This window comes from Rhodococcus sp. NyZ502, from assembly GCF_041464245.1.
Classification (GTDB): domain Bacteria; phylum Actinomycetota; class Actinomycetes; order Mycobacteriales; family Mycobacteriaceae; genus Rhodococcus_F; species Rhodococcus_F qingshengii.
In genome coordinates, this window is the sequence record NZ_CP167155.1 from 597,501 (window position 1) to 655,171 (window position 57,671).

General features: G+C 61.8%; 49 protein-coding genes, 2 rRNA genes and 1 riboswitch (2 of these 52 cut by a window edge). Of the genes, 31 read left to right on the forward strand and 20 right to left on the reverse strand.

The annotated features are described in order from the left end of the window. Both ACBG85_RS02830 and rrf read left to right on the forward strand, forming a co-directional pair. Positions 1-1,490: ribosomal RNA gene (locus ACBG85_RS02830) — 23S ribosomal RNA — on the forward strand; it begins 1,645 nt to the left of the window's first position. Between the two features lie 153 nt (positions 1,491-1,643). Continuing rightward, positions 1,644-1,760 (forward strand): 5S ribosomal RNA (gene rrf / locus ACBG85_RS02835). 311 nt (positions 1,761-2,071) lie between these two features. Here rrf and ACBG85_RS02840 read toward each other — a convergent pair. Then, on the reverse strand, positions 2,072-3,466 hold the full coding sequence (locus tag ACBG85_RS02840) for a PLP-dependent aminotransferase family protein (RefSeq protein WP_372026120.1): 1,395 nt from the start codon (positions 3,464-3,466) through the stop codon (positions 2,072-2,074). A gap of 47 nt (positions 3,467-3,513) precedes the next feature. Here ACBG85_RS02840 and ACBG85_RS02845 point away from each other — a divergent pair, with 47 nt between their 5' ends. The 4 genes from ACBG85_RS02845 (at position 3,514) to ACBG85_RS02860 (ending at position 7,740) form a co-directional block, all read left to right on the forward strand. Then, positions 3,514-3,972, forward strand: coding sequence for a carboxymuconolactone decarboxylase family protein (locus ACBG85_RS02845; RefSeq protein ID WP_007727180.1), 459 nt, complete (start codon positions 3,514-3,516; stop codon positions 3,970-3,972). 619 nt (positions 3,973-4,591) lie between these two features. Continuing rightward, the gene (locus ACBG85_RS02850; protein WP_372026124.1) at positions 4,592-6,037 is read left to right on the forward strand and encodes a hypothetical protein; all 1,446 of its coding nucleotides are present in this window, start codon (positions 4,592-4,594) and stop codon (positions 6,035-6,037) included. 129 nt (positions 6,038-6,166) lie between these two features. Continuing rightward, positions 6,167-6,865 (forward strand): class F sortase, encoded by a 699-nt coding sequence (locus ACBG85_RS02855; RefSeq protein ID WP_372026126.1) that lies wholly within the window; start codon positions 6,167-6,169, stop codon positions 6,863-6,865. Positions 6,866-6,942: 77 nt separating this feature from the next. After that, positions 6,943-7,740, forward strand: coding sequence for an SDR family NAD(P)-dependent oxidoreductase (locus ACBG85_RS02860; protein WP_372026129.1), 798 nt, complete (start codon positions 6,943-6,945; stop codon positions 7,738-7,740). Positions 7,741-7,754: 14 nt separating this feature from the next. On the opposite strand, the gene ACBG85_RS02865 is transcribed toward ACBG85_RS02860, so the two are convergent. Further along, positions 7,755-8,876 carry a GGDEF domain-containing protein gene (locus ACBG85_RS02865; protein ID WP_007727167.1) on the reverse strand — a complete coding sequence of 374 codons (1,122 nt, stop codon included), beginning with the start codon at positions 8,874-8,876 and terminating at the stop codon, positions 7,755-7,757. Between the two features lie 175 nt (positions 8,877-9,051). Between ACBG85_RS02865 and ACBG85_RS02870 the strand changes: the two genes are divergently transcribed. Then, the gene (locus ACBG85_RS02870; protein WP_054782145.1) at positions 9,052-9,696 is read left to right on the forward strand and encodes a GntR family transcriptional regulator; all 645 of its coding nucleotides are present in this window, start codon (positions 9,052-9,054) and stop codon (positions 9,694-9,696) included. Further along, positions 9,696-10,970 carry an MFS transporter gene (locus tag ACBG85_RS02875; protein WP_372026132.1) on the forward strand — a complete coding sequence of 425 codons (1,275 nt, stop codon included), beginning with the start codon at positions 9,696-9,698 and terminating at the stop codon, positions 10,968-10,970. Before ACBG85_RS02870 ends, ACBG85_RS02875 begins: the two co-directional genes overlap by 1 nt. Before the next feature lie 45 nt (positions 10,971-11,015). Here ACBG85_RS02875 and ACBG85_RS02880 read toward each other — a convergent pair whose 3' ends face one another. The 6 genes from ACBG85_RS02880 to ACBG85_RS02905 form a co-directional block, all read right to left on the reverse strand. After that, positions 11,016-12,587 carry a flotillin family protein gene (locus ACBG85_RS02880; RefSeq protein ID WP_050655914.1) on the reverse strand — a complete coding sequence of 524 codons (1,572 nt, stop codon included), beginning with the start codon at positions 12,585-12,587 and terminating at the stop codon, positions 11,016-11,018. An 11-nt stretch (positions 12,588-12,598) separates the two neighbouring features. Then, the gene (locus ACBG85_RS02885; protein ID WP_372026135.1) at positions 12,599-13,114 is read right to left on the reverse strand and encodes a hypothetical protein; all 516 of its coding nucleotides are present in this window, start codon (positions 13,112-13,114) and stop codon (positions 12,599-12,601) included. Between the two features lie 148 nt (positions 13,115-13,262). Next, entirely contained in the window at positions 13,263-14,564 is a 1,302-nt protein-coding gene (locus ACBG85_RS02890; RefSeq protein ID WP_050655931.1) for a M1 family metallopeptidase, read from the reverse strand. An 11-nt stretch (positions 14,565-14,575) separates the two neighbouring features. Continuing rightward, the gene (locus ACBG85_RS02895) at positions 14,576-18,469 is read right to left on the reverse strand and encodes a Pls/PosA family non-ribosomal peptide synthetase (RefSeq protein WP_218695590.1); all 3,894 of its coding nucleotides are present in this window, start codon (positions 18,467-18,469) and stop codon (positions 14,576-14,578) included. Between the two features lie 122 nt (positions 18,470-18,591). Then, positions 18,592-20,445 carry a BCCT family transporter gene (locus ACBG85_RS02900; protein WP_209448302.1) on the reverse strand — a complete coding sequence of 618 codons (1,854 nt, stop codon included), beginning with the start codon at positions 20,443-20,445 and terminating at the stop codon, positions 18,592-18,594. Positions 20,446-20,873: 428 nt separating this feature from the next. Next, positions 20,874-21,176 carry a ribosomal protein L7/L12 gene (locus ACBG85_RS02905; protein WP_232329970.1) on the reverse strand — a complete coding sequence of 101 codons (303 nt, stop codon included), beginning with the start codon at positions 21,174-21,176 and terminating at the stop codon, positions 20,874-20,876. A 3-nt stretch (positions 21,177-21,179) separates the two neighbouring features. On the opposite strand from ACBG85_RS02905, the gene ACBG85_RS02910 reads away from it, so the two are divergent. Then, entirely contained in the window at positions 21,180-21,644 is a 465-nt protein-coding gene (locus ACBG85_RS02910) for a hypothetical protein (RefSeq protein WP_371714019.1), read from the forward strand. On the opposite strand, the gene ACBG85_RS02915 is transcribed toward ACBG85_RS02910, so the two are convergent. Then, positions 21,632-21,772 (reverse strand): hypothetical protein, encoded by a 141-nt coding sequence (locus ACBG85_RS02915; protein ID WP_003941170.1) that lies wholly within the window; start codon positions 21,770-21,772, stop codon positions 21,632-21,634. The two genes, ACBG85_RS02910 and ACBG85_RS02915, sit on opposite strands and share 13 nt — an antisense overlap. Positions 21,773-22,016: 244 nt before the next feature. Between ACBG85_RS02915 and ACBG85_RS02920 the strand changes: the two genes are divergently transcribed. From ACBG85_RS02920 to ACBG85_RS02955, 8 genes are all read left to right on the forward strand, one after another. Continuing rightward, positions 22,017-22,748 (forward strand): SDR family oxidoreductase, encoded by a 732-nt coding sequence (locus ACBG85_RS02920; RefSeq protein ID WP_054828021.1) that lies wholly within the window; start codon positions 22,017-22,019, stop codon positions 22,746-22,748. Between the two features lie 151 nt (positions 22,749-22,899). Next, positions 22,900-24,267: a cytosine permease gene (locus ACBG85_RS02925; protein ID WP_372026139.1), complete on the forward strand. Its 1,368-nt coding sequence runs from the start codon at positions 22,900-22,902 to the stop codon at positions 24,265-24,267. Positions 24,268-24,297: 30 nt separating this feature from the next. Continuing rightward, the gene (locus ACBG85_RS02930; RefSeq protein ID WP_058039288.1) at positions 24,298-25,878 is read left to right on the forward strand and encodes a hydantoinase/oxoprolinase N-terminal domain-containing protein; all 1,581 of its coding nucleotides are present in this window, start codon (positions 24,298-24,300) and stop codon (positions 25,876-25,878) included. Then, positions 25,875-26,984 (forward strand): DUF917 domain-containing protein, encoded by a 1,110-nt coding sequence (locus ACBG85_RS02935; RefSeq protein WP_058039287.1) that lies wholly within the window; start codon positions 25,875-25,877, stop codon positions 26,982-26,984. Before ACBG85_RS02930 ends, ACBG85_RS02935 begins: the two co-directional genes overlap by 4 nt. Before the next feature lie 6 nt (positions 26,985-26,990). Further along, positions 26,991-28,049, forward strand: coding sequence for a DUF917 domain-containing protein (locus ACBG85_RS02940; protein ID WP_372026143.1), 1,059 nt, complete (start codon positions 26,991-26,993; stop codon positions 28,047-28,049). Beyond that, entirely contained in the window at positions 28,046-29,581 is a 1,536-nt protein-coding gene (locus ACBG85_RS02945; RefSeq protein WP_081557286.1) for a CdaR family transcriptional regulator, read from the forward strand. Before ACBG85_RS02940 ends, ACBG85_RS02945 begins: the two co-directional genes overlap by 4 nt. A 60-nt stretch (positions 29,582-29,641) precedes the next feature. Further along, positions 29,642-29,756, forward strand: a riboswitch (SAM riboswitch). 53 nt (positions 29,757-29,809) lie between these two features. Beyond that, the gene (locus tag ACBG85_RS02950) at positions 29,810-31,135 is read left to right on the forward strand and encodes an aminotransferase class V-fold PLP-dependent enzyme (RefSeq protein WP_003941108.1); all 1,326 of its coding nucleotides are present in this window, start codon (positions 29,810-29,812) and stop codon (positions 31,133-31,135) included. A gap of 210 nt (positions 31,136-31,345) precedes the next feature. Beyond that, entirely contained in the window at positions 31,346-31,960 is a 615-nt protein-coding gene (locus ACBG85_RS02955) for a hypothetical protein (protein ID WP_050655923.1), read from the forward strand. On the opposite strand, the gene ACBG85_RS02960 is transcribed toward ACBG85_RS02955, so the two are convergent. Beyond that, the gene (locus ACBG85_RS02960; protein WP_050655932.1) at positions 31,939-32,817 is read right to left on the reverse strand and encodes a phage repressor protein; all 879 of its coding nucleotides are present in this window, start codon (positions 32,815-32,817) and stop codon (positions 31,939-31,941) included. The two genes, ACBG85_RS02955 and ACBG85_RS02960, sit on opposite strands and share 22 nt — an antisense overlap. 143 nt (positions 32,818-32,960) lie before the next feature. On the opposite strand from ACBG85_RS02960, the gene ACBG85_RS02965 reads away from it, so the two are divergent. Next, positions 32,961-33,959, forward strand: a complete 999-nt coding sequence (locus tag ACBG85_RS02965; protein WP_042450570.1) for a S9 family peptidase — start codon at positions 32,961-32,963, stop codon at positions 33,957-33,959. Beyond that, a complete protein-coding gene (locus ACBG85_RS02970; protein WP_081557288.1) occupies positions 33,952-35,163 on the forward strand; it encodes a saccharopine dehydrogenase family protein in 1,212 nt (403 codons plus the stop codon). The genes ACBG85_RS02965 and ACBG85_RS02970 overlap by 8 nt, the downstream gene beginning before the upstream one ends. On the opposite strand, the gene ACBG85_RS02975 is transcribed toward ACBG85_RS02970, so the two are convergent. Continuing rightward, entirely contained in the window at positions 35,164-35,508 is a 345-nt protein-coding gene (locus ACBG85_RS02975; protein ID WP_042922749.1) for a hypothetical protein, read from the reverse strand. Between the two features lie 93 nt (positions 35,509-35,601). Then, on the reverse strand, positions 35,602-35,979 hold the full coding sequence (locus ACBG85_RS02980) for a hypothetical protein (protein ID WP_042922747.1): 378 nt from the start codon (positions 35,977-35,979) through the stop codon (positions 35,602-35,604). 63 nt (positions 35,980-36,042) lie between these two features. Here ACBG85_RS02980 and ACBG85_RS02985 point away from each other — a divergent pair, with 63 nt between their 5' ends. Both ACBG85_RS02985 and ACBG85_RS02990 read left to right on the forward strand, forming a co-directional pair. After that, positions 36,043-36,621 carry a CGNR zinc finger domain-containing protein gene (locus ACBG85_RS02985; RefSeq protein WP_042450527.1) on the forward strand — a complete coding sequence of 193 codons (579 nt, stop codon included), beginning with the start codon at positions 36,043-36,045 and terminating at the stop codon, positions 36,619-36,621. A gap of 134 nt (positions 36,622-36,755) precedes the next feature. Beyond that, positions 36,756-38,363, forward strand: coding sequence for an ABC transporter substrate-binding protein (locus ACBG85_RS02990; RefSeq protein WP_081557289.1), 1,608 nt, complete (start codon positions 36,756-36,758; stop codon positions 38,361-38,363). A gap of 354 nt (positions 38,364-38,717) precedes the next feature. Here the strand turns inward: ACBG85_RS02990 and ACBG85_RS02995 are convergent, their stop codons facing one another. After that, positions 38,718-40,220: an MFS transporter gene (locus tag ACBG85_RS02995; protein WP_372026149.1), complete on the reverse strand. Its 1,503-nt coding sequence runs from the start codon at positions 40,218-40,220 to the stop codon at positions 38,718-38,720. A 158-nt stretch (positions 40,221-40,378) separates the two neighbouring features. On the opposite strand from ACBG85_RS02995, the gene ACBG85_RS03000 reads away from it, so the two are divergent. Beyond that, the gene (locus tag ACBG85_RS03000; protein ID WP_047269737.1) at positions 40,379-41,053 is read left to right on the forward strand and encodes a TetR/AcrR family transcriptional regulator; all 675 of its coding nucleotides are present in this window, start codon (positions 40,379-40,381) and stop codon (positions 41,051-41,053) included. Here ACBG85_RS03000 and ACBG85_RS03005 read toward each other — a convergent pair. Next, positions 41,043-42,002: a DMT family transporter gene (locus tag ACBG85_RS03005; RefSeq protein ID WP_372026152.1), complete on the reverse strand. Its 960-nt coding sequence runs from the start codon at positions 42,000-42,002 to the stop codon at positions 41,043-41,045. The two genes, ACBG85_RS03000 and ACBG85_RS03005, sit on opposite strands and share 11 nt — an antisense overlap. Positions 42,003-42,274: 272 nt before the next feature. On the opposite strand from ACBG85_RS03005, the gene ACBG85_RS03010 reads away from it, so the two are divergent. Then, positions 42,275-42,553: a hypothetical protein gene (locus tag ACBG85_RS03010; protein ID WP_234551023.1), complete on the forward strand. Its 279-nt coding sequence runs from the start codon at positions 42,275-42,277 to the stop codon at positions 42,551-42,553. Positions 42,554-42,632: 79 nt separating this feature from the next. Here ACBG85_RS03010 and ACBG85_RS03015 read toward each other — a convergent pair whose 3' ends face one another. The 3 genes from ACBG85_RS03015 to ACBG85_RS03025 form a co-directional block, all read right to left on the reverse strand. After that, positions 42,633-43,955: an MFS transporter gene (locus ACBG85_RS03015; RefSeq protein WP_372026154.1), complete on the reverse strand. Its 1,323-nt coding sequence runs from the start codon at positions 43,953-43,955 to the stop codon at positions 42,633-42,635. After that, positions 43,939-44,466, reverse strand: coding sequence for a carboxymuconolactone decarboxylase family protein (locus tag ACBG85_RS03020; RefSeq protein WP_215515625.1), 528 nt, complete (start codon positions 44,464-44,466; stop codon positions 43,939-43,941). The genes ACBG85_RS03015 and ACBG85_RS03020 overlap by 17 nt, the downstream gene beginning before the upstream one ends. A 73-nt stretch (positions 44,467-44,539) precedes the next feature. After that, the gene (locus tag ACBG85_RS03025; RefSeq protein ID WP_372026157.1) at positions 44,540-45,970 is read right to left on the reverse strand and encodes an MFS transporter; all 1,431 of its coding nucleotides are present in this window, start codon (positions 45,968-45,970) and stop codon (positions 44,540-44,542) included. A gap of 250 nt (positions 45,971-46,220) precedes the next feature. Between ACBG85_RS03025 and ACBG85_RS03030 the strand changes: the two genes are divergently transcribed. The 3 genes from ACBG85_RS03030 to ACBG85_RS03040 all read left to right on the forward strand — a co-directional run bounded on the left by ACBG85_RS03030 (position 46,221) and on the right by ACBG85_RS03040 (position 48,015). Continuing rightward, on the forward strand, positions 46,221-47,027 hold the full coding sequence (locus ACBG85_RS03030; RefSeq protein ID WP_333829427.1) for a hypothetical protein: 807 nt from the start codon (positions 46,221-46,223) through the stop codon (positions 47,025-47,027). Positions 47,028-47,225: 198 nt separating this feature from the next. Further along, complete coding sequence (locus tag ACBG85_RS03035) at positions 47,226-47,603, forward strand: metal-sensitive transcriptional regulator (protein ID WP_029537469.1); 378 nt, start codon at positions 47,226-47,228, stop codon at positions 47,601-47,603. Positions 47,604-47,610: 7 nt separating this feature from the next. Then, positions 47,611-48,015, forward strand: a complete 405-nt coding sequence (locus ACBG85_RS03040; RefSeq protein WP_041814610.1) for a 6-carboxytetrahydropterin synthase — start codon at positions 47,611-47,613, stop codon at positions 48,013-48,015. A gap of 41 nt (positions 48,016-48,056) precedes the next feature. On the opposite strand, the gene ACBG85_RS03045 is transcribed toward ACBG85_RS03040, so the two are convergent. Together ACBG85_RS03045 and ACBG85_RS03050 are read right to left on the reverse strand one after the other, a co-directional pair. Further along, positions 48,057-49,658 (reverse strand): ABC transporter substrate-binding protein, encoded by a 1,602-nt coding sequence (locus tag ACBG85_RS03045; RefSeq protein ID WP_341514000.1) that lies wholly within the window; start codon positions 49,656-49,658, stop codon positions 48,057-48,059. Between the two features lie 163 nt (positions 49,659-49,821). Beyond that, a complete protein-coding gene (locus ACBG85_RS03050; protein ID WP_372026162.1) occupies positions 49,822-50,277 on the reverse strand; it encodes a hypothetical protein in 456 nt (151 codons plus the stop codon). Between the two features lie 91 nt (positions 50,278-50,368). Here ACBG85_RS03050 and ACBG85_RS03055 point away from each other — a divergent pair, with 91 nt between their 5' ends. Then, on the forward strand, positions 50,369-51,043 hold the full coding sequence (locus ACBG85_RS03055; protein ID WP_007727092.1) for a bifunctional 2-polyprenyl-6-hydroxyphenol methylase/3-demethylubiquinol 3-O-methyltransferase UbiG: 675 nt from the start codon (positions 50,369-50,371) through the stop codon (positions 51,041-51,043). On the opposite strand, the gene speB is transcribed toward ACBG85_RS03055, so the two are convergent. Then, positions 51,007-51,963 carry an agmatinase gene (gene speB / locus ACBG85_RS03060; RefSeq protein WP_003941134.1) on the reverse strand — a complete coding sequence of 319 codons (957 nt, stop codon included), beginning with the start codon at positions 51,961-51,963 and terminating at the stop codon, positions 51,007-51,009. The genes ACBG85_RS03055 and speB overlap by 37 nt on opposite strands. A 146-nt stretch (positions 51,964-52,109) precedes the next feature. Between speB and ACBG85_RS03065 the strand changes: the two genes are divergently transcribed. The 4 genes from ACBG85_RS03065 to ACBG85_RS03080 form a co-directional block, all read left to right on the forward strand. Then, on the forward strand, positions 52,110-52,745 hold the full coding sequence (locus ACBG85_RS03065; RefSeq protein WP_003941130.1) for a helix-turn-helix domain-containing protein: 636 nt from the start codon (positions 52,110-52,112) through the stop codon (positions 52,743-52,745). A 133-nt stretch (positions 52,746-52,878) separates the two neighbouring features. After that, a complete protein-coding gene (locus ACBG85_RS03070) occupies positions 52,879-53,724 on the forward strand; it encodes a carbon-nitrogen hydrolase family protein (protein ID WP_007727087.1) in 846 nt (281 codons plus the stop codon). Beyond that, on the forward strand, positions 53,721-55,409 hold the full coding sequence (locus ACBG85_RS03075) for an NAD(P)/FAD-dependent oxidoreductase (protein ID WP_007727084.1): 1,689 nt from the start codon (positions 53,721-53,723) through the stop codon (positions 55,407-55,409). Before ACBG85_RS03070 ends, ACBG85_RS03075 begins: the two co-directional genes overlap by 4 nt. Positions 55,410-55,536: 127 nt before the next feature. Beyond that, positions 55,537-57,671, forward strand: the 5' portion of a protein-coding gene (locus ACBG85_RS03080; protein ID WP_083055931.1) for an NAD-glutamate dehydrogenase domain-containing protein. The gene runs 1,072 nt beyond the window's last position; only the first 2,135 of its 3,207 coding nucleotides appear in the window; it begins with the start codon at positions 55,537-55,539; its stop codon lies off the right edge, out of view.

Here is a 57,671-nt window from a genome sequence, read left to right on the forward strand (position 1 = left end):
GCCAAGCGATGGGGTGACGCAGGAAGGTAGCTGAGCCAGTCAGTGGTAATACTGGTGTAAGCGTGTAGGGCGTGACCTAGGCAAATCCGGGTCGCACATAGCCTGAGACGTGATGCGTAGCCGATTGAGGCGAATTCAGTGATCCTATGCTGCCGAGAAAAGCCTCTAGCGAGCTTTCACACGGCCCGTACCCCAAACCGACACAGGTGGTCAGGTAGAGAATACTAAGGCGATCGAGATAACTATGGTTAAGGAACTCGGCAAAATGCCCCCGTAACTTCGGGAGAAGGGGGGCCCTGTCTGGTGACGACATTTACTGTCTGAGCTGGGTGGGGCCGCAGAGACCAGTGAGAAGCGACTGTTTACTAAAAACACAGGTCCGTGCGAAGTCGTAAGACGATGTATACGGACTGACGCCTGCCCGGTGCTGGAAGGTTAAGAGGACCGGTTAGTTCCTTCGGGAGCGAAGCTGAGAATTTAAGCCCCAGTAAACGGCGGTGGTAACTATAACCATCCTAAGGTAGCGAAATTCCTTGTCGGGTAAGTTCCGACCTGCACGAATGGCGTAACGACTTCTCAGCTGTCTCAACCGTAGACTCGGCGAAATTGCATTACGAGTAAAGATGCTCGTTACGCGCGGCAGGACGAAAAGACCCCGGGACCTTCACTACAGCTTGGTATTGGTGTTCGGTTCGGTTTGTGTAGGATAGGTGGGAGACTGTGAAACGGTGACGCCAGTTATCGTGGAGTCGTTGTTGAAATACCACTCTGATCGAATTGGACCTCTAACCTCGGACCATGATCTGGTTCAGGGACAGTGCCTGGTGGGTAGTTTAACTGGGGCGGTTGCCTCCCAAAATGTAACGGAGGCGCCCAAAGGTTCCCTCAGCCTGGTTGGCAATCAGGTGTCGAGTGCAAGTGCACAAGGGAGCTTGACTGTGAGACTGACAGGTCGAGCAGGGACGAAAGTCGGGACTAGTGATCCGGCACCGGCAAGTGGAAGCGGTGTCGCTCAACGGATAAAAGGTACCCCGGGGATAACAGGCTGATCTTCCCCAAGAGTCCATATCGACGGGATGGTTTGGCACCTCGATGTCGGCTCGTCGCATCCTGGGGCTGGAGTAGGTCCCAAGGGTTGGGCTGTTCGCCCATTAAAGCGGCACGCGAGCTGGGTTTAGAACGTCGTGAGACAGTTCGGTCTCTATCCGCCGCGCGCGTTAGAAACTTGAGGAAGGCTGTCCCTAGTACGAGAGGACCGGGACGGACGAACCTCTGGTGTGCCAGTTGTTCCGCCAGGAGCACCGCTGGTTAGCTACGTTCGGAAGGGATAACCGCTGAAAGCATCTAAGCGGGAAGCCTGTTCCAAGATGAGGTTTCTCACCCCCTCGAGGGGGTAAGGCCCCCGGCAGACCACCGGGTTGATAGGCCAGAACTGGAAGTGCAGTAATGCATGCAGGTGACTGGTACTAATAGGCCGAGGACTTACCACAAAGAAGCTACGCGTCCACTGTGCGGTATCTGAAACAACACACAGATACTGATGAGAAACCCTGTTTTCTCCATCCCCCAACACCAGAAACTGGTGTTGACGGGTGGTGAAACCAGGTGATCAGAAGAAGGTTACTGTGACAGTTTCATAGAGTTACGGCGGTCATAGCGAAGGGGAAACGCCCGGTCCCATTCCGAACCCGGAAGCTAAGCCCTTCAGCGCCGATGGTACTGCACTCGACAGGGTGTGGGAGAGTAGGACACCGCCGAACACACATTAGAGAAGCCCCCCAACCAGTACTGGTTGGGGGGCTTTCTCGTACCCAAAACACCCCCCGAAACATCCCGTCGCCGGCACCCTCTGATCGAGTGAACGGTACGTTCGTCGCCTCAGATCGACCCAACGCACCGTTCACACCATCAGGGGCGCGAGCACAGCGGGCTCACCACCCCGTCCGGGAGCGAGCGAACGACACGCTCACCCTCTTAGGCGAGGGGAACGGTACGCTCACACCATCAGGGCAGGGCAGGGCAGGGCAGGGCAGGGCAGGGCAGGTGAGCGGATGGGCAGATCCGACAGGCGTTATCGCAGAGCTGCCTGTAGCACCTCGCAGAGCACGTCCAGCGTCCTCGAATACTGCGACTGCGTCGGCGTGCTGTAGCCGACGACGATGCCGTCACCGCCGACTGACGACACGTCGGGATGTCGGAAGACCGACAGCCCTTCGAGCCCGAGATCGCGCGCCCGGGCCGCTGCAAGAACAGATTGTTCGGTGCCGGAGGGCAGACGGATCACAGCGTGAAGTCCCGCGGAGATCCCCTCGACCCTGACCTGGGGTACTTGCTGCGCAAGTGTCGCGACCAGTTGATCGCGTCGTCGTCGGTACGAGGTGCGCATATTTCGAATATGGCTGTCGAATCTTCCGGATTCGATGAAGTCCGCCAAGGTCAATTGATCCGTTGAACTTACCCAGCGTTCGTAGGGTCCCTTTGTTGCGAGGACAGGTTCGATCAGCCTGTCCGGCAACACCATCCATCCGATGCGAATTGCCGGCGACAGTGTCTTGCTGACAGTGCCCAGGTACGCAACGTGCTGCGGTGCGATTCCTTGGAGTGCACCGACAGGTTTTCTGTCGTAACGGAATTCGCCGTCGTAATCGTCCTCGATGATGACGCCACCCGTAGTCGTGGCCCATTCGAGAGCGGTCGCGCGCCTCGCCGGTGTGAGGGGACCGCCGAGAGGGAACTGATGGGTCGGCGTCAGCAGAACACTCTCAGCAGATGTAGACGCCAATTCGTCTGTGCAAGTGCCTGATTGGTCAACCGATATGGGAACTGTCAGCAGCCCTTCGTCGGCGAGCAACTGCCGGTGCAGGTGAAGGCAGAAAGCGTCGACCGCAATCGTTCCTCCGAGTGCGCGGGCAAGGAGGGAGATCCCGTGACCCGAGCTGGCACTGATCACAATGCAGTTCGGATCGACGCGAACGCCTCTGGTGCGGCTCAGGTATGTGGTGAGGGCGTTTCGGAGTTCGGCTCGGCCTCTGGGATCAGTAGTCGCGAACGCGTCGGTCGGCGCGGTGGTCAAAGCACGTCTGGCGGACGAAATCCATGCAGCGCGGGGAAACGCCGACGCGTCGGGCGATCCAGGGAGAAGGCTGTAAGTCCAGCGTCGTCGAGTCGGTGATGGCTCGACCTCGCGGGTGTGTGTGCTGGCGAGCGTGGCGACCAGGGTCCCGGAACCAGGCCGTGTGACAAGCCACCCAGCTGCGGCGAGCTCGGCATAGCAGTCCGCAACGGTGTTTCGGGCAACTCCGAGGTCGAGCGCGAGGGTGCGGGAAGGTGGGAGTCTGGTGCCGGGCTTCAACAGTCCACTGTCGATCGCGTCGCGAAGGGTCTGAAGCAGTGCAGCGCGAACCCCGATTCCCTGTGGCAGCTCGATATGTAGATCGAACCCAAGATTGGCCCACGAATTCACCACCGGATTGAACCATGTTTCCGGGTCTTTCCGGGATTACCGTTTGAGTTATGACTACAGCAACAGGACAAAGACTGGATATCGCAAAGCTGGCGCCCGAGGTCTACAAGGCGATGATTGCGTTGGATGCCGCTGCACGCAAGGGGCTGGAGCCGACGCTCGTCGAGCTGGTCCTCACGCGTGCGTCGCAGCTGAATCATTGCGCATGGTGCCTGGACATGCACACTCGCGACGCCCGAAAGGTCGGCGTCACGGAGCAGAAGCTCTACCTACTGAACGCGTGGGAAGAAGCGCGAGGGATGTACTCCGATCGTGAACGAGCCGCGCTCGCCTTGACCGAGGCCGTGACAGTCCTCACCGACGGTTTCGTTCCGGACGAGGTGTACAGCGAGGCTGCCGGCGAATTCTCGGACGTGGAACTGGCTCAGCTCATCAGCGTCATTTTGACGATCAATGCGTGGAATCGCATTGCGGTTACCACGAGGAAGGCGCCTCCGGTCCGAGACTGATCCGAGGCCGTGCTCCGCTCTCCGGCAGGGCAGGGTTCCGCCGTCGGAGATCTGGATAATCGACGCAAAGAGGACCAAAAGATTGGTTCAGGGTGTGAACAAAACCAACAGATTCTTTGAATGTGAGGCAAATCACATAATGTGAGTGGAGATTGTTCTGGGGCATCTACAAGTTGCCCGAATCCCGACAAAGCAGTCTCGGTCGGAAGTTTCCGGCGAAGGGGTCCGCATAGCGGGCCCCTTCTTTTGCGCGCGAGCTGAAAACGCCCCTTCCTGTGAGTTTCCCCAGAATGTCCAAGTTACCGACTGGCTAGCGTTGGCGAAATGTCGGGAATGTCGCGGTTGGATGAGCAGATTTTGGGGGGATCGCGATTGTTGTGCGGTTGGACAATGGTTCAGTCATCTTCATGGCTAACTCGTCATCCGAATGTCCAAGCTGCGCCCTGGGTGCTCGACGATTGGGTGATCTTTCTTGAAACATGCACTACATTGCCATTCAGTAACTGGCTGATTGCCAAAAGTGATCGGCTGATCCTCTCGGAAGTGAGCGCTGGGTGGCGTGGTATTGGGAATCCCGGCAACCGTCCCGCTACCGAAATCTCTTGAAAGGGAAGCTTTGATGACTGTGTCTGGTTCACGGCGTAGGCCGCTTGTTCTCCGGCTCTCGCTAACTGCAGCTATTGCCGTAACGGTCGCCGGTAGTAGCGTTGCTTTTGCTTCGCCAGCTGTGTCCGCGCCGATGCCGGTGCGAACCGCGGCCGCTCCGGCGTTCACCGCCGGGTTGTGTGAGGGCACCGAGTACACGCCCTCGGAGCAGATGCTCGACATCTCCGGCATTCGGCTGGATCACTACAACGACGGCAACATCGTGCCGATGTACGGCACCACCGATCGGGGTACCTCGGCCGCGGTGGATGCTCCGGTCTGCGGTGTCCGCGACGTCGACGGAATTGCGAAGTCGGAATGGATGTACTGCACGGACTTCGATCTCGATCCGTGTGCCGGTGTCGACGAGAACGGTTTGCCGGTTGACAAGCACAACGACGAGATGGGTGCGACGGTGCCGTCTTCGGGCAATCCCGATCTGTCAGCCGACGATCTCGCTGTCATCAGTTGGTTGCTGCAGAATCCCGCCAAACTCGACGGTGTCGTTTCGGGAAATGGCAGCGAGGATTCACGTTCGGCGCGGCAGACGCTTGTGTGGTGTGTCTCGGACTACGACAATCCGCTGATGGCCGATTTCAAAAGCCTGTGCGACAGGAACATCGGCGACGACGAGCGAGCTCGCATCGTCGAGATCATGAACGTCACGCAGACGCTCGACCTCGTTCGCAAGACACCCGCGACGGGGACTCTGAAGGCCGGCGAGACTGCCGTTTTCACCCTGAATACGAATATGTACCGGAAGCCGATCACTGTTCAGTCCTCGGCGGGCACCGAACTGACCGTCTGTGGTGACAACGCCAAGGCGACGTTGACTGCAAACCAACTGACGGTCGACGGCCGCGGCGACGCACCGACTGCTGTTGATCTTTGCCTCACCGCTGCGGCCGGCGGGGACTACTCGGTGACTGCAAGCGTCATTCCGGATTCGGTCGAGAACCTGCACTGGAACACGGCAGGCGCACAGTGCCAGATCTTCGCGTCGTTCGACACCGTTCGGCCGGCTTCGATGAATGCATCTGCCAGCGTCGGATATGCAGCAGCACCCACGACGACACCGGCAACGAGCACACCGGCAACAACCACACCGGCAACGACCACACCGGCCACCACGACGCCTGCAACCCCGGTCGTGCCGATTGTTCCGATCGTGCCCATCGTGCCCATCGTGCCGATCGTGCCGGTCGTGCCTGTAGTTCCGGGTGCACCTGTTCCGTCGCAGCCGGTTGCAACTCCGGCGCCGTCGGCTCCGAAGCCGGCCACTGGCCCCCGCCCGGTTGCCATCGACGGTGGTGCTGCTGAACAGAATTCAGGCCGCAACGTCGCCGTCGCAGTGACGGGCCTCGGGCTTGTCGGAATGGCTGCTGCCGGAGCAGTTGCTCTCCGCCGCAAGCGATCCTGACACCAGGCACGTGTAGTAGACGTCGGCACCGATCACGCTTCGTGTGATCGGTGCCGACATTGATCAGACGCAGGGGGCGTCAATTCGCACGAGGTGCCGGGGGCGCCTCATCCCGCAGGAGACAGTTCGATGACCATGTACGAGTCGGATCCCAATCCATCCAATCCATACGACGATCCCAACCACGATCAGCCCGCGAGTCCAGGCAAAGGGCGTCGTGTCGCGTTCATTCTGGCTCTCATCGCGGTGTTGGTCGCCGGTGCTTCCATGGCCTTCGTCGGCCTGCGATCCTCCGATGGCGATGCTGCGATCCCGCCGAGTCCGGGAGTTGTCATGTCGCACTCCGCGAATCCGGCAACGCCTACGGATGCGTTGATGACTCCCAACACCCTTTCGCTCGACCCGGTCGGTGTTCAGGCGCCGATCGTGGACGCCACCGTGCCGGAAGGAGTTCTCACTCCGCCGGAGAACGTCAAGAACGTCGGAATCTGGCTCGACGGTGCATCTCTCGATTCCGCCACCGGCACGACCTTGATTGCCGGACACGTCAATCTGACCGGCCAGGGTAACGGCGCGCTGTTCGACCTGGGCACGATCGAGCCGGGTGAAGTGATCCGTACATCCGACGCGACGGGTAAGAGCACGTCGTGGAAGGTGACTGCGGTGACGACGCGCCCGAAGGCCGATGGTGTGGAGGAAAGCGTGCTGGCCGGCCCGGAAGGCCCTCGTAAGTTGGCAGTCGTAACCTGCGGCGGCGAACTGCAATTCGAGGACGGTGTGGGCAACTACGCCGACAACGTCTACCTGTACGCGGATCTGATGGTCTGAGACACAGGAATGATTCCGACGGTCCCCGATCCCTCTTCGTAGAGATCGGGGACCGCCTGTTGGATAGTGTCGCAGGTATGGATCTTCACTTGTCTGGAAAGCGTGCGATCGTTGCCGGTGGTAGCAAGGGGATCGGTCTGGCAATCGCCAGAGGTCTGGCCGCTGAAGGGGTCGACATCGCGATACTCGCGCGCACTGAGCGAACCGTCGTAAGCGTTGCACGAGATTTGGTTTCGGAGTTCGGAATTCGTGCGATCGGAGTCGTGACGGATACGCGAGACGACGACGCGGTTCAGGCGTCGGTGCGGCAAGTAGTAGAGGAGTTCGGCGGCGTCGACATTCTGGTCAACTCCGCAGCGACGCCGTTCAGCGCCGGAAAGCCGACGGATTTCGAGGCGACCACCGACGACGTCGTGCGAGACGAAGTCGAAGTGAAAGTGCTGGGGTACCTGCGAACTGCGCGCGCTGTGGCGCCGTATCTGATCGATCAGGGTTGGGGTCGGATCATCAACATCAGCGGTTTGGGTGCCAGACAGGCCACTTCGATCGCCCACACGATCCGCAACGTCAGTGTGTCTGCACTGACCAAGAATCTTGCGGACGAGCTGGGCCCCAAGGGAATCAACGTCACCGTCGTCCATCCGGGCGTGACGAGGACCGAGAGGTTGACCGCACGGATTACGCGCGAGTCGGAAGAATCCGGCCGCTCGCAGGCAGAGGTGGAGCGTGGTATCGCGACGAACTCGATACATCGGATCATCGATGCCGAAGAAGTAGCCGACGTCGTGACCTTCCTGACATCGCCGCGAAGCATCGCGATCACCGGTGACGCAGTGGCAGCGGGTGGAGGAGTGCCGGGGCCGGTCTACTACTGAAATTGTGCGTACTGCTACCTGCCGGCGGTGGTGACGATCGTGTGAACGCGTCCGCCGCCGAGTCTCTTGCTTTCGTACATCGCCGAATCGGCGACTTTCTGCATGTCCGTGAACGCTGCTGCGCGGTCTTCTCCGGCGACGAATTTGTGGGTACGCACGGCGATTCCGACGCTCGACGTCGATGGTATCTCGTCGGTATTCGAGTGCATTGCCGGTCCGATCGAGTTGAGCATCGGTCCGATGGCTGGCACAGAAAGTCTTTGGACGAGGATGAATTCGTCGCCGCCGATCCGCGCGACGACAGCATCGGCGTGTGCCCAGGCGGATAACCGCTGCGATACCCGGAGAATGATGCGATCGCCGACGTCGTGGCCGTGCACGTCGTTGATCGTCTTGAACCGGTCGATGTCGATCGCGATAACGAGTAGTGCCGCAGATTCTTGACGCTGGAACCCCTCGAGTACCTTCTCGACGTGGCGGTCGAGGCCACGACGGTTCAAGAGGCCGGTGAGAGGATCGAGGTCGGAACTGGAAGCATCCATGCTGAGCATCGTCAGCACGATCTGCGAGATGAATGCGCAGACCACCAACGCGGTGATGACGACCAGTACTTTCGAAACACCAAGGGCTGGATCGCGATCCGGCCCGAACAGAATTGGCTGCGCAGCCACCGCGATCACAAGAAGCGAAAAAGCTATGTGCGCGATCTGCAACTTCGGGTTGTGGAAGTAGGCGATGTAGATGCCGACCAGAGCAAAAATGACACAGGTGAGCAATCGTGCGAGCTGGGAGGAATCTCCAACGACGGAGATCGTGACCGCGATGTCGCAGAAGACCACGAAACCGAACGAGCGACGCTTTGTGGGGCCGAAGACCCACCATGAGACTCCGACTACGAAGCACGAGATCACGACAACAGTATTGAAGAACAGCGCAATCGTGCTTGTCGGACCGGCAGGGCTGAATCTGTTCAGTAGTGCGCACACTCCCAGTCCGATGACAATGATGCCAAGTAATAGCCGGGTGGCGGTCGTGAGGCCGTTGTCGCGGAGATAGCGAGTGAAGCGGTCGTATTGATCGGGAAGAATCAACCACTCGCGGGTCAGCGTCCTCATCGACTTCATCTGCGATGTCATGAGTGCATCAGTCCTCGAAGGCTGGAGCGTGCGCCATTCATCGCGAACTGATTCCTCTTCTGTCTGGCACCTTGCAATGCTAACTGGATCGATGCCGCATCGGACCGAGATGTTCGGATCGGCGACCCGGATGTCTGCGTTGCGCCAGCGTGGAGTATAAATACATCTTGTGTCTATGTTGTATTCCGCTTCCGAAACCGTCTTCCGCGAAGTCAAGGAGCTGATCCTTTCCGGCGAGCTCGCCGGCGGGGAGCTGATCAGTGAGGGTGACATCGCTGCACGGACCAATGTGAGCCGAACGCCGGTGCGTGAGGCGTTTCTGCGTCTCGAATCGGAAGGTTGGATGCGCCTCTATCCGAAGAAGGGGGCGCTGATCGTCCCGGTCGCGGATGGGGAAGCGGAACACGTAGTCAGTGCCAGACAGCTCGTCGAGACTCAGAGCGTTCGAGTGGTGTCGGTCCGACCGAACGCACGGGAAGCGCTTGTCGCAGCGTTGCGCGCGAATCTGATCGAGCAACGTGAGATTGCTGATCGCGGGGACGTGGCCGCGTTCAGCGCAATCGATGCAGACTTCCACAAGATGATCGTTGCCGCCGGTGGGAACCCTTTGCTCGACTCGTTCTACGCGAGTCTGCGCGACAGGCAACGACGGATGACAGCCCGGTCGATCTCACGCGACCCCGGCCAACTCTCGCGCATCCTTGCCGATCACACCGCGCTTACCGACCTCGTCGACACAGGCGATGCCGACGGATACAACACTGCCGTCCTCACACACATGCGCCAGGTCCACGGCCTCGGCTTCGAAGGAACTCTGTGATGAGCACCCAAACGATCGGCGCTGGGACCGCGGCCGAAACTCGTCTCGAGGGTGAACGCCTCTCCGGCGGAAAGTGGCTGTGGCTGACCGTTGCCGCCAGTATGTTCGCCGCTGCCTGGGGCGGAAACGAATTCACCCCACTGCTGGTGATGTACCGACTCGACCACGGCTATTCGCCGGTGATGGTCGATTTCTTCCTCTTCGCCTACGTCGTCGGAATTGTGCCGGCCCTGCTGCTCGGCGGCCCGCTGTCCGATCGATTGGGTCGACGCCCGATCATGCTCCCCGCGCCGATCATCGCGATCGCCGGTTCGACGCTGCTCGCTTTCGGGGCGGACTCCGCCGCTGCTCTCATCCTGGGAAGAATCCTCTGTGGCATCGCCTTGGGGATCGGTATGGCCGTCGGCGGCTCCTGGGTCAAGGAGTTGTCCACGCAATCTTGGGATCCGACGGCGTCGGAAGGCGCAGGTGCTCGGCGAGCAGCGATGAGTCTGACCGCGGGCTTCGCCTTGGGAGCGGGTGCTGCGGGAATCTTGGCGCAGTGGGCGCCCATGCCGAGTGTGTTGGCGTACGTGCTGCACATCGCGATCACCGTCCTCGCCGCCATGGCGCTGTGGCGTGCGCCCGAAACACGACCGGCACAGGCGAAATCCGACCGTCGCAGGTTGATCGACGACCTCAAGATCCCCTCGGCAGGTCACCGCAGATTCCTCTACGTCGTCGTTCCGTTGGCGCCGTGGGTGTTCGGTGCCGCCAGTGTCGCGTATGCAGTTATTCCGGCGCTCATGACCGGGCACAGTGGCGATGCGCCCGTGGCCTTTTCGGCTCTGCTGTGCATGGTCGCGCTGACATGCGGATTCGCGATTCAGTCGTTGGGGCGCAAGATCGACACCGACCGCAGTGCTCGTGGCGCCGTTGTGGCTCTGGTGTTTCTGGTGGTCGGTATGGCCGGTGCTGCTCTGGTTGCGTCGACGCTGACCGTGGCGATCGCGATCGTGGCTGCAGCGATCCTCGGTTGCGGGTACGGCATGGCACTGGTGTCCGGGTTGCTGGAGATCCAGCGAATCGCGGGGCCGGACGATCTGGCAGGATTGACCGCGGTGTTCTACTCGATCACCTACATCGGGTTCGCGGTGCCTGCGTTGCTGGCGATGCTGTCGGAAAGCATTCCGGCACTGAGCTACACGGTGACTCTGCTGTTCGGATCAGCCGCCGCCGCTGCCTGCTTGATTCTGATTCTCTTCAAGTCGCGTTCACATCTTCCGAGCGCGTGAAGCCGGCCCGCCGACTCCTGCGAGAGTCGGCGGACCGGGGCGAAATCACGCGTCTACGGTTGCGGAACCGTTTTCCGAATTGTGGACCGAATTGTGTACCGAACCAGCCGGAACCGATGCGGTCTTGTTCAGGCCGTTGAGCAAACCGGTGATATCGACGCCTGAGCTTTCGAGAGTTTCGATGACACCGGCAATCACCTGGGGACTGATGCCCAGGATCGAGCCGATCGAACCCTGCGCCCCGTCGCTTCCGCCGACGATGGAGATCCGATCGATGTCGCCGACCGGCTTCGCTGCTGCTGCGGTGGCGTCGACCAGTGCTGCCAGAACGTCAGGCAGAGTGAGCAACTGCGCGGCCTGCGGGGTGTAGGAATTGAGCGCCTCGGCGATCTGACGCTTACCGGCAGCCTCGGCTTCGAGCTTGGCGCGCAAACCATCCGCTTCGGCCTGCTGTTCGGCGCGAACGGCGTCGGCCGCTACCTTGCGGCCGTCAGCTTCGGCTTCCAGACGTGCTCGAAGGCCGTCGGCATCAGCCTGCTGCTCGGAGCGAACAGCGTCGGCGACGAGCTTTCGTGCATCGGCCTGAGCCCCGCCGGCCTGCCTTGCTGACTCGGCCTGTGCCTGGGCGCGGAGGATCGCGGCCTGTCGCTCACCCTCTGCGCGTGCGATGGAGGCTTGGCGTTCGGCCTCGGCCGGTGCAATGACATCTGCCTGCAATGCCGCTTCCGATTGCTGGGCGCGACGACGCTCGACCTCGGTGCGAGCTTCGACGCGGGCCGCCTCGGCCTGCTCACGTGCGATGCCGACGGCCTTCTCGGCCGTTGCCTGCGCGAGTGGTCCGGCCTGGTCGGCTTCGGCGTTCTCGGCTTCGGTCTGTGCTCGAAGGCGAGCGAGTTCGACGTCGCGCTTCTGATTTGCACTCGCGATCGCAGTGTCGGCCTCGGCCTGTGCGACGGAGCCTGCCTGTCGCGCCTTTGCCGACTGGATCTGCGAATCACGCTCTGCTTCAGCAGTTCCGATCGCGGCATCACGTTTGACCTCGGCGATGCGGCGCTGACCGAGCGATTCGAGATAGCCGTTGAAGTCGGAGATTCCCGCGATCTTGATGACATCGACTTCCATGCCGATGCGGGCGAGGTCGCCGCCTGCCTCCTCGACCACGCTGCGCGCGAGCGAATCGCGGTTGGAGTTCAGATCCTCGACCGTCATGGTCGCGGTGATTCCGCGCAGGCTGCCGGCGAGGATTTCGTTGATCTGCTGCTGGAGTTCGTCCAGGTCGGAGGTCAGGAATCGTTGCACCGCTGTCTGAACTGCTTCGTCCGCGGAACCGATTCGTACCAGGCCGACTGCCTCGACGTTGACCGGAACACCGTCGTTGGAGAGCGCATTCTTGAGATTGATGCTGACGTTGAACGGCTCGAGCGACATGATGTCGACGCGTTCGATTCCCGGAATCTTGAACCGGGCTCCGCCGCGGACGACTTTCGGCTTGCCTCGTCCGGTGAAGACCGCCACTTCGTTCGGCGGGACCTTGACGTAGTTCTTCACGTAGATCGCGGGGAGAACGATGAAGATGATTACTGCGACTACAACCGCAATGATGATGATTGGCAGCATGTATCGAGTCCTTAGATCGCGTCGTCAACCGTGACGACGTGAAGGTATTGATCGTCTACATCGGCGATGTAGACGGTGGTGCCGGTGGTGAGCGCCATCGGCTGTGCACTGACGGCCTTGGCCTGCACGCGATTGCCTTCGGCGTCGACGAACGAGACTTCTCCCCAACCTTCGGCTGCAATGGTGAGGGTGACCGTGCCCAACAGCCCGGAGTACGAAGCTCGTCCGATGTGCGAATTATCTTGTTGCTTAATGAGATAGGGGAGAAGTAGGCCGCGCGTGACGACAACGAGAACGGCGGCGAGTGCGAGTGCTGCAATCGCCGCTACCCATGTCGGAGCGTCCGCGAGAGTGGCAGCTACGCCGCCGGCGCCGAAGCCGAAAAGTGCTGTGGCCAAGGTTGTCAGGCTCAGAAATGGCAGCCCGTCTGCGTGGCCGCCGCCCAGATCTGCAACCTCGCCGACGGCAAAGGCTCCGATCAGGGCGACGACCCCGATCACGAAACATATTGTGAATACAACGAACATCGATCCCCCGATCTACCTGTCGAGGAAGCGTGCCCTGAGAATTGTGTTGTCGGGGTCGTCCCTCGGCCCACCTCTATAGTAAAGGTAAGACAAAGCTAATCGGCGCATTCGGAATGTTTCGGCGTGGTGATATCGCGGTGAGAGAGCGTCAGAGACGAGGCAGAGAGCGCTGATTCAGCCATGCATCCCACAGTGGGCGCAATGGAGTGTCGGTGAAACGTGAAGCGAGATCGGTGAATTGCTCGGTACTGACCGTGCTGTGCCGATGCTTCGTGGTCCACTGACGGATCAGTTCGAAGAACTTCTCGTCTCCGAGAACGCCGCGCAGGGCGTGCAGAGTCAATGCGCCCCGCTTGTAGATTCGATCGTCGAACATCAGGGCAGGACCGGGATTGGCGACGATCAAGTCCTGAGATTTACGCCCGAGCCCTTGATAGGCGTTTGTCGCGAGTTGGTTCGAGGACGGGCCACCGGAATTCTCGGACCAGATCCACTCCGCGTAACAGGCAAAGCCTTCGTGCAGCCAGATGTCGCACCACTGCCCGAGAGTGAGGCTGTTGCCGAACCATTGATGGGCAAGCTCGTGTGCGACAAGACGTTCGGAACCGCGCCTGCCCGTGCAGTGGTTGGCTCCGAAGATCGAGAGTCCCTGCGCTTCGATGGGGATTTCGAGTTCGTCGTCGGTGACCACAGCGGTGTAGTCGGCAAAGGGATACGGGCCGAACAGCTTTCCGAAGACCTCCAGCATCTGGGGTTGGCGCCCGAAGTCGACGTCGAACGCTGCTCGCAGCCGAGGTGGGTGAACGGCGAAGACCGGTACCGGCCCGGCGCTCACTTGTCGGTGCTCGTACTGACCGATCTGAATGGTTGCCAGGTAGGTTGCCATCGGTTCGGTCTGCTCGTAGACCCACGTCGTCTGACTCGCACGGGTCTGCTTGCGGATCAGCTTGCCGTTGGCGAGGGCATAGAACGGGGAATCGGTGGTGATCGAGATTCGGTACGACGCTTTGGAAATCGGATGGTCGTCGCACGGGAACCAGGACGCCGCGCCGTTGGGCTGACTTGCGACCAAAGTTCCTTCGTCGAGTTCCTCCCAGCCGACTTCGCCCCACAGGCTCTTGATCGGCTCGGGGTTGCCGCTGTACGCGATGGTGACCGACAGGGCACCGCCCGCGGGGATCTTGGTAGACGGCGTGAGGATCAGCTTGTTGTTCAAGTGCGCGTACTTGGTGCCGCGGGCACCGTTGACGGACACCTTGGACACCTGCAGGTTCTGTGCGAGGTCGAAGCTGAACTTGGATCGGCTCTCGGTGGTGACAGCGGTGATGACAGCTTTGCCGGCGAGACGGTTGCTGAAGACCTTGTACGTCAGTTCCAGTTCGTACCGGGACACGCGGTACCCGCGGTTGCCGTTGAGCGGCAGGTACGGATCGATCGGCTCCTCGAGCATTCGGTTCGGCTTCACGACGCCACCCACGGTGCAATCGGGTTGCCCTGCCAGCGGGTGGAGGGCGGAACGGTGTCACCTCGCATCACCAGAGATGCAGGCCCTACCGTCGCTCCCGCGCCGATGCCGGCTGCGGGTAGCGCGACACAGTGCGGTCCCAGCGTTGCTCCTGCTCCCAAAGTGACGGTGTCCATGGACATGATCCGATCATGGAAGAGATGAGTTTGCACGACGCACCCCCGTTCCACTGTCGCTCCGTCGCCCAAAGTCACAAGATCTGCCTCGGGTAGCCAGTACGACTCACACCAAACGCCCTTACCGATCTTGGCCCCGAGTCCACGCAAGAAGATGTTCAGTACGGCCGTACCAGTCGCCGCGCGAGCGAACCACGGCGCCGCGACGGTCTCGACGAAGGCGTCGGCTACCTCGTTTCGCCAGACGAACGAACTCCACAGCGGATGCTCGACCTTGGCGATGCGCCCGACGACGATCCACTTGGCGGCGATGGTGATCGCGCCCGCCACTGCTCCGGCGACGAGCAGAATTACGCCGCTCAACAGAGCCGCGAACCAGAATCCGACGGCGCCGACCAGTGCTTCGAGTGCAAACAGAACACCGAGACCGATGCCGAACGTGACCATCACGGGGATCAGTCGGCAGGTTTCGACCACTCCGCGGGCGATCTTGAGTCGCATCGGCGGATTGAACGTGCGGGCGGCGTCGGTGTCCCCGGCAGCCCTTCTCAGACGTACCGGTGGACTACCCAGCCACGATGATCCGGACTTGGCCTTGGACGGGGTAGCCGACAGAACCGCCACGAGACCGTTCTTGGGGACGCGTCGACCGGGGGCGGTCATACCGGAGTTGCCGAGGAACGCACGCTTGCCGATCTTGGCCTGTTCGATGTGCATCCAGCCGCCGCCGAGGCCGTAGCTCGCAACCATGGTGTCGTCGGCGAGGAATGCGCCGTCGGCGACCGTCGTGAACTTGGGAAGGAGGAGCACGGTGGATGCTTCGACGTTCTTGCCGATCTTGGCGCCGAGGAGGCGGAGCCATCCCGGCGTCAGCAGGCTCGCGTAGAGCGGGAAGAGGAAGGTTCTGGCCGAGTCGAGCAGGCGTTCGGTCGCCCACACCTGCCAGCCGATGCGGCTGCGGACAGGGTGGTAGCCGGGGGTCAGCCCGATCGAGAGAAGACGAACGGCCACAAGGGTGATGACTGCGAAGACGAGCAAACTCAGGATGGTCGCGACGGGAAGCATGATCAGCGATTGGAGCACTGCACTCGCGAGCGTGTCGGTGTCGCGGATCCACCAACCGATCAAGGCGATTCCGGCCATCAGAGCGAAGATCGGCATACCGGCCAGGAAGACCGAGGTGACGCCGTATACCGGCACCCAGCCGGGTGCGCGCTTCGGATGTTCGGCCGGCCAAGGATGATTCGCTTTCCCGACCTTGGTGGCGGGGGAGCCGGCCCACTGCTGGTTTGCCTTCACTCGGCCGAACACCGCAGATCCGGGTTCGACGACGGCGTCGCGACCGATACGCGCGCCGGGCAGAAGCGTCGAGCGTGAACCGACGGAGGCGCCGTCGCCGATCTTGATCTCGCCGATGTGAATGACGTCGCCGTCGATCCAGTGGCCGGAGAGGTCGACTTCGGGTTCGACGGAGCAGCCGTCACCGAGTTCGAGCATGCCGGTGATGGGAGGAAGTGTGTGGAGATCGACGCCGCTGCCGATGTCGGCGCCGAGGGCGCGGGCGTAGTAGAGCATCCACGGTGCGCCCGAAAGGTTTGCTGCGCCACTGGCTTCGGTGAGTCGGAGCGCTATCCACAGACGCAGGTGTTCACTACCACCTCGCGGGTACGTTCCTGGCTCCAACTTGCGTAGGAGCAGGCGCGCCCCGACGACGGCGATGGTCATACGGCCGATCGGCGTGATGAACACGATGAACGCCAACAGGATCCACCACCACGAGACCGTGGGCGCCCAGCTGACGTCGACGAACCAGCCGAGGACGTTGTTCGCGATCGCCAGCCACGTCACCCACTGCAGTCCGGTGAGCGTCGTGAGCGGAACGGTGACGGCGATCTGCGCGAGCTGAGTCTTCAAGGGTGTCGGAGCGACGATGCGCGGCTCCACAGTTTCGGTGGGTGCCAATTCGTCGAGATATTCGGCGAGCGATCCCAACCGTGGGTGGTCGTAGAGCTGTGCGACGGTCACTTCGGGGAACCGCTCGCGCAGGGCGGTCACCAACTGAGCCGCAGAGAGGGATCCGCCGCCCACTTCGAAGAAGTCGTCGTCGAGTCCGGTGATCTGCGCGCCCAGGATCGATCCCCACAGGCCGGCAACCCAGGCAGCGGTGCCGTCGAGGCCCAACGCGGCCCCCGCATCTTCACCGGCGCCGGGCAAGGGCCACGGCAGCGCATTGCGGTCGACCTTGCCTGACGTACGCGTCGGAAGTTCGTTCATCAACGCCAGACGCGGCACGAGGGCTGCTGGTAGCTGCTCGCTGAGCAGCGCATGAGCGGCCTTGAGATCGAAGTCGGGATCCGTGCTGGCGATGTATCCGACGAGGAGCTGGTTGCCGGCTGCAGTCTTCTTCACGGCTGCGGCAGCGCCGCTCACGCCCGGCAGGTTCTGCAAGGCGTTGTCGACCTCACCGAGTTCGATGCGCCTGCCGCCGAGCTTGACCTGATCGTCCGCGCGGCCCTGGAACATCAGGCCGGTGGTCTCGAGCCGGACCAGGTCGCCGCTTCGGTAGGCGCGATCCCACCCGAGCGAGGGCATCGACGCGTACTTCTCGGCGTCCTTCGCGGGATCGAGGTAACGGGCGAGGCCGACGCCGCCGATCACCAGCTCGCCCACCTCACCGACCGCGACGGGATTGCTCTGGGCGTCGACGACGGCAAGGTCCCAGCCGTCGAGGGGGAGGCCGATGCTGACGGGGCTCTTGCCGTCCATCAGTGCGCCGCAGGCGACGACGGTTGCCTCGGTGGGGCCGTAAGTGTTCCAGACCTCGCGGCCCTCGACGGCCAGGCGCTCTGCCAGTTCGGGTGGGCAGGCTTCGCCGCCGAAGATCAGGAGTCGAACGGCTTCGAGGGCCTCGGCCGGCCACAGAGACGCAAGCGTCGGCACAGTGGAGACGATGCTGACGTCACGCGAGACCAGCCACGGGCCGAGGTCCATGCCGCTGCGAACCAGTGAACGAGGCGCCGGGACGAGGCAGGCGCCGTGACGCCACGCGAGCCACATCTCCTCGCAGGACGCGTCGAATGCCACGGACAGCCCCGCGAGGACGCGGTCACCAGGCCCGATGGGCTCGTCCTGGAGGAACATGCGCGCCTCGGCGTCGACGAACGCCGCGGCATTGAGGTGAGTGACCGCGACGCCTTTGGGGGTGCCGGTGGATCCTGAGGTGAAGATGATCCAGGCGTCGTCCTCGGGTTCGGGTTCGCGAACCGGTGGATGTTCGAGCCGCTTCGGCGCCGTCCCCGGCTGGATTCCGTCGCCGGTGATGATTGCCGCTACCTGCGCCTCGCCGAACACCAACTCGGCGCGCTCTTCCGGATCGTCGGCGTCGACGGGAACGTAGGCGGCGCCCGCCGCGAGGATCGACAGGATCGCCACGTACAGCGAACGCGAACCTGACGGCATCCTGATTCCGACGCGGTCACCTGCGCCGACGCCGGCATCACCGAGCCAGCGCGCACCGAGCTCGATCTCGTCGAGCAACTCCGAGTACGACAGTGTGGTGTCGCCGTCGTCGATGGCAGGTGCTTCCGGGTTGGCCTCGGCTGAGGCCCGCACGATGTCGATGAGCGTGCGCGGCGCAGGTGCATGCGCCGACCGTAGGAATACGGACGGAATCCCGAAAGATTGTTCCGTCTCCGACTGCGACTGGAGTGGCAAACCCGTTGGTCCTGTTCTACTCACGAAACTTAGAGTCCTGCGAACTGTCGAGTTGAAAGTCTCATGACAAGTTTGCGAGTTGGTGAACAGATATGCCTAATGCAACATGCCGAACGTGCCGGTCAGTCCGTACTGGCAGCTTGCGCGTGGCCTTCTGCCGAGTCGGCGAACTCGGGTGTGTCGAACACCTCTCCGCCCAGCGGATCGACGACCTTCGATTCCTCGGAGAAGTCGACGGCGCCGGTATCCGGGTCGATGTTGACCGCATGGGCGGGAACTTCGTGGACCGCGACGAGCATGTGGGCGTCGGAGGGATCCGTCATGATTCCGCTTTGTGACGGGGTCAGCCCGGCGAAGGTCGACGAGATCTTCAGATCGCGGAGCCGCTTTTCGGTGGGTTGCGGAACGTCGGTCGATGCCGAGGCATTTGTAGAAACCCGCAGGTAGCGTGGTGCCGACGCGACCTCGTATCGGAATGCCTTCAGCATCGACAGACATGCCAGCACCATGATGACCGAGAACGGTACCGCCGTGGCGATGGCAACGGTTTGCAGCGCCGTGAGCGATCCACTGCCACCCACGATGAGGAGAACTGCGGCCGCGGCACCGGAGAGGAACGTCCAGTAGACACGCGTGATCTTGGAGGTCTCCAAGCTGCCACCGGTCGCGAGGATGTCGATGACGATCGAGCCGGAGTCCGCGGACGTGACGAAGAAGAACACGATCACGACGATCGCGAGAACACTCGAAATCGTTCCGAGCGGAAGTCCGTCGAGAAGCGTGAACAACGACGTGTTGGTGTCCACTGCGCCGGATGCGTCGAGCATCGTGCCCTCGTTGCGCTGACGCAGAATGCCGGAGTTACCGAAGATCGTGAACCACAACGAACCGACCAGCGTCGGGGCCAGCAGCACACCGAAGACGAATTCGCGGATGGTGCGGCCGCGTGAGATGCGCGCGATGAACATGCCGACGAACGGTGCCCAGCTCATCCACCAACCCCAGTAGAAGATGGTCCATGCGCCCTGCCAGCCGTCTTCGGCGAACGGGGACGTACGCAGCATCAGTTCGGGCAAGGCCTGGACGTATCCGCCGAGGTTCTGCACCCACGACTGCATGAGGAACAGCGTCGGTCCCAGAATCAGGACGAACAGTGCCAGCGCGGCAGCGAGCATCATGTTGATGTTGGAGAGCCACTTGAGGCCCTTGGTGACGCCGGAGACGACCGAGAAGGTGGCCATGCCCGTCACGATGACGATGATGGTGATGACCAACCAGTTGTCGGTCTCCACCCAGCCGAGGTAGTCGAGGCCGGCCGAGATCTGCTGGACACCGAAGCCCAGCGACGTCGCGACACCGAACAGCGTGCCGACGATGGCGACGACGTCGATGGCGTGGCCGATCTTTCCTTCGATGCGAGCCCGTCCGAGGAGCGGCTCGAGCAACCAACGGATCGAGAGCGGACGACCCTTGCGGTAGGTCATGTACGCCAGACCAAGGCCGACGACGACGTAGATCGCCCATGCATGAAGGCCCCAGTGGAACAGCGTCAGTTCCATCGCTTGATTGGCTGCGGCGTCCGTGGATCCCGCGATCTGCCCGGCGACGGGAGGGTTCACATAGTGCGAAAGGGGTTCTGCCACTCCGTAGAACACGAGGCCGATGCCCATCCCGGCGCTGAAGAGCATCGCGAACCACGAGAGCATGCCGAACTCGGGCTGCTCGTCGTCACGTCCCAATCGGATGTTGCCGATGCGGCTGATTCCGCAGTACAGTGCAAAGATCACGAAACCGGTAGCCGAGAGGATGTACCACCAGCCGACGCCGTCGCTGATCGCGTTGTTGAGAGTTTCGAAAGCATCCGCAGCGGTTCCCGCATAGATCACGGCAAAGGCGATCAGGGCAAAGATCACTATCGACGCGGGGATGAACACGGGTTTCCGTAGTTCACGCCACGCAGTTTTGACCGCAGTCATTCCACTCCTCGAACGTTCAGGCATTCACAGCGCCCATACGGGCAGCCACGTGTCACGCGTAGGTGGGCGTTGCGCTCACACCATCGCAGGTCAAGACCGGGCTATTGCTTTGAAATTCAACGTAACGTCAAGTTTCGGTCAACTCAACTGGACGAAAGATGCTGCACTGTCGCGAAAGTTCTCACTGGATACCGTAGCTCCGGTTGTAAATCGTTGGGTAATAGTGGCATTGGGCCATGAGTGGAATGCTGAACGGCGAATTCGATTGGTACGGTGAGTTGAATCGGTCGAGTCGACGCTCACCGATTGACCACATTTGTCAAACTCGGCGAAACAGCCTGTCTGTCAGGTGGTTAACTCCTGGTGTGCTTGCCCGATCGTGGCGGTCAGGTGTCGATACCTAACTGTGATTGTGATGGTCGCAACTATCAGTGATGCGGGCCCTGTTCGCCCCGCTGAGCGTCGATCAGATCCATCGCATCCTTCAGACCCAAGCCCGGATGCAGTTCGCGTAGTGCCTTGATTGCCGGAATACGGTCGTCAGTCGACGCGAGTGCGCTACGGACGTCGTCGGCGGGTATTTCGGTGGGGGCAGTCGTCCCTTCCCACCACACCGACTGAGGTTTGTTCCTGTTTCGCCAGGCTTGGACGGTGCCGTAGGCAAATCCGGCCGTCGCGAAAAGCCAGATTGCCAGGCGAACCCAATTACCGGTTGTCGGTTCCGTGGTCACTGTATGGATGGTGCTCGGACCGATTACGACTACGAGCAGGACGAGGCCAATCGTCTGCCACCATCGCTCGACGCGCCTGCTCGGATTCCACCACTCGGCCATCGATCGATACTCGCACAGGGCTGCTGTTTCGGTGCGACGATGGAGATCATGGAGATTCGTGATGCGGTGGAGCGACTTCGGGCGGATTCCGGGACCTCGATGATCTTCGGAGAACCGCACCAGACCAGCGACGGATCGACGATCATCACGGTTTCGCGTCTACACCGGCGGTGGCGGGGCGACCCGATACCGGTGCCAGTGGGAGTGTTCTCGATCCACGAGGGTGAGCCGTCGTGGTCACCGGCCGTCGATCACACCAGGGCGGCTTTGATGGGGGAGTTCATCGGGCTGGCGGCCGCGGTGATCGCAACCCTGGCAGTTCTACGTCGACCGCCCTGGCCTGATGTGACGATTCAGAAGGGGTGACCCAGAATTACGCCGATCAGTTGGAACGGCATCGCGAGGAACATCGATCCGACGTAGAGCGGATAGCGAATCGGATCGCCGGCGAGGTAACCCTCGGCGAGCCAGGCCATGACGTCTGCTGATCCCATAGTCGTTACTTCCCTTCGCTGTTGTGGTTCACCGACATTTTCGGTCGTGGGAGTTGTTTTGTTACAAGCGAACTCGAAGGAGGAGTACATGTGAAGGCAGTTTCGACGCAGCAAACGTCGTCAAGCGAGATCCCCGGGGGCGGTGTCCTCTACCAGCTAAGTCTCGATACTTAGCACTGTTCCGTAGTGAAATCTGTGCGTTCTGCACATGTCGGGACAATTCGGTGAGCCCTACAGTCGCTGCATGACAACGACACCTTCTCCTCTCTCAGGCAAGACCGTCGTACTGATCGGCGGCGGAACAGGCATCGGGCTGCGAGTGGCGCAGCTTGCCGTCGACGCCGGCGCGCAGGTAGTTCTCGGTGGCCGAACCGCATCCAAGCTCGAAGCAGCGGCCGCGCAGCTGGGTGAGGCTGCGCACTGGTTCACCGTCGACACCTCCGACGACGACTCGGTGAAAGAGTTCTTCACCAACATCCCCAGCGTCGATGCTCTCTTCACCACGGCTGCCGATTACCAGGTCGGCTCGTTCCGTGAACAGAGCGTCGAGGAAGCGGCGTCGCCGTTCACCTCCAAGTTCTGGGGGCAGTACCGCGTCGTGCACGCTGCGCTCGACAAGCTGACACCCACCGCATCGGTGGTCCTCATGTCCGGCGCTGCCAGTGTGCGGCCACCCGCAGCTGCCGCGGCATACGTTGCAGCCAACGCGGCAATCGAGGGGCTCGGGCGGGGGCTGGCGGTCGAACTGTCGCCGATCCGCGTCAACACTGTCGCTCCCGGAACCATCGACGGGCATCTGTGGGCTCAGCGCCCGGCGGAGGTTCGGGAGGCCGCGTTCACCTGGAGCGCCGAGAACAACGTGCTCGGCCGCGTCGGGAACGAAGACGAGATTGCACAAGCGGTGTTCTATCTCTTCACCAACACGTACACAACGGGTTCCACGCTGTACCCCGACGGCGGATACGCGTTGCGTTAGACCCGTGCCATTTGGCGACTGTGTGAAATGACGACTGTGCGAAATGCATTGTCGTAACACGAAGAAACGCCAATTCGCCCATAGGCGTGACCCTGGCCACATTCGTACCGTCTTCTCCGAGAACACTTCCCAACTATTCGAGGAGTCCGTCATGAAAAACACGTCAACGACCGCCGCCGGCGGTGAAGTGTCCGACGGTGACGACTACGCGCTCACCCGCGTTCCCGACGAAGCACGATATTCGTGGTTCTCGGTGGCAGTACAGCGATTCGGTCAGGTATCGGCACTCGCACAGTTCTTGCTCGGTGCGACGCTCGGCTACGGTATGACGTTCTGGAATGCCTTCTGGGCATTGACAGTCGGGGCGGTGATTCTCGAGGTCGTCTGTATTTTCATCGGCATCATCGGGGTTCGTGAAGGGCTCAACACATCGGTGGTCGCACGCTGGTGTGGATTCGGGCACGCAGGTTCCGCGGTGATCGGTTTGGTGATCGGGGTCAGCCTGATCGGTTGGTTCGGCATTCAATCTGCTGTCTCTGCATCAGGTTTGCACGGAATCATGCCGTTTCTGCCGCAGTGGGCGTGGGCTTTGGCCTTCGGTCTCCTGATCACCGCGATAGTCCTTCGCGGGTTCGGATCCATGCAACTGATCGCCAATATCACCGTTCCGCTGTTCCTGATCCTGGTCGGTTGGGCCGTCATCGCCGAACTGCGTAATCACTCGCTGTCAGATCTGATGACATCTGCTCCAGCCGGGCCGGAGCTCAGCTTCCTCGCCGGAACTACCATCGTCGCAGGCGGTTTCATTGCCGGAGCAGTGATCACACCTGACATGACGCGCTTCAACCGCACGGCAGGCGATGTCGTGAAGCAGACGCTCGTCGGAATAACGTTGGGCGAATACGTGATCGGGCTGACCGGTGTTCTCCTTGCCCATGCCGTTCGCAGTTCCGACATCGCCACGATCATTCTCTCGTCGGTCGGTTGGGTCGGCGTTCTGATCATCGTTCTCGGCACCTTCAAGATCAACGACTGGAACCTGTACAGCTCGGGGCTCGGCGTCGTGAACTTCATCGACGTCGTGTTCGGTCGACGGATCAATCGCGCAGTTGTCACAGCAGTTGTCGGCATCACCGGTTCGGTCCTCGCGGCTGCCGGAATCCTGAACTCGTTCACCGACTTCATGATCCTGTTGGGCGTCGGATTCCCGCCGATCGCCGGGATCATGGTGGCGGAATACTTCATCGTCAAGACATGGCGCAAGGATCTGGAGGAGAGTCGAGCTGCGGGTACCCTCCCGAACTCGGCACCCACTTGGGTACCGGCCACGCTGGTGATCTGGATCGTCTCGGCGCTGATCGGTCATTACAGCACCTTCGGCCTGCCGTCGATCAACGCGGTGGCCTCGGCCTTCGTTCTCTACGTCGTCGCGGGTCGACTCGGCCTGATTCGCGGAGTCGGACGCACCGCAACCGAAGCGCCGCAAGAGACTTCGGGAAAATCTGCGCTCACGCACTAGCACGGCACACACTGTAGAAGGGAGTTCGCGATGCGAATCGGAATCGACGTCGGTGGTACGAACACCGATGCGGTCCTGATGGACGGGACCACCGTCATCGGGCATGTCAAACACTCGACCAGCAAGGACATCACCGGCGGAATCGGCGGAGCTCTGGCGGCGCTGCAGCAGCAGTACTCGTTCTCTCCCAGCGCTGTTCAAGCAGTGATGATCGGCACGACGCACTTTCTCAACGCTCTCATCGAGCAACGCGGACTTGCACCGACAGCGGCTCTGCGATTGGGGCTTCCGGCGACCGCCGCGCTTCCGCCGATGGTGGGGTGGCCGCGAGACCTGGTCTCCGCTGTGCAAGGAAGGCACTACCTCGCTCACGGTGGGCACGAGTTCGACGGTCGTCGTATCTCGCCGCTGGACCCCGACGAGATTCGCCGCCATGCCGCCGATATGGCTCGCAGCGGTACTCGTTCGGTCGCAATATCTTCGGTGTTCTCTCCGGTCAATCTCGAATGCGAAGCGGCCGCCGCGGAGATCGTGCGTGAGGAACTCGGCCCGGACGTCGCAATTTCGCTCTCGCACGAGATCGGTCGAGTGGGTCTACTCCAGCGGGAGAACGCGACCATCATCAATGCTGCGCTGCGCGAGCTCGCCGATCACATCGTCGACGGTCTTGCCCGATCTTTGGTCGAGCACGGCATTGTCGCGCCGCTGTACCTGAGCCAGAACGACGGAACCTTGATGGACATCGAGTACGCGAGGCGTTATCCGGTGGCGACTTTCGCTTCGGGGCCGACCAACTCCATGCGAGGCGCCGCTGTTCTGTCCGGTCTGGCCAGCTGTGCGGTGATCGACATCGGGGGCACCACTACCGACGTGGGCGTATTGACCAACGGTTTCCCCAGAGAAGCCACCACGGAGGTGACGGTCGCGGGGGTACGGACCAATTTCCGTATGCCGGACGTCTTCTCGATCGGTATCGGTGGTGGTTCGGTGGTGGATGCAGACGGACTCACAGTCGGACCCGAATCTGTGGGATACGAATTGGGTTCACGGGCACTCGTATTCGGCGGTGACACGTTGACGGCCACCGACATAGCCGTCGCGGCAGGCTTGGTCGACGTCGGAGATCGCAGTGCGGTGGCGCACCTCGACCGCGGCCTGGTGTCGACGGCACTCGACCGGATCTCGCGCCGAGTCGCCGACGCCGTGGAACAGATGCGGACCACGTCGGATCCACTTCCCGTTGTGGCGGTTGGCGGGGGATCGGTACTGCTGGAGCGTGAACTCCCGGGCCTGGGAACGGTGATTCGTCCTGAGCGCTTCGATGTTGCCAATGCGATCGGCGCTGCGATCGCGCAGGTCAGTGGTGAGGTAGATCGAGTCGAAGCGGTGCGGGACGGGCACCGGCAGGTTTTTGCCGACGATGCTCGCCAGGAGGCGATCGATCGGGCAGTCGCCGCAGGCGCACGGCCCGAGTCGGTGCAGATCGTGGAGTTCGACGAGGTCCCGATTCCGTATCTGCCGGGCAACGCAACACGTATTCGAGTGAAGGCAGTCGGTGACTTGGCACTGCACAGTGGTTTGGTCTCCACCGGTCAGGAGGGCTCACGATGAGTTGGACACTACGAACGGCGGATCTCGACGACCTCGCCAGGGGCGCAGCCTTGTTGGGCACCGGCGGCGGGGGAGATCCGTTCGTCGGCAAGATGTTGGTCACGCAGGCGCTCGGTGAGGCCGGTGAAATCACAATTCTCGATCCGGAGGAGCTTGACGACGACGCGTGGGTGATTCCCGTCGCGCAGATGGGTGCCCCGACCGTCGTGGTCGAAAAGATGCCGCGCGGAACCGAACCCGAGCTGGCGCTGATCACGTTGGAGAAGCACACGGGTCGAACTGCAGATGCCACGATGCCGATGGAGTGCGGCGGAATCAATTCGATGATTCCGTTGCTGGTGGCCGCACGGCGCGGCCTGCCGGTTGTCGACGCCGACGGGATGGGACGAGCCTTTCCTCAGCTCGAGATGGAAACCTTCTCGGTGTACGGGATTTCGGCGAGTCCGCTCGCCATGGCGAACGAGCACGACGAGGTGGCGATCTTCGACACCGGAAGTGACAACAGCAGATTGGAGGGCCTCGCCCGCGGGGTGACGTCGAGGTTCGGTGGGATGGCGCACATCGCGCAGTACTCGATGACGGGTGCAGATGTGAAGCGGACGGCGATCCCACGGACTCTGTCGTTGGCCATGACCATCGGCCGGTCCATCAGACTTTCACGTGAGCAGCGGGTGGACCCGGTGCAGGCGCTTGTCGACAGTCTCGCCGACACGCTCTACGGATACGGGCGAGTTCTCTTTCACGGCAAGGTGATCGATGTCGACCGGCGAACCGATGAGGGGTTCGCTCGGGGTTCGGTGCGGATCGCCGGCGTCGGAGACGAAGAGCTGGAAGTTCAGTTCCAGAACGAAAATCTGATCGCCGTCCAATCCGGAGTGATGGTGGCGATCGTGCCAGACCTGATCTGCATCGTCGAGGCCGATACCGCCGAACCCGTCACCACCGAGGGCTTGCGGTACGGGCAGCGCGTTGCGGTCATCGGGATCGCGACCCCACCCATCATGAGAACCCCGGAGGCACTGGCGGTCTTCGGCCCGGCTAGCTTCGGGCTCGATCGCCCGTTCCTGCCGGTGGAGACACTCGAGCAACCTGTACTGGCAGAATAGCGAGCCGTGAGCAGGCTGCACGCGGTCCGGGAGGCCGACCTCGACGCGATCGCAGCGGGGGCGGTGGTCCTGGGCTGCGGCGGGGGCGGCGATCCACGCCTGTTCGTGGAAATGCTGCGTCCACTGATGACGTCTACTTCGGTGGAGGTCATCGCGCCGGACCAGTTGCCGGAGGAGGCATTGGTGATGCCGGTGGGAATCGTCGGATCGGCCCTGGCTTTGGAGGAGCAATTGCCCTCCGGGCGTGAGTTTGCAGATACTGCAGCAGCTTTGACGCGCTGGACCGGGAAGCGTCCGACCGCGGTGATGACTTTCGAAGGCGGTGGACTCAACGCTCTCTCCGGCATTGCGGCGGCGTTGGCGTTGGGAATTCCCGTGGTCGACGCGGACCTGCTGGGTCGAGCGATGCCGCGGCTCGATCACTTCTCTCTCGCCGCAGCCGGGTTGGAATTGTGCCCGGTCACACTCGCCCAGCCCGGCGGCCTCATTACCGTCGTCGACGGAGTGGATGTGCTGGGCGCCGAGGTAGCAGTGCGGTCGTTGATCGGGAGAACCAGCGGTTGGGGCGCTCTGGCGATCGCGTCGATCGATGCGCGGACGGTGCAGGAGGCGTGCATTCCGGGAACTCTCTCCCGAGCATACGAACTGGGTCAGCACATCGGGGCACTGGGCAGTTGGCAGGAGATCGCGGAAAGCTCCGGGGCCCGGGTAATGGGGACTGGCCGGGTGCGTGCGGTCCGTCGTAGTCGTCCGGACACCGGCGATCGTCGGGGCAGCGTGATTCTCGAACACGATTCTGCGGTGATACGAGTCGAATTCGAGAGTGAGTTCCTGACCGTCGCGTTGGACGGCGAGATGATTGCAACGTGCCCGGACATCGTGACGTTGCTCGACGTGCGGACCGGCGCCTTCGTCTCGTGTGAATCCGTGCACCAGGGGCACGATGTGGCCGTGTTGGTTCTTCCCGGTCCACAGTGGTGGGCGGAAGAAGTGGGCAGATTGAAAGTTGTCGGCCCGCGGGCATTCGGGATCGACCACGACGCAGTGCTGATGGAGGCGCGATGAGCGCGAGTGTTTCGGCGTTGCTGAACAACCCGGCCTTTGTCGGGCTGTATCGACTGGCCGGGGAGGGTGATCCCGTCGTGACGACAGTGGGAGCACTCACCGGGGAATCGGCACAGTCGGCCGAGGCCGTGTCGGATGCGGCGAGTTCAGGATCAGTTCTGGTGATTCTCGATCGAATCGACATCGGGGAGTGGAGATTCGACGCTCTCCTTCGGCGCACAGCGGCGACCGGCTGCCAGGTGGTCGCTGTGCACAGCACTGCGGCGGAGGATGCGAATCTCTCGTTGCTTGCCGATCGGCTCGGACTGGTGGTGCTCGGAGTATCCGACCCGTGGCAGTTCAGCGTGGATCTTCGCGATCTTCTCTCGAATTCGCGGGCGGTGATGGCCGACGCAGTACTGCGGGCGACACACGCGGGCCAACGAGCCGGAGGAAGCGTCGAGAATCTTCTGTCGGTGCTACTGAACACTTTTCAGCGTTCATTCTTTCTCCTGGACTCGTCCGGACGTCCGATGACCGGCGCCGACCTGTTGTCAGACACTGATCGAGCAGCCGCCGGTATGTTGTCGGGTCGCGGGGCGCCCACCACGGTCGAATTGGACTCCGGCGGGGTCCTGATTGCGTGCCCGGTGATGTCCGGCGCAGCCCGAGAGCCCTGGCTGGCGGTGCTACTCCCGGTGCGTCAAAGCGTCGAAGAGGCTTCTCTCTCAGTGGTTCTCGACGTGACCTCGTTGGCTGCCGGGCACCGACTGGCCGTTGCGCGCATGGTCGACGAGCGTGAAGCGCGCCGGCGTAGCGCGTTGCTCGGTGAACTGATCGACACGTCAGCAGACGCCACACCCGGACTGCTCCGGCGCGCACTCGACGCGGGTTGGATGCTGGACGGATGGCACATCGGCATCAAAGTCCTGGCGGTCGGTGAGGTCGACCTGGTGGCAAGACGCAGCGAGGTTGCAGATGCTCTCGCCGCCGAGGGAATCGACGCCAATGTCGTGGAACAGGCTGACGGCTGGGCGGCGTGGACGACTCTGCCAGGCGAGCCGCGACCGGAGGCGATCACCAGGATCGCCGAGTGCATCCGTGCAGCTCAGGCCAGGTTGGAACCCACGATGGAGACCTGGGTAGGTGTGGGACGCGCACACGACGGTCCGGCTGGAATCGGTTCGTCCCTGTCGGAGGCCGGGGATGCCGCTCGGCTCGCCGGTTCCCGATCTCAAACAGGTCGATTCCTGCACGTGGACCGCCTCGGGCTGGCGCAGTTGCTGCTGGCGTGGACGCGAACCGACACCTTCCAGCCTGCGGCCGCGGCATTGCTCGCACCGCTACGCGATTCCAATGGAGAGTTGCTCGAGACTCTGTCGACGTACCTCGACGAAGAATCGTCTCTGGCTCACACCGCAACCCGAATGGGCTTGCACCGCAACACCGTATCGAGTCGGATCGATAGAATTCAGCGCCTTCTCTCGGTCGATCTGGCCGATCCGGAAACCAGGCTTGCGCTCCACCTCGCCTGCCGGACGATCGCGCCGTGACGACGGTCTTCGCAGCTTCGTCTTGACAAGCGCGGGAGGTTCCTGCCATCCTCGTTGCCAGGTCACGAGTACCAGTGTTCAGCCCCGGCTTGCTGGTCGGCAACCCTCCTCCGCGGTGGGGTGCTCCGGGTGACGACCCGGCTGCGTTCGAAAACGAATGCGGCAAGCGCGGACTCTTCCGGGGCCATCTCCCGACGAACGAGTCCTTGAACGTGAGGATTGTCTTCGATGACTGCTGTATTGAGTGCCGACACCTGCTGCACCACCGCGATTGCCAAGGTTTCGGGTGCCGACCTGCAGGTTCCATTGGTTCAGGGCGGCGAATGCTCCTACGCCAACTTCGACTACGCGGCCAGCGCGCCGGCATTGGCCCAGGTCACCGACCGTATCGCCGAATTGTTGCCCACGTACGCCAGCGTCCACCGCGGTGCCGGCTACGCGTCCCGGATCTCCACGCTCACCTACGAGAACGCTCGTGAATCCGTTGCTCGTTTCGTGAACTGTGCCGACGATCAGGTTGTCGTCTTCACCCGGAACACCACCGATTCGCTGAACCTGCTTGCGCAGTGCGTCCCCGGCAGCACCGTCGTCCTCGACGTCGAGCATCACGCAAACCTGTTGCCGTGGAACGACGCTCGTATCGTCACCGCCGCAGACACCATCGAAGAAACGATCGAGCGTCTGATCGGTGAACTGTGCACCAAGCCTGCCGCGCTGCTCGCAATCACCGGGGCCTCCAACGTGACCGGTGAGATCCTGCCGATTGCACGTTTGGCTGACATCGCTCACCGTTGCGGCGCACGTATCCTCGTCGACGCTGCTCAGTTGGCTCCCCACCGTCGCATCGACCTGCAGGAATGCGGCGTCGACTACGTAGCGTTCTCGGGCCACAAGCTGTACGCGCCCTTCGGCGCCGGCGTTCTCGTCGGCCGCCGTGACTGGCTCGACGAAGCTCAGCCGTACCTCGCCGGCGGCGGCGCCGTGCGTGAGGTGACCATCGAATCCACCGAGTGGGCTTGCGCGCCCGCACGCCACGAGGCGGGTTCCCCCAACGTGCTCGGTGCGGCAGCCATCGCGACCGCCTGCGAAACCCTGCACGCCCTGGACTTCGACGTGATCGCCGAGCATGAGAAGGCGCTCACCGCCCAGCTCACTGACGGCTTGTCCGCCATCGAGGGCGTCTCACTCGTGCGACTGTGGAACGACGCTCCCGACGCCGTCGGAATCGTCACCTTCACCGTCGACGGATTCGAAGCGGGCGAGATCGCCGCATTCCTCTCCGCCGAGCACGGCATCGGAGTTCGCGACGGTCGCTTCTGCGCACATCCGGTTCTCGCGCGCCTCGGCCTCTCCGGCGGTGCAGTTCGCGCCAGCCTCGGCCTCGGTAGCAGCTCGGACGACGTGACGCGGTTGGTCGACGCCGTGAACATCCTGGTTTCGAATCAGCGTGATTGGAAGTACGCGAAGACGGCAGGTGCGTGGAACCCTGTGCCCGAGACCCGCCCCTTCCTCGGAGCCGCAGACGACAATGCCGGCGCAGCCGAGTGCGTCTGAGCTGAGCTCGGTCCCCGAAAACTCGAACGGACAACTAGCATGGCAGCCATGGCACCAGCAGATTTTCCCGCCACCCCTTCGAGAGTGAGCATCACTCTCGGTCAGTGGTGCCGTCGCCATGTCGATCTGTGCCGCACCTCTTCAGGAATGTGTTCGAGCTGACGATTCGTCTCGCTCATCCCATACTTTTCTGATTTTCGGAGGTCTCACATGTCTTCACTCGCTTCGCATTCTCTGCACGTAGCGGTCGAGTTGACCGGATCCGGTCACCATCCGGCCGCTGAGGGCGCACCCGGCAACCTGCCCATCATCGGCGGCGACTACTGGGTGGACCTCACCGAGGGTGAAAAGGCTCTCGATTTGGCTTCATTCCCTACCAATGTGGTTCGGATTCGCGCTGCGGATCTGCGTGAGGCACAGCTCGAACGCGCACGGATACGCGCTGCCGTCGCTGAAGAAGGACGCGATCCCGACAGCGTCGCAGTGCTGGTCGATCTCGAGATTCTGATCGCGCCGGAGGCTCGCTCCGCTCGTAAGGAGCTTGCGCAGTTGGACAGCGCGTTGACCTCGCCGCGGGTTCCCGTTTCGCTTCATTACGTCGGAACGCCTTCCGGTCTCGGCAGTTTGATCGCCGATATCCGAGCTGCGGAGGTCGCCGACGGCGTTACGTTGCTGCCTCTCGCATTGCCTCGCACGCTCGAGCATCTGGTGGACAGCACCATTCCGTGGCTTCAGGATCGCGGACTTGTCACACCGTCCACCGCAGTCGACGAGGTTCTCGGGCGTTTCGGACTGCCGCCCCGTCATCGCACGCTTGCGTCCTGATCGTCACCGATTGCATCTGCGTACAGGTGGAACAGCGACGGTAATTCGTCGGCACCGTCCACCTGTGCCAGAAGCGTCCAGCACTGCGCAGTGATCGACCGAGCCCTCGTGCCGATCCAGTTGGTGGGCAGTAGTTCCGGCGGCAACAGCGGATCCGGTTCCATGGCTCGCGTGAATTCCGCCGCGAGTTCGATGGTCATCGTGACAGCATCGGTACCCGGACTGTTCTGCAGTTTGTGCAGGCGTGCGGTCGCTACGTCGAGTAGCCGTTCGTATCCGTCAGCGATCTGGTCCAGTGGCCACAACTGCGCGGCAATCTTCACGGGGTCTTCGAGAGTGCCCACTTTCAGATCTCGAGTGGTGAGAGAAGACAGGTGCTGTTCGACGTCGAGTTCGGCGGCCGCATCGCGAATATACGGTTCCCAGGCGTGCGGCGAGACGTACAGACCGCCCTGGACGAGCGCGCCGCCGAGGTAAACGACCCTGGTGCGCAGCGCATCTCGCGCTTTCCGTGACGACTCCGGAATTGCGAATCCGGCCAGGTGCCAATACCCGTCCCACGGCGTCACAGTGTCGCGGTCTTGTCGATAGGCCAGCCGAACGAATTCGACGTCGGGTTCCATCTCGCGCAGGGCTTTCGGCGTTGCTCGTAGCGTGGCCTGCCGCCCGCGACCTTCCTGAGTGAACTTCCCCTCGGTGACCAACCGCTTGATGCACAGCCGAACCTGTTGATCAGTTTTGCCGAGGGCGTCGGCGGTGGCATAGAGGGTGTGCCCGTCGACAGTTCCGTCCGTGCGCAGTAGTCCCTCGATCAAGATCCTCGTGGGTACATCGACGTCCCTGTCGGTCATCGCCATGTCCTTTCCTCGCTTCTCGACACCTTCGCCCACAACTGTACTATCGAATGCAATACGATCGTTTCAAATTCGTACGTTAGGGCGGGAAGATGGCAGCGGAATCGATGAGCGAGGGCAAGAGTAAGCCTCGTTTACGCAGGTGGATGGTTACTTCCCTGGCGGTGGTCGTTGTTCTGATCGCGACTCTGGTGGGCTGGACGCTGTACCAGAACACCTATGACATCCGTGAGGAAAAAGTGACGATCACCGGGGGATCGGTGCCGCTCCAGGGAGTCCTTGCACTGCCCGAACACGGTGACGGTCCCTTCGGGCTCGTGGTTTTCGTCCACGGAGACGGCCCGGTCGATGCAACACATGAGACGTTCTATCGACCGGTGTGGGAGGCGTTCGCAAAGGCGGGGTACGCGTCACTCTCCTGGGACAAGCCGGGGGTGAATGGGGCACCGGGCAATTGGCTCGACCAGAGCATGGACGATCGCGCGGCAGAAACGGAAGCGGCAATCGAGTGGGCGCGGGGACGTTCGGATATCGATCCGTCTCGGATCGGTCTGTGGGGTGCAAGCCAGGCAGGGTGGGTGATGCCCAAGGTGGTGAACCTCGACCCGGACGTAGCGTTCGTCATTGCCGTGGGTCCCGCGATCAACTGGCTCCAACAAGGCGAATTCAATACCCTAGCCGAACTTTCCGAGAGAAATGCGTCGGCCGACGAGTTCGAGAAAGCGCGGGTCGATCGTGCGAAGAACTTGGATCAGTTGGCCCGTGATGCATCGTTCGACGATCTCGTGGCCTCCGGCGAGGCCGACGGTCTCACCGAAGACCGGTGGAACTTCATCCGAAAGAACTACCTCTCGGATGCGCGAGCCGATCTCGAAACCGTGAAGGTTCCGGTGCTCTTGATCATCGGCGGACAAGACGTCAACGTCGACGTGGCTGATACCGAAAGGGTGTATCGCGAATTGTTGGACACTCCAGGGCAATTGGTGGTCAAGAAGTACCCCGACGCTACGCATTCGATCGTGGACAAGGATCTCGAAGACTCGGAAGTGAGGTCCGCTCTGGTGGCCGTCCTTGCTCCCCGTTCGATCTTCGCTCCCGGCTATCTAGCGGATCAGACTGCATTTTTGGAGGGAATTCATGGCTGACGGAATCACGGTTGTCGCACTGGGTGGTGCCGGTGCCATGGGCTCGGCAGCAGTTCGTCTGGCCGCAACATTGCCGGGAATCGGCAAGGTAGTAGTCGCGGATCGCGATATCGATGCTGCGAAGCGTCTTTCAGTTGAACTGGCGCAGGCGTCAGCGGAAGTCGAGGCGCGCAGCATCGACGTCACGGACGGTCGCACGCTACGTGAATTGCTTGACGGCGCAGACGTGGTCGTCAATACGGTCGGACCGTTCTTCCGTTTCGGCGTCGGCATTCTCCAGGCAGCGATCGAGACCGGGACTCACTATCTCGACATCTGCGACGACTGGGAGCCGGCCGTCGACATGCTGGAATTGGACTGTGCCGCGAGGGGAGCCGGAATCTGTGCGGTAGTCGGCATGGGCGCAAGTCCCGGGATGAGTAACCTCCTGGCCGCGATGGGAGTCTCGCGATTGGACGTGGTCGACGATCTGTATACAGCCTGGCCGGTTGATGTCGAGGGCGAGGACGAGTCGGTGGACACATTGAGTGCAGCCGCCGTTCACTGGATGCAACAGATCAGCGGCCAGGTTCCGGTGGTTCGTGCGGGGCGAATCGTCAACGAAGAACCGTTGCGTTCCATCGCACTCGAACTGCCCGGCGGACGTCGGGGGAACGCTTACGTGGTCGGGCATCCGGAGCCGGTGATGTTTCATCGGACCATCAATCCTGCGGGGCATTCGGCAAATCTGATGGTCATCACACCGGAAACCGTGGCGTTTCTCGACGTTCTCCGCGCCGACATCGACAAGGGGAGAATCGATCTCGACTCGGCCGCCGAAGAATTGGGCAAGCCTTCGCTCGGACGGATGATCCGTGCTGCGCCTCGAATGCTCACGCGCGCCGGCCACGGATCCCTGCCGTTGTTCTTCGCCTCGGCGACAGGAATGTTCGACGGAAGAGCGATGCGCGTCGTGGCCCGGATTGCAGACGATTCACCGGTGTCGGAGTTGCTGTCGGACATGGCCGGTGCAACCGGAATCCCCTTGGCGCTCGGCCTTGCTCAGGTGGTGTCCCGGCTCGCCGACGGAACGATTTCGGATCGGATCGGTGTGCACTCACCCGAGAGCGTCGTCGACCCGGAAGTTCTGTTCACTGCGCTGGCGCGGTTGTTCGATCGAACCGACTGGAGTGAGATCGTCACCGTCGAATCCGAGTTCCGCTAGTCAGTTCGCGGCGTGTGATCCGATGCGACTGCGGATTTCGGTCTCGACGCGATCGGCGTCCTTGGGGCTGAACGAAGGCGATCCGTGGCCGGCGAGAGTGAGTACCACCGCGGTCTCCTTCCACGGGCGTGAAAGATCCAGGCTGTACCACGAGCTGAAATCTGTTGTTCCCCAGATTCGTAGGCGTCCGCTCAGCCATGACATGACTCCGAGGTCGACGGATTCGATCTGCGAGTACGGGACGAACTTGCTGACAAACGGGAAGTAGTAGTGGCGGATCGTGACGCCCTGATCGTCGATCCGGACGGTTCGGTCCTCGTAGATTGTCGATGTTCCTGCACTCACAGTGATAACCCGGTTCCTGCTGGTCGATGCTCTCGATGGCTGCTTGAAAACCAACCATACAGTCTCTATTGGGACAGGCTGCGAGCGCGGGCGTCAAGCGCTGGTGGGCCTTGAGACGACGAGATCGCTCACCGCGATCTGGGCATTGCCGATTGCCGTCTGAACTGGTTCACAACTGCTCGATGCTCGGGCGAGCGCAAGAACTGCGGTGAGCAGGGCAGCGTCGGGTTGTCCTTCGAACGGTCCGCTCTCGACATCGAACTTTCCAGCTCGCAACTGCTTTCGGGCGTTGATTCCCAGTTGTGAAATGACCTCGTCCATCGCGGTCAGGCATTGGGCGAGCGCTCCGATCGACCAGTAGAGATCGGCTGCAACGACGGGTGTCCCCGACGCCACGGTGCCGGCGCGGCGTAATCGGTTGTGGGTGTCGAGGAGTATCTCGGGCAGCCTGTGGTCTGCGCAGTGTTCCATCCCGCCGCCTCCGTAAGGTGTAAAGTTAGGTTATTCAATTACGGTAGGGCAGGACGGTAAGGGATGCAAGTAGTTTTAGACGATTACGTCGCCGGTGCGTCGTTTGCGACCGACTTGGTCAATACCTCGCCCCGCGTGTGGGTGGAGGCAGGTGACGCGTTGGCTGCCCCTCAGGCGCTTCACGATCTACTGGACGAACATGGACTCTCGCCGGATGCGCTCACCAACGGACGTCGGCTTACCAGCGGTGAACTTGCTGAGGTCAAGGAACTCAGAGAGGGGATTCGTTCGATTCTCGATGCTCCGACTTCTGATGAGCTCGTTGATCGCACTCATCGACTCCTGCAGACCGTCCCGCATCACGTCCGACTCGTGCCTGATGCCCGGTCCGACTATCGATGGAATGCGGTACCGGACAGCAGAATCAATCTCACCGGCGAACTTGCGCTGTTGATCGGCTACTCGTTGCTGGGGACTCTGCGCACATTGGGGTACGAACGATTCCGCCCATGCGCCTCGCCGACGTGCAACGGGGTGTTCGTCGATACAAGCCGTGGAGGGCGACGCCGCTACTGCATGCCGGCGTTGTGCGGCAACCGAATCAACGTCGCGAATCACCGTCAACGGCAGCGTCGTACTTAGCGTCTGCGCTTGCCCGGTCGATAGTGACAATCGAACAGAGTACGGCCGACTGTATGGGGAACTTCAACGAGATACAGACCACGTCAATCCCGCACGATTGTCGCCATGGCAACTCCTAGTAGATGGCGGCTCGTATGAAAGCCCGTTCTGTCTCCGCGACAGCAGTTATCAGCGTTGGGGTTTTCACCCTGGCCGGGTGTGGCGGCGCATCCAGTCCCGGAGGTTCGGTCGGTGAGTATGCAAAGGACGGCAGTTTCACGACTGTCATCAACGCCGATCCCGGAAATCTGCACCCTCTGATCACCAACCTTACGTCGACTCAGATCGTGAACGCGTACTCGTACGATTCGTTGATCGACATCGACGCGCAAACACGCACTGTGCGTCCCTATCTGGCGGAGAGCTGGAGTGAAGAAGGGAACACTCTGAAGTTCGTGCTCAAGAAGGGCATCACTTGTGCCGACGGCACTTCCTTCACCGCACAGACCGCGGCCGATGACATCAACTGGGTCATGGATCCTGAAAACGCTTCACCGCTACGCGGATCCACTGTGCCGATGTCGACTTCGGCCTCAGCGGACGGTGACGAACTGACGGTGACTACCGCCGAGCCAGCGCCCTTCCTGCTCTCTCGAATCGGCGCGTTGCGGCTTCCGTGCGCTGCGACGCTCGAAGACCCGGCCAGCATCCGTTCGAGTAGCAACGGAACGGGTCTGTTCAAGGTCACCGAAGTTGTTCCCAACGATCACATCACGATGGAACGACGCGACGGTTACACCTGGAGTCCGAACGGCGAGACCACTTCCGGCACTCTCGGAGTGCCGAAGACAGTGACGATCAAGATTGTCACCGATCCCAGTACGACGGCGAATCTTGTTCTCACCGGCGGAGTGAATGCCGCAGCGGTCACCGGTTCGGACGAGGAACGAGTCTTGGCCGCGGGTCTGGATTCGAAGACCTACACCACGTTGTCCGGCGAGTTCATCTTCAATCATTTCGCGGCCCTACCCACGGCAGACCGTGCTGTGCGGCAGGCCCTCGTGCAGGCAGTAGACCTGGACGACTACACCGAGATCACCACCGGCGGTAAAGGAACCCGCGCACGCGCCCTCGCGGTTTCGGAACCCCTTGCCTGCGACTACAACAGTGTCGAAGGGACGATCCCCGATTTCGACGTCGATGCAGCAAAGAAAACGCTGTCCGACGCAGGTTGGAAGGCGGGGGCCGACGGCATCCTGACGAAGGACGGTCGACCGCTTGCCCTCAACGTGATTTTCAACAACTCACGCGATACGAACTCTGCCGCCGCGGAATACGTGGCAACCCAGTGGGAAGGACTGGGCGCGAAGGTGAAACTGACCGGTGGCGACTACAGTTTTGTCATCGCCAACACATTCAGCACCACCGACCTGTCGTCGTGGGACGTTTCCATCGGTTTGACGCTGGGGAGCGATACGCCGAGTATCTTTGCGAAGTACTTCACCGGCCCACCGAAGCCTGAAGGAGTGAACTTCGCTTCCCTCGACAACAAGAAGTACATCGAATTGTCCACTGAGGCTTCGCTTCTTCCCGGTGACGAGTCCTGCAAGGTCTGGGAGGAAAGTGAGCGGGCATTGTTCAAGGACGTCGACCTGCTGCCGGTATCCACGACTCCCGCTCACATGTTCTTCAACGGGGCAACGTCGATCTATCCGCCATCGAGCGGAATCCTTCCGGGCTCGGCGATCCGTGTCCTGAAGTAGGACCCTCGGCAGCGCTCACTTTCGGGTATTGATCATCCGAAGAGCAAACCGAAATACCACTGCAGCACCCGCACCTGCAGCCAGGCCGGCGACGACATCGGCAAGAAGGACACCGACGCCTATGCCCAGGACGGCAGCGGCGGCGACAGCAAGGGCTACGTCAGCACGAGGAGCGGCGATCGCGGCATCCTTTCCCCGAGTATCGAACGAGCACCCATCTCAACGGAGCATGTCACGAAACTGTCGTCCGCAGGTGTATCAACAGCAAAATGTGTGAAACGCGTCGGCCCCGACGGAGTTGGACTCCGCCGGGGCCGGGCTGTGTGTACAGCGCAGTGTGTATTGCGCGCTGGCTCAGTGTGTCGGAACGGATTCCTTCGAGGAGGTCGGGGACGTATCGGTGTGCTGGCTACCAATCTCCCTGCGGGAGTTGGAGCTGTTGAACCGAGGGAGGAAACCGGCCAGGACGAGTGCGACGACGGCGGATCCGGCAGCGAGGGCCATGACGACGCGGAAAGCGTTCTCCGACGGCAGCGTTGCCCCACCGATGGACATGGTCATCTGGGCGATGACGACACCCGCGATGGCGCTGGCGAATGATGTACCGAGGGAGCGCATCAGGGTGTTGAAGCTGTTGGCTGCACCGGTCTCGGACGGAGGAACAGCCCCCATGATGAGATCGGGCATCGCGCCGTAAGCCATACCGGTACCGGCGCCGATGATCACGGCGATCACGATCAGTTCCCAAATCGAGTGCATGGCGAAAATGCCGATGCCGTAACCGATTGCGACGACAACGGCGCCGAGCATGAGCGTCACCTTGGGGCCGTGCGAATTGGTGATACGTGAGGACAGCGGAGAGATCAGCATCATGATGATGCCGGAGGGAGCCATGACCAGACCCGCGGTGAGCATCGAACCGCCTAGGCCGTAACCAGTGACTTCAGGCAACTGGACTACCTGGGGAAAGACCATGCTGGCGGCGAACATCGCGAATCCGAACACGATCGATGCGAGGTTGGTGAAGAGCACCTGGCGGCGGATGGATACGCGTAGATCCACCAGCGGCTTGGGGGTGCGTAGTTCCCACCAAGCCCAGAATCCGAATATCAGGATCGCGGCGCCGAACAGGGAAAGCGTGAGCGTGCTCGTCCAACCCCAGTCGCCACCCTTGGAAATGGCCAGTAGTAGAGCGATGAGGGCGGCTGAGAGCGAGATTGCCCCGCCGAAGTCGAACGTGCCACCTGTTCGAACCGTCGATTCGGGGACCAGGACGACAACAAGAACGGCCGCAAGAGCGCCGAGCACGGCTGACGCCCAGAACAGGACGTGCCAGTCGGCGTACTCGGCGATCAAAGCCGCGATCGGAAGACCTAGAGCGCCACCGACTCCCAGTGAAGCGCTCATCATCGCAACAGCGCCGGCGAGCTTCTTGGGCGGAAGCACGTCGCGCATCACACTGATGCCCAGCGGAATGACGCCGGCAGCAAGGCCCTGCAGGATTCGGCCGGCAACGAGGGGGATAACGCTCGAACTGAGTGCTCCGACCACCGAACCGGTGACCAACAGCGCCATGCTGATCAGGAGTAGACGCCGTTTGCCGAACATGTCGCCCAAGCGGCCCATGGTCGGGACGGCGACGGCAGCTGCGAGCAGCGTGGCGGTCACAGCCCACGCGGTATCGGACGCCGGCGCGTTCAGGTACTCGGGCAGATGCGGGATGATCGGGATCACCAGCGTCTGCATGAGCGAGACGACGATGCCGGAAAACGCCAGAACAGCCACCACTGCGGTGGTGGCTGGCGACTTCGTTGTCTGTGGCGGCGTTGTCGGTGGTGGTGAAGTGGTTGACGACATTGCGGTAACTCCATCGGAGGAAGAACGAATAATGGTTTAAGTCAGTTGCTTGAACTAAAGTTAAATCAATTGACTGACTTAACGGAAGGCTGTGTCTCCGATCGTGACGAATATCTCCGGTGCCGAGCAGCTTCGGATGGTCGAGGATGATGGTGTCCATGACTACGAGGACTGAGGACGCGTCGGCCGATGTCGGCGGCGCCGCAAATTCCGCGCGCTCTGCTGCAACCCGAGACCGCATTCTCGCCGTCGCCGAGCAGTTGTTCGCAGAACATGGAGTCTTCGCGGTTTCGAACCGTCAGGTGAGCGAGGCGGCAGGTCAGGGCAACAATGCTGCCGTCGGATATCACTTCGGAACCAAGACCGATCTGGTCCGCGCGATCGTGAACAAGCATTCCCAGCAGGTCGAGAAGAACCGTGGCGAACTGCTGCGTGAGATCGAAGGGTCCACAAATGTTCGTGACTGGATTTCGTGTCTGGTTCGGGCGTCGACCGATCACTACGCCGAAATGGGTGGCCCGACCTGGTATGCGCGGTTCAGCGCGCAGATTCTCACCGACCCGGTCCTGCGGAAAATCGTCTACGACGAGGTACTGGCCTCGCCCACCCTGCAGGAGACGCTTCGGGGACTCTCTGACTGTCTGGCCGACATGCCGATGAGTGTTCGACGCGCCCGCGCGGACATCGGACGCAATGCGATCGTGCACATGTTCGCCGAACGTGAGCGCACGCTTGCCGAAGAGGGGCCGGACGCGGTCACGTCATGGGAGGACTTCACGACCGATCTCGTCGACGCGCTGGTCGGACTTTGGACGGCTCCGATCAGCCGCTGACCGGCCGTTTGTCCGCGCTAGCCGCCCGCCCCGGGGCAACCCTGCGGGATGGATCTCGCGTCGGTGGAAGATCCAGGAGCAAGCCGACTCCGGCAAGAATGACGACGAGCCCGCCGACGAGCGCGAAGGTGACAGGTTCGTGCAACCACAGCACTCCGATAGCTGATGCCGAAATCGGAACGAGAAGCGTGACGGCCGATGCCGCGACTGGACCCGCCTGACGAATTATCCAGAAGTAGACCAGGTAGCCACCGGCGGTAGCCCCCAGCCCCAGGGCTACCACGGCGATGAGTGGGCCGACGGTTATGGGCCCCGGAGGGGGAGCGACGGCGGACACCGGCACCAAGAGGGCGACCGCGGCAAGTTGCTGGCCGAGGGCCAGCGTCAGGGGTGGAGTGTCCTGGAACGACTTTCGTGCGTAGACACCTCCGACTGCGTACAGCAGCGCCGCGGTCAAAGATGCGCCAATGGCCAGCATTGCGCGACTGTCGATCGTTGACGGAATTCCGCCGACAAGCACCGAGACGCCGACGATGCCGATCGCGACCCCCGAGAGTTTTCGCCAGGTGATCTTTTGTCGAAGCCAGAAAGCGGCGACGAATACGGTGAACATCGGAGTCGTGGCATTCAGGATCGACGCCGTCGACGAGTTGAGGCCGACGATCGCAGTTGCGACAAGTGTCAGGGGCCCAGCGACGTTGAGGGCAGCCAGCAGTAGGAATGCAGGAAACCGATGACGGACCGCGCGCCAGGTCGATCTGCTGGAAGCAGTTATCAGCGCGAGAACCAACGCTGCAACAATGAAGCGGCCGTGCGTCGTGCCGACGGCGCCGAGAGTTGGTGCTGCCACAGCAACCAGGGGGAACGAGCTTCCCCAGAGCATGCCGACCAACAGCAAAGCTCCAACTACGGCGAATCGGCTGCTGCCGATTGCTTTCCAGTTCTTCATTGCTCCTCTTCGTCGACGATCTCGCGGACATGGCTGGTTGATGCCAGACCTACCCTATACCCCCAGTAGGTATAGGGTTGACTGTGTCGTGATGCTGCAGGTGATCCGAGACTGGTGACGCATTATTCTTTCTCCCGCAATGGTTTATACGGCGATGTGTCAACTGAACGCACCCTTAGGCTCAGTCAAAAATACCTATAGGGGGTATATTGGCGGTTGTATCGGGCTCGCTTTGCGGGCCGCATCCGTCCCGCAAAAGAACAGGAATCCCAATGAGCAGTTGTGGCTGTGGCAACACCCCGAAGTCTGACGCCAAAGGCGATGTCGGCGCTGTCGGTTCGGCGATGCCGACCGGTGGGAAAGACCTACTCAACGCTGGCAGTAGTGAACTCGTCGAATGTCGGGTCATGCCCGGCAGTGTGATCGAAAAGGCGCGTGCCGAAGCGGAAGGCCTGTTCCGTGACTTCGAAGGAAATCGGTACTGGTTCTGCTGCAAGGGATGTGGTCCTCGATTCGGCGCAAATCCGAGGAAGTACGCCGACGTGAGTTGAGCGAAAAGTGGTGGTGCAGGCGATGGCTGCACCACCACTTTCGTTGAGGCCCAATCGAGGTTCGGGCAGACCGTCGACATCAGACGGTGCGAGCGCATGCGCACTGGGTTGCCGCCAAGGTGCATTGGCCTCGCGTGGTTTCATACGTCGCCTGTCCGGGCAATTCAGCAACTGTCTCCCGAGGCCAAAGTGCAAATCCTGCAACGGCTCCCACTGCGGCAAGCGCTGCAAGGATGCTCCAGGTGACCGCAAATCCCGCGCTCGAACCAACCCATCCGGCGATCGGATAGGTGACAAGCCAGGCAAGGTGCGACAGGGAGAACTGGGCTGCGAACACCTCCGGTATGCCTGCGGGTTCGACGGAGCGCCGAAGTACTTTTCCGGTCGGAGTGACGATCATGGCCATGCCGGCGCCGACGAGCGCCCACACTGCGGCAGTGAGCATCCACGTGAATACACCGGCCACGGCGAGGGCTGCTGCCGCGCCGGCGCTGACGACCAGGACAACGGAACCTGCTGTCATCACGGTACGTTCAGCGGTTCTGTCGAGAACGCGTGGAAGAAGAAGCGCGGTCACCAACGTGCCGGTGCCTGACGCGGCAAGCATCCACGCCACGTCGGATTGGGTTCCACCGAGCTCGTCGCGGACGTAGTTGACGGTGTTGACCACCACGATCGATCCGGCTGCTGCCACCACGAGATTGAGTGCCATGATGCCGCGCAGTCGCGGCGTGGTCACGAAGATCCGCATCCCCGACGCGATCCGATCCCACGCCTTGCGGTGAGTACTTCGGCGAGCGTTGGGGATTCGGGTGGCCAGCACGAGCAGTGCCGAGACCGCAAAGCCCACGGAGGTGGCGACGAACAACAGGTTGAATGTCATGAAGGACAGTGCAACTGCGGCAAGAACAGGGCTGAGCAGGCTTTCCATCGTGTAAGCGACCTGCGATGCCGACAGTGCGCGGGTGAAATCGGCCTCGTCGGTCACGATGTCAGGGATGACCGCTTGGAACGTGGGAGTGAACGCTGCCGACGCAGCTTGGAGAACGCCCACCAGCACGTAGATGTGCCAGATCTCGCTGACGAAGGGCAATGCGATCACGACTGCTGCACGAATGGCGTCGAGGGCAACGAGGAAAGCCCGTCTCGGCAACCGGTCTACGTACGCCGCCGCGAGTGGAGCGATCACGACGTACAGGGACATCTTGATCGTCAGCGCGGTGGCCAGCACGGCTCCGGCGCTCGGTCCGGCGAGTTCGTAGGCGAGTAGACCCAGCGCAACCGTCGCCAACCCGGTGCCGAACAGCGCGATGATCTGGGCGCTGAAGAGCAGGCGATAGTCGCGAATCAAGAACAGACGCAGGATGTTCCGTTCCGGTGCGGACTTAGCGATCCGGTTCATTTGGTTTCACTCCCGCGACAAGATTGAAAGCTCCGGTCAGGACATTGAGGGCGACGATTCCGACTATGTCGGCGATCTCGCGATCACCGTAGCCGTGCGCTCGAAGTCCCGTGATGTGTTCGTTTGAAATCGAGGCAGGCTCCCGATAGACGCGAAGTCCGAGGTCGATCATTGCCGCGATGGCGGGATCGGCCGAGGTGCCGGCGCGGGCACGCTCGATCTCGTCCGCCTCGACGCCGTTGGCGCGCGCGGCGGCGACGTGGGCTTCGAGGCAAACAGCGCAACCTTGCTGGACCTGCACAGCGATAGAGATTCGCTCGGTGATCTTGCGGCTCAGTTTCGCTCGCTTCATTGCTCGGCTGAGTTGCAGATAGCCGCCCAGCACAGCGGGCGAATGAGCCATCGCCGCGACCATGTCACCGACCTGTCCGTGACGGTTGACGAGTTCGGCGAGAAGGTCTTTCGATGCACCGACAGCGGTGGTGGGCGTGAGAGAAGCAAGGCGCGACATAACGAGTCCTAAGTGGTTCCGCCGGTGGTGGGTTCGGCTGGTGACAGCCGGCCGAACCCACCACCGGAGTTGGTCAAGAATTGACGGTGGATTGAACGGGTCGAGGATCGTCGACCTTGGTCGACCGCATCACGACCGCGGTGATTGCTGCGCCAACCACTGCGATGGCGGCTGCTCCGAGGAACACGGCGGAGAAACCGTTCGTCAACTCCGTCAGGTCACCGAGTTGATCAGCACCGAACACTGCTGCGATCGCGGTCATCACCGCGAGGCCGACAGCCGAGCCGACCTGGTAGCTGACGTTGACGATGCCGGAAGCCAATCCGCCCTCTTCCGGGCGTGCAGCCGAAATCGCCGTACCGAGTGAGGGAATGAACGCCAGCGTCATACCTGCCGCAGCCACGAGCGACGCCGGCAGTACGTCGACCCAGAAGTTGCCGGTGGGCCGGATCAACGACATCCAACCCAAACCGATTCCCAGTATAAGCAATCCGGTCACGATCATTGCTTTTGCGCCGAAGCGCGCCATGGCCCGTGGTGCCACGACGACCATGCCGAGCATGACGAAGATCGTCATCGGCAGCAGCGCCGCACCGGCCGGGAAGGCGCTGTATCCGAGCACTTGCTGCAGGTACAGGTTCAGGAAGAACCACATCGGTATCCAGGCGGCGCCGAGCACGAGCTGAGCGATGTTCGCGGCACCGAGGTTGGGCGCCTTGAAGATTCCCAGACGCACCAGAGGTTCCCGACGCTTCGACTGGATCAACACGAATGCACCCAACAGAGCGGCCGAAACGGCGAGTGCCAGCCACGTCTGCCCGGATCCCCATCCGACGTCAGGTGCTCTGACGATGCCGAAGACTCCGACAGCAAGACCTGCGGTGACAGCGAGTGCGCCGAGGAAGTCGATCGACCCGGTACGTGCCGGTGCGTTCGGCATCAGGAGGGGAGTAGCGATCAGCGCGATGACAGCGATGGGAATGTTGAGGTAGAACACCCAAGGCCAGCTGGTGTATTCGGTGATGACGCCGCCGAGGAACACGCCGGCCGTACCGCCGGCCGGGGCGGCAGCGCCGTAGATGGACAGCGCCTTGGTCATTTCCTTTTGTGTGCTGCCGAACAGCATCATCAGCAAGGTGAGCGCCGATGGTGCGATGAGTGCGGCGCCTGCGCCCTGGACTGCACGGCCCGCAAGTTCGACGGCGACGTTACCGGCGGCACCGGCGACAACGGAACCGATCAGCAGGATCAGCCAACCAGCAGAGAACACTCTGCGGGCGCCGAACAGGTCGGACAGGCGGCCCCCGAGGAGGAGTAGCCCGCCGAACGCGATGACGTACGCATTGAAGACCCAGGTCAGGCCTTCTTGGGAAAAGCCGAGATCGCTCTGCATCTGGGGGAGAGCGACGCCGATGATGGAGGTGTCCATGATGACCATGAACTGAGCGGCGGCGATCAACGCCAACGCCCACCACTTACGGGTGGATTTCGGTTGTGTGGACATTCTGAGTCCTTACCTGTACGGGGTATAGGTGATGCTTGTGTGGTCAAGGGGTGTCGTAAGCGGGCCTGGGTGACATCGGCGCAGCGCTTCGTTGGGGTGCACGGGGAAATGCTGCTCTTGGAACTCATTCGGCCGGCGCTCTGCGTAGATGCGCATCGGATCTCCTTCGAGTGAATTCAGGGTGTTCGAGTAGTTCGTTGCATACCCTAGGGGGGTATGGTACAAATTGCAACAGGTTCGATGTCAAGGAGTGCAGAACCTGACGCAGACGGCAACGAAAGTGCTGCCGACCCAAACTTTGGAGGGCAAGATGTTCAGCGACAACGGCTACACACTGGAATTGGCAACGTCGGAGGCGGCCGTCGGCAACCATGTCCCCTTGCAGTTCCGGATCCTGGATCCGGTTGGAACTCCGTTGATCCGGTACACGGACACCCACGACAAGCAGTTGCATCTGATCGTGGTCGGTCTGGACCTGACCGGATTCCAGCACGTGCATCCCGAATTGGACGAGAACGGAAACTGGCATGTGTCAGTCGATTTCGATCATGCGGGAGGCTATCGAGTATTCGCTGATTTCACTCCGGACGGTGGTGACGGAATCACGCTCAGTGCGGATGTGCGCGTCGCCGGATCCTACGATCCTCGGCCGTTGCCCGCCGCTACTGCCGCCACGACGGTCGACGGCTATACCGTCTCCCTCGAAGGCGCGGCCCATGCCGGCCAGACATCGAAGCTCACGCTCTCGGTCAGTCGTGACGGAATCCCGGTCACAGACTTGCAGCCCTACCTTGCCGCATACGGGCATCTGGTCGCGTTGCGTGCCTCCGACCTCGCCTATCTCCATGTCCATCCGGACGGCTACCCCGGTGACGGTCTCACGCCGGCCGGACCGGCAATCACCTTCTACGCCAACATGCCGAGCGCCGAGGATTACCGGTTGTTTTTGGACTTCAAGCACGGCGGAGTGGTGCGTACGGCGGAATTCACGCTGACGGCCGACAATGCGACCACGCCTGGGGCCGAACACTCGAGCCACGCGCACCACGGGCACTGAAACCGAATGCGTTTCGCAGCAACGGGAAAACGGGCATGGGCAATCGCCATGCATCCATCTGTTCGTGCAGTAGCGAAATGCGTGGCGATGTGCGCAGTGATTGCTCTGCAAGGCAACGGAAGTCGAAGAGTCGCCGCACATCGCCCCGGTAACGAGAATTGTTGCGAAGTCACGCGTTGACGAACAGGAGGACATCGAATGTCGGAAGCGACAGAAGTGGGCAACGCTCCAAGCAGTGCCCCAAACAGTGTCCAAGGCAATGATACGACCGGCGATGTGTGCTGCACGGGAGATTCGCACGGCTACATCACCGCCAAGGGCGACTACCTGGCGCGTCTGCGTCGCATTGAAGGTCAAGCTCGCGGCCTGCAGCGCATGGTCGACGAGGACAAGTACTGTATCGACATCCTGACGCAGGTGTCGGCGATGACCAAGGGCCTCCAGGCGGTGGCCATGGGCCTGCTCGAGGACCACATCGGCCACTGCGTCGTCAAAGCCGCTGTTGCCGGTGGGCCCGAGGCGGACGCGAAGATCAAAGAAGCAAACGACGCGATTGCGCGATTGGTCCGCTCATAGAATTGTGATGAACATTGATACCTTGGTGCGCATGTTCAGTATCGAGATCCGTCGTACATTCGCTGTGAGGCAGGGGCTTCCGGCACCGGTGCGGGACGCGAAGAACTTGCCGCCGCTGATGCCTGCCGAGGGATTTCGCGTGACGATGCGAGTGGCGTTCTCGTTCGAGGACGACCAACTCGGAGAACGTGGATGGTTTGTCGACACGGACGCTCTGGACGAGTCCGTCGATCGATGTGCCGAGCAATTGGCGAGCGGTGCCTGGCCGGAGATTTTCGATTTCCGTCCGTCATTCGAGAATGTCGCGAAGTGGGCTTTCAGTGAACTTGCGTCCAGCATTCCTCAGCTGACCTACGTCGAACTCGACAACGAGACGATCGGTGTGGCAACAAGATACGTCAGATCACAATGATCTGACGTATCTCGTTGACGCACCGCGTTCGGTCGACCAGCCTACTGGTAGAGGCGCAACGCAGAACCGATGAAGGTCTTACCGAATGCGAGTCCGGCCTTGTTGAAGTAGAAGCTCAAGACCGTATCTGCAAACGGGACTGCGGACACCGTTTTGGTGATCTGTGACTCGGCGTCCGCCCACTCCGCGCACGCTGCTTCGCCGGTCAAGCCGGATGCCTTGGCAACGGCTGCTTCGTAGGCGGGGTTGTTGATCGAAGAGAAGTTCTTACCTGCTGCCGGAGCAGGACCGGAGAAGAACGGGACGAACCCGCTGGGAACCGAATTGTTGATCTGGATCCACGCGATGTCCCACTGGTTGTTGTCCTTGCCACTGAGCATGACGTCGACAACCTTGGTCTGGTCGGCTCCTGTCACCTCGACGGTCGCACCGAGGTCGGACCATGCCGACTGGGTGAGCTCGGCTGCCGCGCTGCGCGCATCTTCGCCGGCAGCGTAGAAGAGGCGGAGGGTCAGCGGCTTTCCGTCCTTGCTTCGTTTGCCGTCGGAGCCGGCGATCCAACCTGCAGCGTCCAGTGTTGCCTTTGCTGCGCTGAGGTCGAAGTCCGGAATGTTGCCTGCGACAGAGTCGTACACACAGGCTCGGGGCTCGACGGAGACAAGACTTGTTGCACGGGTGCCCTGGCCGCCAGTGATGACTTCAGCGAGATCGTCGAGATTGACAGCCTGGACGAGAGCTTTTCGAACGGCGGGATCACTGGTCGGATTGTCCGCAATCTGATTGAAGTACATCTGACCGGCGGGAAGTGGGCGCTGGACCGAGTCGAAATTGGCGGCATCGATGCGATCCTTGTCCGGACCGGCGATCGGAGATGCGCTCAGTTCGCCTGAGAGAAGCTGGTTTGCTGCGGTGCTGACATTGGGTGCCATGACAGCAATGACTGTCTTGGGGACACCCGGTGTGTCGGAGGTGGTGTCGTCGGGCCCCCAGCTGTAACCGTCACGACGCTCGAACGTGTAGTGGTCATTGGCCGAGACTTCGGTGACTTCGAACATGCCGGAGCCCAGCGACTTGTTGTTCGAGGCGGTCGGATCTTCGAGACCGGCATCGCACATGATCGGGAGGCGACTGATGGTGAGGAGGAGGAACGGGGTCGGCGCCGGAGTGGTTACCGTGATGGTGCGGGTGGCGAGATCGGCAGTGGCCGAAGCGCCGATGGGAACTGTGGTGCCGCGTTGTTGTGAACCCTTGGCTGGATCGGCTACGAAGTTGATGTTGTTCGCGACGGTCTGTGCAGTCAGCGTCGACCCGTCGGTACAGGTCACGCCTTCACGAATGGTGAAGGACGCGGAGGTCGGCGTTTCTTCCCACTTCTCGGCCAACCATGGTTTGAATTCACTGGTTTCAGGATCCTGGTAGACCAGGGAGTCGTACGCCAGCTTCGAAATTTCCGCGGTTGCCGCAGAGCCGGACATGATCGGGTTGAGTGCACCCGGATCGCCTTGCAACGCGTACCGGAAGGTTCCGTCAGTCAGAGGCTCACCGCCGCCGGAGCCCGAGGACGTGCCTCCCGAGCTGCAAGCCGACAATACGAGCGCGAGCCCCGCGGTCGCGGCAAGCGTCGAATAGGAGCGGTGTTTCATTGTGCCTCCGTGAAGGAGCCGGGGCCCGGGAGTGAATCGTGAGGGCGCAGTCGAGTGTGACCGCTAAATCTTGGCGTAGGACGTGACGGGCATCTCGGTCGATCCTCACGAAAATCGGGCGGATTTTTGTTCGATTTCACGAAGGTTGGAGTTCTGGTTCAGTTCACGGGGAGTCGAGGTCACTTCGTCGTGGCCACCCGGTCTCCGTGAGCACGGTTGCTGGAACTGACCTCAACGGGGAGGTGGGGCCGAGACCGTGGAGGTCTGCGTCGTCGTCGATTTCGGACCAGAATTCGTCCGCCGAAACATCAAGGCCGAGAACGATCCACGGCGGTCCGGCTTCTTGGAACGCGTACGAGACGGTTCCGGTACGCGGAATTGTCGTATCGAACAGTCGGTCTCCGACGGGATAGCCCTGCTGCTCGCCGACCAAAGTCAAGGTAGTCGGTTCGAAGGATGCATCGCGCAGAATCTTCTCGACTGCGTGGTCGAAGCTCTGCTGGACGCTGAACTCTTCGTCCGAGTTCGAACCGGTGAACTCGGGGAAATGCGCACAACACAAAACGTATGGGCCTGCTGAGTTGCAGTAGAGACGAAGCACGGGAAATCCACCGGCCACGACGTGACGTTAGCAGGGCGTCGAAATGGAGAAGTTGCTGTTTCAGCAAAGATGGTTGCGTGAGTTGTGGAAGGTCGTTCATCCTGGGTGCATGAGCCACGAACACCACAATCACCACGAAAACTCCGATACCACCGAGAATCCGTACGCCAAGGCGGACGCACAGTTCTGGAACTCGCTGTACGAGGAACGCCCCGCGCGCTGGAGCGGAAATCCCAACCCACAGTTGATTGCCGAAGCCTCCGACCTGGAACCGGGCACGGCACTCGACGTCGGTTGCGGCGAAGGTGCCGACGCTTTGTGGTTGGCGCGTCGCGGGTGGAAGGTCACCGGCACCGACATCTCGTCGGTTGCGCTCGGCCGCGCCCAGGCTCACGTCGAGGGCGAGGGCGTCGACATCGAATGGCTGGAAGCCGACCTGACGAAGTGGGATCCGCAGGGGCGCTCGTTCGATCTGGTGTCCGCGCAGTTCTTCCACATGCTCGAACCCGCGCGCGGGGAATTGTTCCGTGCTCTCGGAGATCTGGTCGCGCCCGGCGGGCATTTGCTGATCGTGGGCCACTCACCTCACGAGTCGCCGACCGAGCACCATCGGGCCATGCTCCATACACCCGAATACGTGGAGTCGCTGTTCACCGATGGTTGGAAGGTGTTGGTCTCGGAGTCGCGGGAACGTGATCTTCCCGCGAACCCCGAGATGCATCACACGACGGATACCGTTGTGCTGCTTCAGCGATTGAGTGCGAGCACCGACAGCAACTCGTAAGCGACGTGGGCCGCTGCGATACCGGTGATCTCGGCGTGGTCGTACGCCGGCGCTACCTCGACGATGTCGGCGCCGACCACGTTGAGTCCCACCAACCCACGCAGTGTGTTCAACAATTCGCGCGAGGTCATGCCGCCCGCTTCGGGTGTTCCGGTGCCCGGAGCGTGGGCGGGATCGAGTACGTCGATGTCGACGGAGACGTACACCGGGCCACCGTCGAGGCGCTTACGCATGCGCTCGACGATGCTGGCGACACCGTCGACCTCGTAGTCGTCACTGCGGATCACCTGGAAACCGAGGACGCGGTCGTCTTCGAGGTCTTTCTCGCTGTAGAGCGGTCCACGGATGCCGATGTGCTGCGAGCGCTCCATGTCGATCAGGCCCTCTTCGCTGGCGCGGCGGAAGGGGGTGCCGTGGGTGAAAGGCTGACCGAAGTAGGTGTCCCAGGTGTCGAGATGAGCGTCGAAGTGCAGGACGGCGATCGGGCCGTGATCGCGGGCCAGTGAGCGCAGGATCGGCAGTGCGATGGTGTGGTCGCCGCCGAGCGTGAGCACGGAGGAACCGTCGGCGCGCAGGTCGGTAACGGCGGACTGAACCGTCGTGAGAGCTTCCTGGATGTCGAAGGGGTTGACGCCGATGTCGCCGAAATCGGCTACCTGCTGGTTGGCGAAGGGCGAGACCTTCAGCGCCGGGTTGTACGGACGCAGCAGCTTCGACGCAGCGCGGATGTGGCCCGGACCGAACCGGGCACCGGGGCGGTAGCTGACACCCGAATCGAAGGGGATGCCGAGGATCGTCACGTCGGCGCGCGAGACCTCGTCCAGGCGCGGGAGACGCGCAAAGGTGGTCGGCTCGGCGTAGCGGGGGACGCGCGTGGCGTCGACGGGTCCGATGAACGATCCGGGGTTGTTGGTAGCCATGTGCAGAGGTCCCTGCTCTCGATTCGGCGCACACCGGGCGCCCTTCAGTGATGTAGCTCTCTGAGCAAGTATGGTTTCTTCAAGAGGCTCGGTTGTCAACCCCTGTTTCCTGAAAGGGACACGGCGGTCGTGAAGGAGTGGGTTCAGTGGCCAAGGCGAAGGAAGCGGTCGAGCCGGTCGGACCGCGCATCGGGGCGAGGCTCAAGGCGGCACGTCAATCGAAGCGGTTGACCCTCGACGACCTGGCCGAGGCCTGTGGTGTGACCAAGGGGTATCTCTCGAAACTCGAGCGCGATCACGTCAACGCGTCGGTGGCGACCCTGATCAAGGTGTGCGCGGTGCTCGAGATCCCCGTCGGATCCCTGTTCGAGAATGCGTCCGCCGGTGAAGTAGTCCGCGCCGACGCCATGCCGCAAATCAGCTTCGGTGGCGAAAAGATGACGGAGTACCTGCTCACGCCTACCAACGAGCGTCGAATTCAGGTGCTGCTCGGCGAGCTGGAACCAGGCGGCGGAAGTGGTCGGGAGTTCTACAGTCTGCCGATCGACGTGAACTTCGTACACGTGCTCGAGGGCGGCTTGCGGGTTTCGTTCGAGGGTGGTCGGACGGATCCGAACGGTGAGGCCGTCGATGCCGAGGACGTCGTGCTTGCGGCGGGCGATTCCTTCACGTTCACGCCGACGCACAACCATAGTTTTCAGGCCGAAGGCTCGGTTCCGGCGAAGGTTCTGTGGGTCTTGAATCCGGCATTGCCGGAAGGGCCCCGCGCGTCGCCTTCGTGAGACTCGAATCCGTGAATGTTGATTCTTAGGAAACAAGAGTTGACATGATTGGCGGCACCCGTCACGCTGGTAGTTGTCCCCGTCACACACACCGTCGAAAATTGGCGTCACGGAACTCCTGAAGGAGCGCACCATGCATGTCGATTCAGTTCGAGTTGGCCTGTTCCAAGGTCCGCTCACCACCCCGGACACCTTTGCGTCGGTGGAGTTCAACCTCGCTGCAATCGACACTGCTGCCCGCGAGGCTGCAGCATCCGGTGCGAAGATCCTGCTGACGCCGGAGATGTCCGCAACCGGCTACGACATCGGCGAACTGGTGTCGCTACGCGCGGAACCGGCCGACGGCCCGATCTTCGATTCCGTCGCCGCGATTGCTCGAAGTGCAGGCATCGCAGTCGTCTACGGCTACCCCGAACTCGACGGGGGAGATGTCTACAACAGTGTGCAGGTGGTGGACCGCGACGGCACTTCGCTTGCGCACTACCGCAAGACGCACCTGTTCGGCACGCTCGACCGCGAACATTTCCGGCCAGGTGAGACCCTGGTGGTCGGGTTCGATTTCGAGGGCATCCGCTGCGGGTTGTTGATCTGCTACGACGTGGAATTTCCCGAAGCGGTTCGGGCCCATGCCGACTCCGGTACCGAATGGCTCATCGTGCCGACAGGGTTGATGACTCCGTACGAACACATTGCGCAGCAAGTGGTTCCGGCCCGCGCATACGAGAGTCAGATGTTTGTCACCTACGTCAATCGCTGCGGCGCCGAAACCGAGCTGACCTACTGCGGTCTCTCGTGCGCCATCGCGCCCGACGGTGCCGAGTTGGCGAGGGCCGGGTTCGGCCAGGAATTGCTCTTCGCGGATATCGCCGCCGCCACCGTCTCGCAATCGCGCACCCTCAACACGCATCTCGACGATCGACGCCTCGATCTGTATCCAGATCTTTCTGTCACGACTGTCTCCAAGGAGAACCGTAGATGACCATCCCAGTAGCTCCGGACAGTTCCTCGGAACCCGGCAAGCAGCCGCCCCTCACGATGTTCGGGCCGGATTTTCCGTTCCCGTACGACGACTACGTTTCCAGTCCGGCGGGACTCGGCTCGGTGCCCGATCTGGCACTGGGTACAGAAGTTGCCGTGATCGGTGGCGGACTCTCCGGCATGATCGCGGCCTACGAGTTGCTCAAGATCGGTCTCAAACCGATTGTCTACGAAGCTGATCAGATCGGTGGCCGGATGCGGTCGGTCGAGTTCGACGGGCACCCCGGGGTTGTTGCCGAGATGGGCGCAATGCGTTTCCCACCGTCGTCGACAACGTTGTTCCACTACCTGAACGAACTGGGTCTGCAGACCGAAGAGTTCCCCAATCCCCTTGCCGAGGTCACGCCGAGCACCGTCATCGATCTCAAGGGCGAGAGCCACTACGCGCACACTCTCGAGGATCTGCCGCCGATCTACACCGAGGTGGCGCAGGCCTGGCAGCGCACTCTCGAAGAGCATGCCGATCTGATTCCGTTGCAGCAGGCCATTCGTGACCGCGACACCGCAGAAATCAAGCGGATCTGGAACGACCTCGTGGTGCGCTACGACGACCAGACGTTCTACGGATTCCTCGCCGCGTCGAAGCACTTCAAGTCCTTCCACATGCGGGAAGTGTTCGGACAGGTCGGATTCGGTACGGGCGGTTGGGATACCGACTACCCCAACTCGATCCTCGAAATCCTTCGTGTGGTCATCACGGCCGCCGACGACGACCACCGCGGCATCGTCGGTGGATCGCAGCAGCTGCCGATGCGGTTGTGGAACCGCGCCCCGGCGCACATGGCGCATTGGCCTGCCGGTACTACGGTCGCTTCGCTCAACGACGGTGAGACGCGTCCCCGCGTCACCGAACTCCGGCGTACCGAGCCCGGCAACATCACGGTGACGGACTCCGAAGGTTTCATTCGCACGTATGCGAGTGCCGTTGTGACAGTGCAGAGTTGGATGCTGCTGAACAACATCAGGTGTGACGACGATCTGTTCCCGATCGACCACTGGACTGCGATCGAGCGAACTCACTACATGGGTTCGACCAAGGTGTTCGTTCTCGTCGACCGCCCGTTCTGGAAGGACAAGGACCCCGTGACCGGCCGTGATTCGGTGTCGATGACACTGACCGACCGTATGAGTCGCGGCACCTACCTGCTCGATCAAGGCGAGGGCAAGCCAGGCCTGATCTGCTTGTCGTACACCTGGTCGGACGATTCGCTGAAGCTGCTGGCGCTCGACGCCACCGAGCGCATGAACATCATGCTGCGCTCTCTCGAAGAGATCTACCCCGGCGTTGACTTCCGCAGCCACATCATCTCGAGCCCGGTGACGCTGTCGTGGGAAACCGAGCGCGACTTCATGGGCGCATTCAAGGCGAACCTTCCGGGGCACTACCGCTACCAGGAGCGCCTGTTCTCCCACTTCGTGCAGAATGATCTCGAACCGCGTCATCGGGGAATCTTCCTCGCCGGTGACGACGTGTCGTGGACCGCCGGCTGGGCTGAGGGCGCGATCCAGACCGCGATCAACGCGGTATGGGGCGTCGTCAACCATCTCGGCGGCGCTGCGCCTGCCGAGAATCCCGGACCCGGCGACGTGTTCGAGGAGCTTGCTCCGATCAGGTTGGGCGACTGAGCTCACCGCAACTGCCGAAATGTCGTGCCCGATGGGGGTTGGTACTCCTATCGGGCACGACCTCTTTCCGGTGATCCACGCAACACTGGAAAGTGTTCGGATCCAATAATTTCCAGGAGGGTGTTCAATGGCGAGCACATCATCGGCGACCAAGACCGCAGCTGCAGAATCGAGACCGGCAGGCGGTGATCGATCCGGTGACCCGGCGCTCGAACTGGTCGCCGAATTGGCAGCAGCGGGCCAGCGACTCGTCTTCCGTCAGGGCGACGACTTGAACAGCGATGCCCTGAGCAGTGACGATCTGACCTGTGTGGTGCTGTGGCCGTCCGGAGAGCCCTCCCTCTCCGATCTGTGCGAGAACTTCGAGTCCCTCGGACTCCGAGTTTCGACGCACCGCCCCCTTCCAACCGTTCTGGGTTCGGCGCATTACTTCACCTTCGAGCCGAGCACCTTCGACGGCAGTGCGCTGGAGAAGATGGCGGACGCCTTCGAAGCCGTCATCGCCGGACAGACCCGGATGGACGCATTCTCCAGTCTGATCGGACGAGCAGACATCACGTGGCGCGACGCAGAGTTGCTGCGCGCTGCGTGCCGTTTCCTCGCTCAGGCTCGTATCGGGCTGTCCGAGAGCTACATCGTCGGAGTGTTGGCAGCGAAGCCACTCTTCGTACGGCAGGCAATCGAACTCTTCACTGCGCGTTTCGATCCCGCCGTAGCAGGATTGCGGGAGACAGCAGTGGCCACCGCGGCGGCGGCCATCGACGAATCAGTCGACGGTGCAGACACTCTCGACGAGGATCGCGTCTTGCGCGGCGTTCGTTCGTTCCTGCAGGCGACTCTGCGCACCAACTGGTACCTGCGTGGTGAGTCCGGCGACCCGCTGCCGTACGCGTCGTTCAAGATCGACTCGCAGTTGCTCTCCACCCCACAGAAGACCGTTCCCTTCCGCGAGATCTACGTCAGCGCACCCAATGTCGAAGGCGTTCACCTGCGTAGTTCCTCCGTCGCCCGTGGCGGCCTGCGTTGGTCGGATCGATACGAGGACTACCGCACCGAGGCCCTGAGCCTCATGAAGACCCAGAGCGTGAAGAATTCCCCGATCGTTCCTTCGGGTGCCAAGGGCGCGTTCGTGGTTCGGGGCACGTCGTCACCGACTCCGGCGCAGGTGCAGGAGTCGTACAGCACCTTCATTCGCGGCTTGCTGGACGTGGTGGACAACATCGTCGACGGCGCTGCGGTACACCCGGCAGAAGTAATCGAGTACGACGGTGAAGACTCCTATCTCGTCGTGGCAGCAGACAAGGGGACCGCACGGTTCTCGGACGTCGCGAACGGCATCGCCGTCGAGCGTGGTTTCTGGCTCGGCGACGCTTTTGCTTCCGGCGGTTCGGCCGGCTACGACCACAAGGCGATGGGCATCACCGCTCGCGGCGCCTGGGTAGCGGTTCGACGGCACTTCGCCGAGCGCGACCTCGATGTCGACACCGATCCGTTCACCGTCGCGGGTATCGGGGACATGTCCGGCGACGTGTTCGGCAACGGAATGTTGCTCTCGCACAAGATCCGTCTGGTCGCGGCATTCGATCACCGCCACATCTTCATCGACCCGAACCCCGACACCGAGACGAGCTTTGCCGAACGCGCTCGCCTCTTCACCGTGCCGCGCTCGTCCTGGGACGACTTCGATCGCACCGTGATGTCGCCGGGCGGTGGCGTCTGGCCGCGGAGCGCGAAGTCGATCCGCCTTCCGCTCGAGGCGCGTGCGGCCCTCGGAATCACCGAGGAGAACTTGACCCCGCAGGAACTGATCCGAGCGATCCTGTGTGCTCCGGTGGACCTGTTGTGGAACGGCGGCGTCGGTACCTACGTGAAAGCGTCGACCGAAAGCAACGTCGACGCGGCCGATCCGTCCAACGACGCAGTTCGCGTCAGCGCTGACGAGTTGCGTGCAACCGTGGTGGGTGAGGGCGGCAACCTGGGTTTCACCCAGCGTGCCCGCATCGAATATGCCGCTGGCGGAGGACGAATCAACGCCGACTTCATCGACAACGCGGCAGGCGTGGCTACCTCGGACCGTGAGGTCAACATCAAGATCGCACTCGCAGAGTTGGAAGCGACCTCGCGCAATGAACTACTCGCGGCGGCCCAGGACGAGGTGGCCGCATCGGTGCTCGAGGCCAGTGAAGATCAGACCCTCGCGATCAGCCTGGCCGAGCACCGCGCACCGGCCCTGCTCGATCAGCACGAGCGGTTGATCGAGAA

Bases quoted from the DNA above. Each gene is read 5' to 3' on its own strand.
- ACBG85_RS02955 (WP_050655923.1), top strand. From the start codon at position 31,346: ATGTCTTCACTCGCTTCGCATTCTCTGCACGTAGCGGTCGAGTTGACC.
- ACBG85_RS03070 (WP_007727087.1), top strand. From the start codon at position 52,879: ATGCATGTCGATTCAGTTCGAGTTGGCCTGTTCCAAGGTCCGCTCACC.
- ACBG85_RS02885 (WP_372026135.1), bottom strand. From the start codon at position 13,114: ATGTTCGTTGTATTCACAATATGTTTCGTGATCGGGGTCGTCGCCCTG.
- ACBG85_RS03015 (WP_372026154.1), bottom strand. From the start codon at position 43,955: ATGAACCGGATCGCTAAGTCCGCACCGGAACGGAACATCCTGCGTCTG.
- ACBG85_RS03005 (WP_372026152.1), bottom strand. From the start codon at position 42,002: ATGAAGAACTGGAAAGCAATCGGCAGCAGCCGATTCGCCGTAGTTGGA.
- ACBG85_RS02850 (WP_372026124.1), top strand. From the start codon at position 4,592: ATGACTGTGTCTGGTTCACGGCGTAGGCCGCTTGTTCTCCGGCTCTCG.
- ACBG85_RS02950 (WP_003941108.1), top strand. From the start codon at position 29,810: ATGACTGCTGTATTGAGTGCCGACACCTGCTGCACCACCGCGATTGCC.
- ACBG85_RS02930 (WP_058039288.1), top strand. From the start codon at position 24,298: ATGCGAATCGGAATCGACGTCGGTGGTACGAACACCGATGCGGTCCTG.
- ACBG85_RS02945 (WP_081557286.1), top strand. From the start codon at position 28,046: ATGAGCGCGAGTGTTTCGGCGTTGCTGAACAACCCGGCCTTTGTCGGG.
- ACBG85_RS02925 (WP_372026139.1), top strand. From the start codon at position 22,900: ATGAAAAACACGTCAACGACCGCCGCCGGCGGTGAAGTGTCCGACGGT.
- ACBG85_RS02855 (WP_372026126.1), top strand. From the start codon at position 6,167: ATGACCATGTACGAGTCGGATCCCAATCCATCCAATCCATACGACGAT.
- ACBG85_RS03075 (WP_007727084.1), top strand. From the start codon at position 53,721: ATGACCATCCCAGTAGCTCCGGACAGTTCCTCGGAACCCGGCAAGCAG.
- ACBG85_RS03010 (WP_234551023.1), top strand. From the start codon at position 42,275: ATGAGCAGTTGTGGCTGTGGCAACACCCCGAAGTCTGACGCCAAAGGC.
- ACBG85_RS02900 (WP_209448302.1), bottom strand. From the start codon at position 20,445: ATGACTGCGGTCAAAACTGCGTGGCGTGAACTACGGAAACCCGTGTTC.
- ACBG85_RS02920 (WP_054828021.1), top strand. From the start codon at position 22,017: ATGACAACGACACCTTCTCCTCTCTCAGGCAAGACCGTCGTACTGATC.
- ACBG85_RS02890 (WP_050655931.1), bottom strand. From the start codon at position 14,564: ATGCTCGAGGAGCCGATCGATCCGTACCTGCCGCTCAACGGCAACCGC.
- ACBG85_RS02870 (WP_054782145.1), top strand. From the start codon at position 9,052: ATGTTGTATTCCGCTTCCGAAACCGTCTTCCGCGAAGTCAAGGAGCTG.
- ACBG85_RS02935 (WP_058039287.1), top strand. From the start codon at position 25,875: ATGAGTTGGACACTACGAACGGCGGATCTCGACGACCTCGCCAGGGGC.
- ACBG85_RS02860 (WP_372026129.1), top strand. From the start codon at position 6,943: ATGGATCTTCACTTGTCTGGAAAGCGTGCGATCGTTGCCGGTGGTAGC.
- ACBG85_RS03040 (WP_041814610.1), top strand. From the start codon at position 47,611: ATGAACATTGATACCTTGGTGCGCATGTTCAGTATCGAGATCCGTCGT.
- ACBG85_RS02915 (WP_003941170.1), bottom strand. From the start codon at position 21,772: ATGGGATCAGCAGACGTCATGGCCTGGCTCGCCGAGGGTTACCTCGCC.
- ACBG85_RS02875 (WP_372026132.1), top strand. From the start codon at position 9,696: ATGAGCACCCAAACGATCGGCGCTGGGACCGCGGCCGAAACTCGTCTC.
- ACBG85_RS02880 (WP_050655914.1), bottom strand. From the start codon at position 12,587: ATGCTGCCAATCATCATCATTGCGGTTGTAGTCGCAGTAATCATCTTC.
- ACBG85_RS02965 (WP_042450570.1), top strand. From the start codon at position 32,961: ATGGTTACTTCCCTGGCGGTGGTCGTTGTTCTGATCGCGACTCTGGTG.
- ACBG85_RS02910 (WP_371714019.1), top strand. From the start codon at position 21,180: ATGGATGGTGCTCGGACCGATTACGACTACGAGCAGGACGAGGCCAAT.
- ACBG85_RS02980 (WP_042922747.1), bottom strand. From the start codon at position 35,979: ATGGAACACTGCGCAGACCACAGGCTGCCCGAGATACTCCTCGACACC.
- ACBG85_RS02960 (WP_050655932.1), bottom strand. From the start codon at position 32,817: ATGGCGATGACCGACAGGGACGTCGATGTACCCACGAGGATCTTGATC.
- ACBG85_RS02845 (WP_007727180.1), top strand. From the start codon at position 3,514: ATGACTACAGCAACAGGACAAAGACTGGATATCGCAAAGCTGGCGCCC.
- ACBG85_RS02995 (WP_372026149.1), bottom strand. From the start codon at position 40,220: ATGTCGTCAACCACTTCACCACCACCGACAACGCCGCCACAGACAACG.
- ACBG85_RS03055 (WP_007727092.1), top strand. From the start codon at position 50,369: ATGAGCCACGAACACCACAATCACCACGAAAACTCCGATACCACCGAG.
- ACBG85_RS03020 (WP_215515625.1), bottom strand. From the start codon at position 44,466: ATGTCGCGCCTTGCTTCTCTCACGCCCACCACCGCTGTCGGTGCATCG.
- speB (WP_003941134.1), bottom strand. From the start codon at position 51,963: ATGGCTACCAACAACCCCGGATCGTTCATCGGACCCGTCGACGCCACG.
- ACBG85_RS03045 (WP_341514000.1), bottom strand. From the start codon at position 49,658: ATGAAACACCGCTCCTATTCGACGCTTGCCGCGACCGCGGGGCTCGCG.
- ACBG85_RS02865 (WP_007727167.1), bottom strand. From the start codon at position 8,876: ATGACATCGCAGATGAAGTCGATGAGGACGCTGACCCGCGAGTGGTTG.
- ACBG85_RS03025 (WP_372026157.1), bottom strand. From the start codon at position 45,970: ATGTCCACACAACCGAAATCCACCCGTAAGTGGTGGGCGTTGGCGTTG.
- ACBG85_RS02985 (WP_042450527.1), top strand. From the start codon at position 36,043: ATGCAAGTAGTTTTAGACGATTACGTCGCCGGTGCGTCGTTTGCGACC.
- ACBG85_RS03000 (WP_047269737.1), top strand. From the start codon at position 40,379: ATGACTACGAGGACTGAGGACGCGTCGGCCGATGTCGGCGGCGCCGCA.
- ACBG85_RS02970 (WP_081557288.1), top strand. From the start codon at position 33,952: ATGGCTGACGGAATCACGGTTGTCGCACTGGGTGGTGCCGGTGCCATG.
- ACBG85_RS03035 (WP_029537469.1), top strand. From the start codon at position 47,226: ATGTCGGAAGCGACAGAAGTGGGCAACGCTCCAAGCAGTGCCCCAAAC.
- ACBG85_RS02990 (WP_081557289.1), top strand. From the start codon at position 36,756: ATGAAAGCCCGTTCTGTCTCCGCGACAGCAGTTATCAGCGTTGGGGTT.